The sequence below is a fragment of the Enhygromyxa salina genome, from assembly GCF_002994635.1.
GTDB lineage: Bacteria > Myxococcota_A > Polyangia > Nannocystales > Nannocystaceae > Plesiocystis > Plesiocystis salina_B.
In genome coordinates, this window is record NZ_PVNL01000102.1 from 1 (window position 1) to 43,922 (window position 43,922).

37 protein-coding genes are annotated in these 43,922 nt (G+C 68.0%); 23 read left to right on the top strand and 14 right to left on the bottom strand.

All coding sequences use genetic code 11. From position 1 onward, the window contains the following. Positions 1 to 1,266 (top strand): hypothetical protein (locus tag ENSA7_RS44155; protein WP_181234097.1); only part of this gene is annotated, 1,266 nt, incomplete at its 5' end. 66 nt (positions 1,267 to 1,332) lie between these two features. On the opposite strand, the gene ENSA7_RS25505 is transcribed toward ENSA7_RS44155, so the two are convergent. Together ENSA7_RS25505 and ENSA7_RS25510 are read right to left on the bottom strand one after the other, a co-directional pair. Beyond that, on the bottom strand, positions 1,333 to 1,512 hold the full coding sequence (locus ENSA7_RS25505; RefSeq protein ID WP_106091957.1) for a DUF1328 domain-containing protein: 180 nt from the start codon (positions 1,510 to 1,512) through the stop codon (positions 1,333 to 1,335). A 93-nt stretch (positions 1,513 to 1,605) separates the two neighbouring features. Continuing rightward, entirely contained in the window at positions 1,606 to 2,046 is a 441-nt protein-coding gene (locus tag ENSA7_RS25510) for a DUF2383 domain-containing protein (protein WP_146158116.1), read from the bottom strand. A gap of 294 nt (positions 2,047 to 2,340) precedes the next feature. Between ENSA7_RS25510 and ENSA7_RS25515 the strand changes: the two genes are divergently transcribed. After that, positions 2,341 to 3,804 carry a sigma-54-dependent transcriptional regulator gene (locus ENSA7_RS25515; protein ID WP_106091959.1) on the top strand — a complete coding sequence of 488 codons (1,464 nt, stop codon included), beginning with the start codon at positions 2,341 to 2,343 and terminating at the stop codon, positions 3,802 to 3,804. Between the two features lie 45 nt (positions 3,805 to 3,849). Here the strand turns inward: ENSA7_RS25515 and ENSA7_RS25520 are convergent, their stop codons facing one another. Continuing rightward, on the bottom strand, positions 3,850 to 4,047 hold the full coding sequence (locus ENSA7_RS25520) for a CsbD family protein (RefSeq protein WP_106091960.1): 198 nt from the start codon (positions 4,045 to 4,047) through the stop codon (positions 3,850 to 3,852). A 35-nt stretch (positions 4,048 to 4,082) separates the two neighbouring features. Then, positions 4,083 to 4,634 (bottom strand): BON domain-containing protein, encoded by a 552-nt coding sequence (locus ENSA7_RS25525; RefSeq protein ID WP_181234098.1) that lies wholly within the window; start codon positions 4,632 to 4,634, stop codon positions 4,083 to 4,085. Between the two features lie 608 nt (positions 4,635 to 5,242). Here ENSA7_RS25525 and ENSA7_RS45860 point away from each other — a divergent pair. After that, the gene (locus tag ENSA7_RS45860; RefSeq protein ID WP_280524037.1) at positions 5,243 to 5,371 is read left to right on the top strand and encodes a hypothetical protein; all 129 of its coding nucleotides are present in this window, start codon (positions 5,243 to 5,245) and stop codon (positions 5,369 to 5,371) included. Between the two features lie 18 nt (positions 5,372 to 5,389). On the opposite strand, the gene ENSA7_RS25535 is transcribed toward ENSA7_RS45860, so the two are convergent. Next, positions 5,390 to 7,006, bottom strand: coding sequence for a phytoene desaturase family protein (locus ENSA7_RS25535; RefSeq protein ID WP_106091963.1), 1,617 nt, complete (start codon positions 7,004 to 7,006; stop codon positions 5,390 to 5,392). A 116-nt stretch (positions 7,007 to 7,122) separates the two neighbouring features. Here ENSA7_RS25535 and ENSA7_RS25540 point away from each other — a divergent pair, with 116 nt between their 5' ends. From ENSA7_RS25540 to ENSA7_RS44160, 5 genes are all read left to right on the top strand, one after another. Further along, positions 7,123 to 7,977 carry a fibro-slime domain-containing protein gene (locus tag ENSA7_RS25540; protein WP_146158117.1) on the top strand — a complete coding sequence of 285 codons (855 nt, stop codon included), beginning with the start codon at positions 7,123 to 7,125 and terminating at the stop codon, positions 7,975 to 7,977. Between the two features lie 52 nt (positions 7,978 to 8,029). Next, positions 8,030 to 9,409, top strand: coding sequence for a glycosyltransferase family protein (locus ENSA7_RS25545; RefSeq protein WP_146158118.1), 1,380 nt, complete (start codon positions 8,030 to 8,032; stop codon positions 9,407 to 9,409). A gap of 70 nt (positions 9,410 to 9,479) precedes the next feature. Then, positions 9,480 to 9,842: a hypothetical protein gene (locus ENSA7_RS25550; RefSeq protein WP_146158119.1), complete on the top strand. Its 363-nt coding sequence runs from the start codon at positions 9,480 to 9,482 to the stop codon at positions 9,840 to 9,842. Between the two features lie 28 nt (positions 9,843 to 9,870). Then, positions 9,871 to 11,898, top strand: a complete 2,028-nt coding sequence (locus ENSA7_RS25555) for an alpha-amylase family glycosyl hydrolase (RefSeq protein ID WP_106091967.1) — start codon at positions 9,871 to 9,873, stop codon at positions 11,896 to 11,898. Between the two features lie 256 nt (positions 11,899 to 12,154). Then, on the top strand, positions 12,155 to 12,832 hold the full coding sequence (locus ENSA7_RS44160) for a hypothetical protein (protein WP_181234099.1): 678 nt from the start codon (positions 12,155 to 12,157) through the stop codon (positions 12,830 to 12,832). 32 nt (positions 12,833 to 12,864) lie between these two features. Here ENSA7_RS44160 and ENSA7_RS25565 read toward each other — a convergent pair whose 3' ends face one another. From ENSA7_RS25565 to ENSA7_RS25590, 3 genes are all read right to left on the bottom strand, one after another. Next, on the bottom strand, positions 12,865 to 13,329 hold the full coding sequence (locus tag ENSA7_RS25565; RefSeq protein WP_146158120.1) for a hypothetical protein: 465 nt from the start codon (positions 13,327 to 13,329) through the stop codon (positions 12,865 to 12,867). Between the two features lie 112 nt (positions 13,330 to 13,441). Continuing rightward, positions 13,442 to 16,000, bottom strand: a complete 2,559-nt coding sequence (locus ENSA7_RS42490; RefSeq protein WP_146158121.1) for a transglutaminase-like domain-containing protein — start codon at positions 15,998 to 16,000, stop codon at positions 13,442 to 13,444. Next, on the bottom strand, positions 16,001 to 17,380 hold the full coding sequence (locus ENSA7_RS25590; protein WP_106091972.1) for a DUF58 domain-containing protein: 1,380 nt from the start codon (positions 17,378 to 17,380) through the stop codon (positions 16,001 to 16,003). A gap of 240 nt (positions 17,381 to 17,620) precedes the next feature. Between ENSA7_RS25590 and ENSA7_RS25595 the strand changes: the two genes are divergently transcribed. Then, on the top strand, positions 17,621 to 19,489 hold the full coding sequence (locus ENSA7_RS25595; protein ID WP_146158122.1) for an MYXO-CTERM sorting domain-containing protein: 1,869 nt from the start codon (positions 17,621 to 17,623) through the stop codon (positions 19,487 to 19,489). A gap of 40 nt (positions 19,490 to 19,529) precedes the next feature. Further along, positions 19,530 to 20,435: an SPM autocatalytic domain-containing protein gene (locus tag ENSA7_RS25600; RefSeq protein WP_146158123.1), complete on the top strand. Its 906-nt coding sequence runs from the start codon at positions 19,530 to 19,532 to the stop codon at positions 20,433 to 20,435. Between the two features lie 70 nt (positions 20,436 to 20,505). On the opposite strand, the gene ENSA7_RS25605 is transcribed toward ENSA7_RS25600, so the two are convergent. Then, entirely contained in the window at positions 20,506 to 21,963 is a 1,458-nt protein-coding gene (locus ENSA7_RS25605) for a PQQ-dependent sugar dehydrogenase (RefSeq protein ID WP_181234100.1), read from the bottom strand. Between the two features lie 192 nt (positions 21,964 to 22,155). Between ENSA7_RS25605 and ENSA7_RS25620 the strand changes: the two genes are divergently transcribed. From ENSA7_RS25620 to ENSA7_RS25635, 4 genes are all read left to right on the top strand, one after another. Continuing rightward, on the top strand, positions 22,156 to 23,742 hold the full coding sequence (locus tag ENSA7_RS25620) for an IgGFc-binding protein (protein ID WP_181234101.1): 1,587 nt from the start codon (positions 22,156 to 22,158) through the stop codon (positions 23,740 to 23,742). Positions 23,743 to 23,846: 104 nt separating this feature from the next. Continuing rightward, positions 23,847 to 24,104, top strand: a complete 258-nt coding sequence (locus tag ENSA7_RS25625; protein WP_106091978.1) for a metallothionein — start codon at positions 23,847 to 23,849, stop codon at positions 24,102 to 24,104. A 32-nt stretch (positions 24,105 to 24,136) separates the two neighbouring features. Continuing rightward, positions 24,137 to 24,421, top strand: coding sequence for a hypothetical protein (locus tag ENSA7_RS25630; RefSeq protein ID WP_106091979.1), 285 nt, complete (start codon positions 24,137 to 24,139; stop codon positions 24,419 to 24,421). Between the two features lie 45 nt (positions 24,422 to 24,466). Beyond that, positions 24,467 to 24,775: a YtxH domain-containing protein gene (locus tag ENSA7_RS25635; RefSeq protein ID WP_106091980.1), complete on the top strand. Its 309-nt coding sequence runs from the start codon at positions 24,467 to 24,469 to the stop codon at positions 24,773 to 24,775. Positions 24,776 to 24,778: 3 nt separating this feature from the next. On the opposite strand, the gene ENSA7_RS25640 is transcribed toward ENSA7_RS25635, so the two are convergent. Then, positions 24,779 to 27,103: an SDR family NAD(P)-dependent oxidoreductase gene (locus ENSA7_RS25640; protein ID WP_106091981.1), complete on the bottom strand. Its 2,325-nt coding sequence runs from the start codon at positions 27,101 to 27,103 to the stop codon at positions 24,779 to 24,781. Further along, positions 27,100 to 28,230 carry a DUF1214 domain-containing protein gene (locus ENSA7_RS25645; protein WP_443655664.1) on the bottom strand — a complete coding sequence of 377 codons (1,131 nt, stop codon included), beginning with the start codon at positions 28,228 to 28,230 and terminating at the stop codon, positions 27,100 to 27,102. Before ENSA7_RS25645 ends, ENSA7_RS25640 begins: the two co-directional genes overlap by 4 nt. Before the next feature lie 121 nt (positions 28,231 to 28,351). Between ENSA7_RS25645 and ENSA7_RS25650 the strand changes: the two genes are divergently transcribed. Together ENSA7_RS25650 and ENSA7_RS25655 are read left to right on the top strand one after the other, a co-directional pair. Further along, positions 28,352 to 29,584 carry a DNA glycosylase AlkZ-like family protein gene (locus ENSA7_RS25650; protein ID WP_181234102.1) on the top strand — a complete coding sequence of 411 codons (1,233 nt, stop codon included), beginning with the start codon at positions 28,352 to 28,354 and terminating at the stop codon, positions 29,582 to 29,584. Between the two features lie 17 nt (positions 29,585 to 29,601). Further along, positions 29,602 to 30,615, top strand: coding sequence for a phosphoinositide-specific phospholipase C-related protein (locus ENSA7_RS25655; protein ID WP_146158125.1), 1,014 nt, complete (start codon positions 29,602 to 29,604; stop codon positions 30,613 to 30,615). Here ENSA7_RS25655 and ENSA7_RS44165 read toward each other — a convergent pair. Then, a complete protein-coding gene (locus ENSA7_RS44165; protein WP_181234103.1) occupies positions 30,612 to 32,618 on the bottom strand; it encodes a hypothetical protein in 2,007 nt (668 codons plus the stop codon). The two genes, ENSA7_RS25655 and ENSA7_RS44165, sit on opposite strands and share 4 nt — an antisense overlap. Before the next feature lie 205 nt (positions 32,619 to 32,823). Between ENSA7_RS44165 and ENSA7_RS25665 the strand changes: the two genes are divergently transcribed. Genes ENSA7_RS25665 through ENSA7_RS25685 form a run of 5 tightly spaced genes read left to right on the top strand, consistent with a single transcriptional unit; the run spans position 32,824 to position 38,161 of the window. Beyond that, positions 32,824 to 34,053, top strand: coding sequence for an ATP-grasp domain-containing protein (locus ENSA7_RS25665; protein ID WP_106091984.1), 1,230 nt, complete (start codon positions 32,824 to 32,826; stop codon positions 34,051 to 34,053). Positions 34,054 to 34,061: 8 nt separating this feature from the next. Continuing rightward, the gene (locus tag ENSA7_RS25670) at positions 34,062 to 35,018 is read left to right on the top strand and encodes a type 1 glutamine amidotransferase family protein (protein ID WP_146158126.1); all 957 of its coding nucleotides are present in this window, start codon (positions 34,062 to 34,064) and stop codon (positions 35,016 to 35,018) included. Next, a complete protein-coding gene (locus ENSA7_RS25675) occupies positions 35,015 to 36,148 on the top strand; it encodes an alpha/beta hydrolase-fold protein (protein ID WP_106091986.1) in 1,134 nt (377 codons plus the stop codon). Before ENSA7_RS25670 ends, ENSA7_RS25675 begins: the two co-directional genes overlap by 4 nt. A gap of 12 nt (positions 36,149 to 36,160) precedes the next feature. Continuing rightward, positions 36,161 to 37,399 carry an ATP-grasp domain-containing protein gene (locus ENSA7_RS25680; RefSeq protein WP_106091987.1) on the top strand — a complete coding sequence of 413 codons (1,239 nt, stop codon included), beginning with the start codon at positions 36,161 to 36,163 and terminating at the stop codon, positions 37,397 to 37,399. Positions 37,400 to 37,402: 3 nt separating this feature from the next. After that, complete coding sequence (locus ENSA7_RS25685; RefSeq protein WP_219908054.1) at positions 37,403 to 38,161, top strand: esterase family protein; 759 nt, start codon at positions 37,403 to 37,405, stop codon at positions 38,159 to 38,161. Positions 38,162 to 38,165: 4 nt separating this feature from the next. Here ENSA7_RS25685 and ENSA7_RS25690 read toward each other — a convergent pair whose 3' ends face one another. Together ENSA7_RS25690 and ENSA7_RS25695 are read right to left on the bottom strand one after the other, a co-directional pair. Next, positions 38,166 to 39,929 (bottom strand): class I SAM-dependent DNA methyltransferase, encoded by a 1,764-nt coding sequence (locus ENSA7_RS25690; protein WP_146158127.1) that lies wholly within the window; start codon positions 39,927 to 39,929, stop codon positions 38,166 to 38,168. A gap of 4 nt (positions 39,930 to 39,933) precedes the next feature. After that, complete coding sequence (locus tag ENSA7_RS25695; protein ID WP_106091989.1) at positions 39,934 to 40,860, bottom strand: hypothetical protein; 927 nt, start codon at positions 40,858 to 40,860, stop codon at positions 39,934 to 39,936. A gap of 73 nt (positions 40,861 to 40,933) precedes the next feature. On the opposite strand from ENSA7_RS25695, the gene glgC reads away from it, so the two are divergent. Together glgC and glgA are read left to right on the top strand one after the other, a co-directional pair. Then, complete coding sequence (gene glgC, locus ENSA7_RS25700; protein WP_106091990.1) at positions 40,934 to 42,316, top strand: glucose-1-phosphate adenylyltransferase; 1,383 nt, start codon at positions 40,934 to 40,936, stop codon at positions 42,314 to 42,316. Positions 42,317 to 42,450: 134 nt separating this feature from the next. Continuing rightward, positions 42,451 to 43,902 carry a glycogen synthase GlgA gene (glgA, locus tag ENSA7_RS25705; RefSeq protein ID WP_106091991.1) on the top strand — a complete coding sequence of 484 codons (1,452 nt, stop codon included), beginning with the start codon at positions 42,451 to 42,453 and terminating at the stop codon, positions 43,900 to 43,902. Positions 43,903 to 43,922 lie beyond the last annotated feature (20 nt).

Below are 43,922 nucleotides of genomic sequence, written 5' to 3' on the forward strand. Positions count from 1 at the left end.
CTGCCAACCTTCGCGTACCTTGGCATCGACGGCGTCGGCATCTACCGCCTCGACGACGGCGGCCTGCATCTACACGTCCCCACGCGCTCGCCGATCATCGACCTGGTCGCGCGCGATCAACAACTCCTCATGCTCTCGGCGTCGGGCGTGCAGCGGGTCACGGGCGCCAACCAGAGCCAGACGGTCGCCGAGATCGATCGCTCGATCGCAACGCAGCTTGGCAGCCTCGTCGCGCTCGACAGCCTCGACGGGCGGGAGCTCTGGGTTGCGGGACACGAGGCGGTCGGGCGCTTCGACGGCACCTGGACGATCACACCCCTGGCCGAGCTCGGTGACGCGTCGCCGGCTGCGTCGATCGACCTGGCGATCGACGCCGCGGGGATCCCTTGGCTGCAGCACGGCCCGGTCCACCGCTACGAGCAGGGCAAATGGCAGCTGCTCGAGCTCCCGACCGCACCGCTCGCCCTGTGGCCTGCCACCAGCAGCGGCGCGATGTTCCTGCACCTTGGCTGCGGCGGCGAGCCGAGCACCTGCACGCTCGCGCGGTACGCCGACGGTGTGGCCAAGCCCGCTGTCGCCCCAGCGGGGGACTGCCGTGAGCTCCCTGCGCTCGCGCTCAGCTCCGACGGCTCGCGGGCGGTGCTCGGTGGTCGCTGCGGTCTGCTCCGCCTGCGCCTCGACACACCCGAGCTCACGACCGAGCTGCTGCCCGCGCGGGCGGGTGGCTGGACCGGGCAGCCGCTGCGCAGCCTCGCCATCGACGACAGCGGCCGGGTCTGGGTTGGCACCAACGACGGCCTGACCCTCGTCGACGCGGGCGCCGAAGCCAGCGTTCAAGAAATAGCGATCGGTGAGCTCGTCGAAATGTCGGGCGCGATCACCAACTTGATCGTCAGCGGCCAGGGTCCGTCGGCGCCGGCTCGCGGTCAGGTCCGGACCGGCGGGCTGCAGGCCACGATCGTGACCGAGGTCGCGGGCGTGAAGCAGCCGCGCGTGGGCGCGACGGTCGAGCTGTGCAGCCGACTTCCGCTTGGCGGTGAGCTGCCACCAGACCCGACCCGCTCGCCCTGCGCCGGAGTGGAGCCCACCCACGTGGCCGTGACCGACACCAACGGCACATTCGTCGTCGAGTCGCTGCCGATCTCCAATTATTACGTTGGCGTGGAGATCGACGGTCGCTGGGCCCGCGGCGTGCCGAAGGCGCTGCACATGCGCGCGGGCATGACCGGCAACGTCGGTAAGATCGTCGTCACCGTGTCCGAGTGAAGGCAGCCAGAAACGAGGGCTCGGTGGGGTCCCGAGCACCTCGCTTGATGAGCTGCGGACCGAGGTCTAGACTGGGGCCCCGCTGCCTCGCCTGAGCAGGTGAATCACTCCCGTGGCAACGGCGAACACCAAGAACACCCAGAACAGAATCTGCGCGATGGAGGCGGCTCCTGCCGCGATCCCGGTGAACCCAAACACCGCGGCGATGATCGCGATGATGAAAAATACGAGTGCGTAGTACAGCATGACTGGTTCTCCTGTTCGTGCGCCGTTGATCGACGCTGTGAGTCGGTCTGGGCAGCGAGGCGACGGCGCCCCGCTGCGTCGAGTGGGATTGAGTCAGACGCGGCGCCGGAGGGCAGCGAGGGTGTCGTGGGTGCGACGCTGCTCCGGCATGATCTGCTCGATCATGAACGCGCGGGTGCCCGCCGTCAGTGAATCCAGCTTGTCGTTGTAGAGGTTCTTGCCGTGGTCCTCGCCCTCCTCGATCACGTTGATCGCGGCTGACTTGCCAAACACCTTCGCCCCGCCCTCGACGAGCTTGGCGAACGACCCCCAGGCACCCGATGAAGCGTCAGGCGTACCGCTGAGCTCCCTGATCCTCGACTCGATCTGGGTCACGCGCTTTTGGTGTGACGTACGCAAGACGCGGAGCTCCTCCTTCATCTGAGGATCGTCGAACTTCTCGATGCATTGGGTATACGTCTCTACGGCGGCTCGCTCGCCGCGCAAAAACTCATTGAGGTGGTCAATATCCTGCTTCGTGGACGTGGCGTTCATGGTGTCCCTAGTGTGCACGACACCGGCCAGTCGTCGCGGCAGTTCGTCAGGTTTGAATCGGAAATTTCGCGCGTCATCGCGAGTCAATCACCGTACAAATTGCTGGCTCTGTCCGCGTGCCGACAGGGAATGCATGACCGCGCACAATTAGCCATCGGTGCTGCAATCATGGCAGCGCATGGCAACAGCCCGTCCGTCGGACGAAAGCGTCAGCGACCGACGACGCGCGGACCCGGGGCACGGGCGAACCGGCGTACTGGATGTGGAGGTCAATGCTTGCTAGGGTCACGCCCCGTGACAAGCCGAATCCTGATCGTCGACGACGACGCTGATCCACGCGAGTTACTCTGCGCCAATCTCAGGGAGCGCGGATACGAGGCGCGATCGGTCCACTCTGGGGAGCAGGCGCTGGCGTTGCTGCAGAGCGAGGCGTTTGATGCGCTCATTACCGACATTCAAATAGGGGAGCTGACGGGGTTCGAGCTGTGCAGGCACGTCCGCGAGGGCTGGCCCGACATTCCTGCGATCGTGCTGACCGGGCGAGCGGACACCCAGACGGTGGTCGCGGCGCTGCGCGCGGGAGCGCATGACTTCGTCGCCAAGTCCGACGACACCGAAGATGTGTCGCGACGGCTCGAGCGCGCGCTGCAACAGGCCCGGCTGGTCCGCGAGGTCAGCCAGATGCGGCGCACGTCGGGGCCATCCGCGCAGCCAACCAACAACGGCACGAACAACGGCACGACCAACGGCACGACCAACGGCACAAACGGTACGAACGGCACCACGATGATCGGCGAGAGCCCCGCGCTGGCGCGCACGCAGAGCCTGATCGCGCGGGTCGCCGACGCCGACGTCCCCGTGCTCGTCACGGGCGAGAGCGGCGTCGGCAAAGAACTGGTCGCTCGCGAGCTGCATCGCCAGAGCCGCCGCGGGCGAGAGCCGTTCGTGGCGATCAACTGCGCGGCGATCCCCCGTGAGCTGCTCGAGAGCGAGCTGTTTGGGCATGTTCGCGGCGCGTTCACGGGGGCCAGCCGCGCGCGCAGCGGGCTGTTCGTGGAGGCGGGCCGTGGCACCTTGTTCCTCGACGAGATCGCCGAGCTGCCGATCGAGATGCAGCCCAAGCTGCTGCGCGCCCTGCAAGAGCGACAGGTTCGCGCGGTCGGCAGCGATCGCATGATGGGCTTCGACGCGCGCGTGGTCACGGCGACAAACGGCGACCTCGAGACGCAGGTCGAGCTGGGTCGGTTTCGAGAAGACCTGTATTACCGGATCAACGTCGTGAACGTGCACATTCCGCCGCTTCGCGCGCGCGGGCGCGACGTGCTGCTGTTGGCCCAGCATTTTCTCGAGCGCGCGGCCACGCGCAGCGGCCGTCCGATCCAGGGGATCAGCGCAGCGGTTGCCGCCAAGCTGCTGGCCTACGAGTGGCCGGGCAACGTGCGCGAGCTCGAGAACTGCATCGAGCGCGCGGTCGCGCTGGCCTGCTACGACGAGCTGACCGTCGCCGACCTCCCCGACAGAATCTGCAACTACGAGCTGGGCGAGCAGGTGCCCGAGACGCCGCTACCCGAAGAATGGCTGACGCTCAGTGAATTGGAGGGTCGGTATATTCGTAAGGTCGTTCACGCGGTCAAGGGCAACAAGAGCCGCGCGGCCGAGATCCTGGGTCTGGCCAGGCGCACCCTCTACCGTCGCCTCGATCGGCTGAGCTGTGACTCGCCTGACGGCTTGCAGCAGGAGCTGCAAGAGGGCGCCTGAGCGAGCGCGTCGGGTGGTTTTCGGCGCGCTCGCTCAGGCGCCTCTCTAGATCTGCGCGAGGAACTCGTCCGCTTGTTTCTCGGCCCACTCCTTGGATTCGCCGTAGCGTTGCTGAAGCTTGGCGACGAGTTGCTGCCGACGACCCTTGGCCTGCTCGAGATCTTGGTCGGTCAGCTTGCCCCACTTGGTGCGAGCCTTGCCAACGAGCTCATCCCACTTTCCCTCGACTTGTGTCCAGTTCATCGTGTGTCTCCTTTCCCCTGAGTCGCTCACCCTGCTCAGGGCTGGTCCTGTTTCGACGCCTTGGTGTGTTCCATCCCTTGACCCTGTTCCTGACCGTGCCCCTGAGCCTGCCCCTGATCCTGAGGCTGACCGCCCTGGACCTGTAGCTCGTTGTCGACGCGAATCACGCCCTTCACGGCCGACGCGATGCGCTCGGCGCTGTCCTTGGCCAGCTGGTCCTCGACGACACCAGACAGGTAGACGACGCCCTCGACGACGTCGACGTCGATGTTGACGCGTCGGACCTCAGGATCGCCCAGCAGCCGCGCGCCGACGGCGGCCGAGATCAATGCGTCACTCCGGGTGCTCTCAGACTCCGATTCGTCGGACTCGATCATCAGCTTGTTGACGACCCTGTTGACGCCTTCGGTCGTCTGGGCCACCTGCTCGGCCCTGTCAGCGATCCTCTGGTTGTCGACCTCGCCGCGCAAGGTCACGACGCCATCGATGACGTCGACGTCAATCTCGTAGCGTCGGATGTCTGGATCTGCGCTGAGTCGGAGGCCAACCCGAGACTCGAGCTGATTGTCGTCGGCTCGAGCGTCCATCGTTCGGGTGGTCGCGCAGCCGGAGATAGCCACTGGTGCGAGGAGAAGCAGCGGTAACAGAGTGACGGAAATGATGCGTTTCATGGTTCTCTCGTTTGTGTCCGGTTCTCGCTGAACCTGGCGACGTGGTGTTGCAAGTTCGGAGCCACACCGAACGCGTGGCTGATCGTCTCATGCGCGCTCGTGCGCCGCGCCCTTCCGTGTCGAATTGGCCGCTGAGCTCGCAACTGTGCCTAAACGTCACATTCGGGGCGGCACCCGGTCGCAGGCTCGGCTGGAGATCAGATCAGTCCGTCAGCTTTGCGCGATGCTGACAACGCGGACGCGTGAAAACGCGCAGGCCAAGCGACAATGTTGTGGGACAATCGGGGAAGGAGAAGCACATGACTGATCCCCACAAACGCCCCCGTATTGTCGTTCCCATGCTGTTTGCTCTGGCAGCCGCTGCCAGCATCACGTTCGGCGCGTGTCGGCAGGACGATGAAGATGAGGATGATTTTGACGTGCCCATGGACGTGAGGAATTCTTGCGAGGATTACTGCGAACAGCGGAAATTGTGCAAAGACGAGACAAACGAAGAGAAGTGTCGCAATAACTGCATTGACGCCATGACCAACTGTCAAGTCGACGAACTCGACGCTGCGCTCGACCAGCTCGACCAGTGCGGGTCCGAGAGCTGCGACGACTTCATCGGGTGCACGATCAACGTCGGCGCGCAGTGCATCTTCGGACTTTAGTCCGAGACGAGCGCGTCGTTACCCGCCCGCGGTCTGGTTGAGCGTCTCCATGACCACGTTGCGCCCGGTGATCGCGGAGACCGTCAAATAACCCGAGAACAGGGCGGCCCCGATCCCGGCCGTCACCACGTCCTGTCCGGTCAAGTACAGGTTCGTGATCGGCGAGCGCGGGCGCAAGAACTTGCCCTCGAAGCGGCCGGGATCGTGGCTGAGCCCGTAGATCTCACCGTGTTGATACGCGGTGAAGTGCTTGGTGCTCAGCGGCGTCGACAGCTCGTGATAGGCGACCGCGTCGCGGGTCTGGGGCTCGACCGCGTACAGCTGCTCGAGCATGCGCTGTGAGAACGCGGCCTTGTAGGCCTCGTACTCGTCACCGCGCTTTTTCCACGGCTTGGCGTCCCACTTGGCGAACCGCTCCCACGGGGCGAAGGTGATGATCTCGATCGTGCTCTTGCCGGGGTAGCGGCGCTCGAAGTCGGGATCTTTGGCGCCGGGGAACGAGATGTAGATGACGGGGAAGGGGGCGTTCTCGTCGTCCGCGAAGCGCTGGATGTTGCGGTCGTGGTCGTACTCGTTGGCCGGGTAGATCCAGTAGTTGGCCTTGGGCAGGTTCAGCGCGGCCGCCGACTTGTCGAGCCCAATATAGAGGCTGAGGTGCGCGGCGGACGGTTCGATGCGCTGCAGCTGCGGGGCAAACCCGACCCGGGCCCGGTCGCTGGCGGGCAGCAGCGCGCCGTAGGTGTTGAGCGCCCCGGCGTTGCTGATGATCATGTCTGCGCGCAGGACCCGGCCGTCCTCGAGCTTGACGCCGACCGCCTTGCCGTCCTCGATCACGATCTCGTCCACGCCCGCGTTGGTCAGCAGCATCCCGCCGCCGGCCTCGATCTTGGGCGCGATGGTCTCGGCGAACCGGGCCGAGCCGCCGATCGGGTAATTGCCGCCAAAGAAGTAGTGCTTGGCGACCGAGGCGTGCATGGCAAACGCGCTCTGCTTGGGGGGCAGGCCGTAGTCGCCGTACTGTCCGGTCAATACGCCGATCAGCTTGGCGTTGTCGGTGATGCCGCGCAGCACCTCGTAGGTGGTCTTGCGGGTGTGGGCCAGGTACGGGCGGCGCATGAACGGCGCGGCCACGAACCCGGCCACGCCCGACAGCGCCTTCTCGGCGTAAAAGCTGCGCGCGGCCTTGGACGCGGCGAACACGGCCGAGACGTACTCGTCGATCGCGGCGCCGTCTTTGGCGTCGGGAAATTGTTCGCGCAGGCCGTCCTTGAAATTTTGCACGCCCGAGCGCAGCGGAAACTCTTCGTCGCCGAACACGATCCGGTCGTAGACCTCGCCCATGCCCTCCCACTTCAGCTCGCCGTCGGTGATGTGGTTGAACAGCTGGCCGAGCACGCTGCGGTCGCGGTGGACCTCGCCGACGTAGTGCACGCCCACGTCCCACTCGTAGCCCTTGCGCTTGAAGGTGTGCGTGAAGCCGCCGATCACGTAGTGGCGCTCGAGCACCAGCACCCGCTTGCCCATGTTCGAGAGCAGCGCGGCGCTGGCCAGGCCGCCGAGCCCCGAGCCGATCACGATCGCGTCCCAGCGCTCGTCGACGTCGCTCTGCTTGTAGGATCGCCCGACCTTGGTCACGGCTGCGCCTATACCGGACCTGGCGCGCTTCGGCCACCCCGGCGCCTGTCTGGGTCCTGGCGCGCGGCCTGCTCGCCGTGCTTGCGCGCTCGCGCGTTGTTGGGCGACGATCGGGTGTGCGTCGCTTGCCTGTTGTTGCCCTGGTCGCCCTCGCGCTGTTGGCCTGTAGGGGCGAGCCCGGGACTGAGACCGGCACGGGCGTGACGCTGGGCGCCACCTCGCTCGGCAGCGGCGACGGAGACGACGCCGACACGGGCGGCACGGACGAGACCACCGGTGGGCCCAAGCTCGACATGTCTGGCGACGAGACCGAGGGCACCTCCGGCGACACCGTCGGCGGAGAATGTGCGGACATTGTCGCGACGATCCGTGACTTTCGGGTGGGTCACCCCGACTTTCAGGCGTTCAGCGGCGACGTGGCCACGCCGGGGCTGGTCGAGCCGATGCTGGGCGCCGATCAAAAGCCGGTGTTCAGCGGTCTGGTCGTGGATCCGCCGCAGATGACCAGCGCCGACAACTTCGCGCAGTGGTACGCGGACGTCGACGGCGTGAATCAGTCGTTCTCGATCTCGCTGCCGCTGATGCCCGAGGGCGAGGACCTGCAGGTGTTCGACGATCAGACCTTCTTCCCGATCGACGCGATGGGCTGGGGCGACGAGGGCCTGACCGACGGCATGGGCGTCGCCCACAATTTCTTGTTCACCACCGAGATCCACACCACCTTCATCTACGAGGCTGGGCAGACCTTCACCTTCATTGGCGACGATGATCTGTGGCTGTTCATCGATGGTGAGCTGGTCATCGATCTTGGCGGCCTGCACCCGGCGCAGTCGGGCACCGCGACGCTCGACCAGCTCGGGCTGACGCCGGGCAAGAGCTACCCGATGGACATCTTCCACGCGGAGCGCCGCTCGACCGACTCCACGTTTCGAATCGAGACCACGATCGCCTGCTTCACGCCTGTCGAGTGACACCCCTGGTTGGCGGTTGTGGTGACGGCCTGAGCGCGGGATGCTGGGCGACGTGACAACGTCGAGCGATCTCCCTGCACAGCCTGACCCGACCATGCTCGCGTATGTCTGTGCCGAGTTTGCGATCGAACCCCCGCTCGGCGGATTCGTGGGCGAGCCGGGGCTGCAGGCCGGCGACGCGCTCCGGTCCGCGAGCGATCAGGGCCGGGCGATGGTCGCGATCGGGCTGCTGTATCGCCGCGTGTTCGTGACCCACGAGGTCGAGGAAGACGGGCAGTTTCGGGTGGTCGAGGCCGACGTCGACCTCGAGAAGCTGTCGCTCGAGCGGGTGAACGGAGCCGACGGCGCGCCGCTGTGCGTGATGGTCACCCACCTGGATCAGCAGATTGACCTGGGCGTGTGGGCGCAGGTGATCGGCGGGGTTCGGCTGCTGCTGCTCGACACCCACGTGGCGGACAACGGCCCCGACGCGCGCGAGCTGTGCCTGCGCCCGAGCTCGCCTGGTTCGACCATGCGGTCCCGCCAGGACGCCCTGCTGGGGAGCGCCAGTGAGCCGGTGCTCGCCGCGATCGGGGTGCACGCGCGGGTCCAGCACCACGCGGGCGGGCAGGTTGTCCAGGCGCGGGTGCACCTGCCCAGCTGGACGGCCGCGGACGTGGTCGAGACCCTCGCGCTCGGCGGCGCCCCGATCCGCGGGGCCAACCTCGCCGCGAGCGTGGCCAAGCTCAAGCCCCGGGCGCTGTGGAACCTGCGTGCGCGGGCGCGTGAGCACATGATCGAGCGGCTGTACGCGCGCGGGTTGCCGGCCGGGGACTCGGACGCGCTGTGGATCGGCTGCGCCGGGCGGCTCGGGGCCGGGCTGCGCACGGATCTGTTGTTCCACGATCTCGCGCGCCTCGGTCGGTTGCTCGATGATCCCCTCCACGCCGTGCGCATGGTCTGCTCTGGCGCCGCCGATCCTGACGACGAACATGGTCAGGCGCAGCTGGCCAAGCTCATCGAGCTCTCGTGTGACCCTCGCTTCGAGGGGCGGATCGTGTTCGTGCCCGACTGGAACCTGGAGGTCGCGCGGATCCTGACCGAGGGTGTCGATCTATGGTTGGGGACCGCCACGCGAGGTCGGCCGGGCGAGAGCTGGGGGATCCGGGCGGCAGCCAACGGCGGCTTGAACCTCTCGATCGCCGAGGGCTGGTGGCCGGAGGTCGCCAGCGAGGACGACCATCAGCTCGGCTGGACCCTGGGTGGCGAGCGGATGTTCGACGAGCAGGCCGCCCAGGACGCCGTCGACTCGCGGATGCTGTTCGCGCTGCTGGAGACCGAGGTCGTGCCGAGCTTCTACGACTGGGACGGCGAAGCGATCCCCCAGCGCTGGGTCGAGCGTGTTCGTGCCTCGATGCGGACGATCCCCGCGGCCTTCGACGGGCAGCGGTAGGCGCCGAGTGACGCCTGAAATTGGCTTTGAGCGCTCGGAAATCGCGGACGGACCTGGTGTCTACTCGGCGGTGACCAAACGACTGTTCGAATTGGTGTTGCTGCTGGCTGTGGCTGGCTGCGCGGATCGAGGCATCGTCGACAACGAGGAGGGCGAGACCGGCGGCCCGGAGCCCGGCGAGCTCTACGGCGAGTGCATGGACGCGAGCGATTGCTTCGACGAGTGGTGTGTACATCCCGCCAACGAACCGGGCTTTTGCACCTACCCATGCGAGCAGGGCTGCGCGACCGAGCTCGGCGAGCCCACGACCTGTCTGACCGTCGAGGGGGAGGGGGTCTGCGCGCTCGAGTGCAGCGCCAGCGGGACATGTCCAACCGGGATGCGCTGTGAACAGATCGAGTCTGCCGGGCAAGCGCGGTCGATCTGTTTTTGAGCGCCGCGCGCCGGCGTATCATCCGGTGATGTCCCGCTCGTTGCTCACCTGTGTGTCTGTGGTGCTGCTCTCGACCGCCTGTCGGGGCGACGACTCGGTCGACGAGAGCCTTGGGTTCGGGACCGGGACCGAAGAGATCGCGACGACGACCTTCACGGGCGACGGCGACGGGGATCCTGGTGACGGCGACGGCGACGGCGATGGCGACGGCGATGGCGATGGTGATGGCGACGGGGATCCCGGCGACGGCGACGGTGACGGTGACGGTGACGGCGACGGTGACGGTGACGGCGACCCAGTCGGCGAGCGATCCGTCATCTACCAGCTGGTCGTGCGGCACTTCGGAAACACCAACCAAACCCGGGCCGTCGACGGCTCCCTGGCGCAGAACGGCGTCGGCAAGTTCAGCGACATCGACGAGGTCGCGCTCGACGAGCTGGTCGGCCTCGGGGTCACCCACGTGTGGCTGACGGGGGTGCTGCGCCAGGCGACCCTGACCAACTACCAGGGCTACGGCATGCCCGCCGATGACCCTGACATCGTCAAGGGCCGCGCCGGTTCGTTCTACGCGGTCCGCGATTACTACGATGTCAGCCCAGACTACGCGATGGACCCGACCATGCGCATGCAGGAGTTCGATCAGCTGGTCGCGCGGGTTCACGCTGCGCAGCTGCGGGTGTTGATCGACTTCGTGCCCAACCACGTCGCGCGCAGCTACGCCTCGGTCGTGGAGCCGGACACCGACTTTGGGGCCGATGACAATCAGGGCGTGTTCTTTGCGCCCAGCAACAATTTTTTCTACCTGCCAGGGCAGAGCCTGAGCCTGACCAAGCCGCCGGGGTGGAACCCGCCGGGGTTCAGCTTTGACGGCGCGTTTCCGCCTGAGGACGGCAGCCCCGGGAACACGCCCAAGGTCACCGGGAACAACCAGAGCTCACCGTCGCCCGCGGACACCGACTGGTACGAGACCATCAAGCTCAATTGGGGGTTTGACTTTGCCAACCAGGTCGAGGCGTTTGATCCGATGCCTGACACCTGGGTGAAGATGGACGCGATCATTGCGTACTGGCAGGATCACGGCGTAGACGGGTTCCGCTGCGACTTTGCCCACTTTGTCCCGGCCCCGGCGTGGGAATGGTTGATCGATCAGGCCCGCGGGCGGGATCCAGACGTGTACTTCATCGCCGAGGCCTACGCCGATCTGGACGGGCTGCTGGCTGCGGGGTTTGACGCCGTGTACCACGACGCGTCGTACGACGAGCTCAAGCGGCTGTATCAGGGCAACGCGTCGCAGAGCTCGTACGCGAACGTCATGTTGGCGCTCGACGACGACGCGCGGCCTCGCTATGCCCAGTATCTGGAGAACCACGACGAGCGGCGGATCGCCTCGCCGATCGTGCAGGGGCCGAACCCCGACGACTCTGGGTTTGGCTCGGCGGCCGCGGGCTACCAGCTGGCGCCGCTGGCGTTCCTGTACAGCAACGGCCCCGTGCTGGTCTACAACGGCCAGGAGGTCGGCGAGGTCGGCGGCGGCGAAGAGGGGTTTGGCAAGGACGACGGGCGGACGTCGATCTTCGACTATTGGTCGCTCGAGCAGCTGTCCAAGTGGGTCAACGATGGCGCGTTCGATGGTGGTGGCCTGGCGGCCGAGCAGGTCGCGCTGCGGAGCTTTTACGCGGACTTGCTGGCGCTCGCGCAGGATCCGGCGGCGCTGGGGTCTAGCTACTGGGGTCTCGAGTACTTCAATAACCCGGGCATGTTCGTGGACTGCCCGGACGGGTTTTATACGTTCGCTCGGTTCCAGCCAGGCGCGGGGCGGTTGCTGGTGGTGGTGGCCAACTTCACGCCGGGCCAGAGCGCCGCAGGGCCGGTGCGGCTGCCACAGGATCTGCTGGACGCGGCTGGGTTGGCGGCGGAGGTCGAGGTGAGGAAGGTGCTCGATCGCAGCGGTGGGGTCGACGTGATGGTGGCTGGCGTGACGCTGGCCCAGCTGGCGAGCGACGGGTTTGTGGCGGACGTCGAGGATCAGAGCGCGTACGTGTTCGTGATCGAGTGAACACTCGGGCTAGGGCGGCGATCCGCCTGAGCGAAAAGTTTGCGGCATGTCTGGCGCGAACGCAGCTGGGCAATGACGCTGTGGCCGCGCGAGTCGGGTAAGCGCGATTTGTCTTGGCGCTGCGAACGCGCGATCAAGCTCGGGTGCGCACGGTCTATACTGTTGGCACGGAGTGGCTGACATGGCTGTCACGGGCGCGTCTGAAAGTTGTGGTGCGGCGGCGGCAATGCTCGTCTCGTTAAATTTGTGCGGGTGTTTGATCGACATCAACCCGCTGTTCGTGGGTGATGGCACCGACACTCGGAACAGCGCCGCGACCAGCGTGGCTCTGGATGAGAGCAGCGGCGTTGAGAACGGCGACGGCGACGGAGACGGAGACGGCGACGGCGATGGCGACGGTGACGGCGATGGCGACGGTGACGGCGACGGCGACGGCGACGGGGACGGCGACGGCGACGGCGACGGCGATGGTGACGGTGACCCCACGACGGGCGATGGCGACTGCACCGACCCCGTTGCTCCGGGCAGCGATCAGTGCCCGGCCATCTGCACCAGCTGCAGCGGCAACGTGTGCACGATCGAGTGCACGGGAAGCAGCGTGTGCGAGGGGCTCGATATCGTATGCCCCCAGGACTACGAATGTGCAGTGATCTGCCAAGGTAGCGACGCCTGCGACACAGGCAGCGTGACCTGTCCGGAGCTCTACGCTTGCTCGCTGAGCTGCGAAGGCGGCAACGATGCGTGCGGGGACCTCCCGTTGAGGTGTGGTCAGGGCTCGTGCTCGATCACCTGCGGGGCCTCGACCAACGCGTGCAAGGGCACTTCGGTCGAGTGCGGCGCCGGAGCGTGCAGTGCGACGTGCATCGACAAGGAGAAGTCGCAGCCCGCGAGCATGCCGGGCTGCGATGCGTCGTGTTCGTGCACGCAGTGTTGACCAGCCGCGACGGGCCTCCAAGGCGGCAGCGGTCACCGAACGCCGGCGGGCGCGATGCGCCTCGACGGTGCGAGCTCACGAATCCGGCTCTCGTTGCGAGCCTGACTCATCACGACGAGCGCGAGCGTGGTGATGACGAACGCGATCGCTCCAAAGATCGGCTGGAGCAGCGAGATATATCCGATCATCATGATCAGTCCGCCGATCCAGGCGACCGACAATCCGCCCATGACCAGGTGCCCCCACAATGACCACGGCCGACGCTGCAGCGTGGCGATAGCGACCACCAGCGGAAAGATCCCGTTGAGCAGCAGAAACATCAGGGCAGGGACCGTGTAGTCGCTAAAGGCCGTGCCAACCAGCGAGTCGGTGCTCCACCCCAGATTGGTGCCGTCGGTTGCCGACAGCAACGCGACGCCGCTCAGGACGCCCCCAATCGCCAGGGCGAAGTCCAGCAAGACGATCATACCTTCGGTGATCGATATCCGGGCGTCCATTGTTGGAGCCTAGCTCTTCATGCCTATTGGCCAGCCGCAACATCTACACGTTCATGCGCGCTGGCGCGCAGGCACTGCACGGCCGATGCGACCTGGACCCGAAGTGCCAGGATTAGCGAGCGCGCAGCACCGTCGTCGGGTCAATGACACCGAGCGCCCGTCGCCACAAAGGCGCCGAGAGGGGCAGCTCGCCGCGGATGCCCGCGAGGCCCTCGTGCCAGACGTTGGTGTTGAACTCGGGCCGCTCGGGCATCGGCACGCTGGGATCACCGAGCGCGGCGGCGACGTGCATCGACGTGAGACCGGCGAGGCTGGGCGCGCGCTTGTCGAGCCGGCGGGCGAACGCCTCGCGGGTCTCGCCGTAGCGGCGCGTGAGCCCGGCGTCGCTGAGCATGTCGATCGCGGCGCGGTAGCCGACCCGGGGCAGGTGCTTCTGCGCGGCGTACCGGGGGATCACGCGGCGCCAGACCTTGGCGGCGTAGAGGACCAGCACGGCGATGAGCAGGAAGAACAGGAACCCGAACGCGATGTCGCGCCCAAAATTGCGGCGCTCGGCCGGCTCTTCGCCGTCCTCGCCGGCTTCGTCGGTCTCGTTGCGGGCCATGTCGCCCAACAGGTCGGCGAGATCGTCGTCCATCGGAGTGCCCGGCGGATCCAGGTTTTGCTGGGCGGCGATGTCGAGGATCACCCAGCCGACGCCCTCGAGGTACAGCTCGGGCCAGGCGTGGGCGTCGCTGCCTCGGATCACGATCGTGGAGCCGCGGCGCTCGTCCTCCGTGATGTGATACCCGGTGCCGACCCGGGCGGGGATCCCCAGGCTGCGCCACATGTACACGGCGGCGTGGGCAAAGTGCACGCAATATCCGATGCGATTGCCAAACAGGAAGTCACCAGTCGGCTCGGCCACGCCAGCGTGGCGCTCGGCGGTCGAGTAGGTCAGCTCGCGGTCCATCCACAGCTTGATCGCCAGCGCGCGCATGAATGGGTCTTGGCCGTACTGGGCGGGGAGCTCCTGGATCAGCTCATTGGCGAGATCCCGATAGCGCGGGTCGTCGGGCAGCGCCGTGTAAAATTGCCATTGCGCGTCGGTCCAGGTCGAGTCCCCGGGCGCGTGACCAATGAGCTGCTCGAACTCGTAGTCGGGCGCGAGCGAGACGAAGCTGTAGGCTCGCAGGAACCGCGCGGGGTTGGGGTTGAGCTCGGGCTTCATGGAGATCGCCGACTCGAGCGCGAACGGCTGGGCGTGCTTGGCCAGCAGCACCACGTCGGCGTGGACGGTGGTGTGCAGCGCCTCGGGCGGGATCTCGGGGACGTTGGTGGGGCGGGCTGGAAATCGCCGCAGGATGTCCTTGTCGACGTCGGGACGGACCGGGGCGACCAGCCGCGAGCCGTTGAAGTGTGACCACGCGTCCTGGCGAAAGTAGAACGCCTGCGTGGGCGGGCTGTAGTCGTCGCCGAGCAGGACCACGGCCATGGGCGCGGGCTTGGTGCCCTCGGACGGTTGTTGATCGAGGTTGGGCTGCTGCTGCTGCTGGCCCTGGCCGCCCTGCTGGTCTTGCTGCTGCTGACCTTGGCCCTGGCCCTGTTGGTCTTGCTGTTGCTGGCCCTGGCCCTGGCCCTGCTGGTCTTGCTGTTGCTGCTGACCGCCGCCTTGGCCCTGTTGGTCTTGCTGCTGGCCCTGGCCGCCGCCCTGGCCCTGTTGGTCTTGCTGCTGCTGGCCCTGACCGCCGCCTTGGCCCTGCTGGTCCTGCTGCTGCTGGCCACCACCGCCTTGGCCCTGCTTGTCCTGGGTTTTTTCTTGGCCCTCGCCGTCACCCTCGTCTGGCTTCTTGTCGCCGCCGGGGCCGTAGCCGCCGCTCTCCGTGGGCTTGGGTGGATCGCCGATCTGTGACTCGGTCAGGCCCAGATCACTGTTGGCCTGCGGCTGTGGCAGGCCTTCGACCTGCAACAACAGCAGCGCGAGCATCACGATGACCAAGAGCCCGCCGATCGAGGCCAGCGAGACCCGACGCTCGGACTCGGCCACCAGCAAGCTCGCGAGCACGACGACCGAGATCGCGCCGATCGTGAGCAGCACGTCGGCCGGATCATAGCCGTGCTGCCAGGCCCAGTCGGACAGCCACAGCGGCCGGGCGATCACGCCCTCGCGGTGGCTGGCGAACATCGAGGCCACGCTGGCGCCAACCACCGCGAGCTCGAGGCCGATCAGGGCCTTGTGGCGGGCGGCCATGACCCGCAGCGCGCCCGTGACCCCGAGCGCGAGCACGAAGAAGCGCAGCACCGAGCTCAGCCCCAGCGTGGCGCCGGGGCCGATCGCGGCGGGGATCACCCGGACCTCGGTCACGAGATCCGCGACCCACCAGCCGAGCCCTGCCGCAGCGACGATCGCGACGACCAGCGCGATCAGCCGGGTCTTGGTCCGCGCGAGCAGCTCACCGCTGGCGACCCCCGCGACCGCGCCGAGCATGGCCGCGACCAGCCCGGCCGAGGTCGCGATGCCCCACGCGAGCGCGAGCGCGGCCATGGCCATGGCCCCCGCGCGGATCAGGTGACGGCTGGCCCGCAGCCAGGCGAGCAAGCGCTCACCCATGGTCGTGGGCGGCTTGACCGGGCGGCCGGTGTGCTCGGCCTCGAGCCGCTCGAGCTCTTGTTGTAGTTCGCGTCGACCCATCTAGCTCGCCTGTCGTGTTCCGCGTGCGCCGGGGGTTCCGAGCGCGCTCAGGTGGCCGCCCGCGAACACCCGACCGGCGGCGCGGTCGACGACGATCACGTTGCCGATGCTGGACAGCCTGCGCACGACCTCGCCGACCTGCTCGGTGGTGACCGGGGCGGTCGCGCCGGGCGGGATCTCTGGCGCGGCCTCGCGGACGGCGAGGCGCGCCAGCCACTTGCGCTTGGGCGGTGGCGTGATCCCGTCGGTGCCGACCACGAAGTCGATCCGCCCGCCGCGGCCGCCGACGTGCTTGCACTGCTCGGTCACGCTGGCGAGCCACGGACCCGGGCGCCCGGGCACGAACACGACGGCGCGGCCGATGCTGGCTTGCTGGCCGCGCCGCTGCAAGAACGCGCCCAAGCCCTTGCCGCCGACCGGCTCTTGCACGTCGGCCGAGCGGGCGAGCACGTCGACGGCCTGATCTTTGCGGGTCGCGTCGTCGGTGCTGCCGTCGGCGCCCAGGACCCAGTCGGTCCCCAGCGCGCCGAGCTCGACGGCCAGCCGCGCCGCGCCAGCCGCTGGCTCGTCGCTGCCGCCCGCGACCAGGTACGCGCAGGTCTGACGGATCGGGCTGAGCGCGCGCTCGGGCGCCCGCACGACCAGCTGCCGGGTGCGCGCGAACACCTTCCACAGCACGAACCGGATCGGATCGCCGGGGGTGTAGGCGCGCAGATCGTAGAGTTCGCCCTCCTGTGGACCCTCGGGGTGCGAGATGTCGTCGCCGCCCGCCATGCCGCGGATCACATCCACGCGTTTGAGCTGGCCGACCGAGGGCACGAACCGGACCTTGCGCTGCTCGGCCACCCGCAGGCGGATCTGCGAGAGCCCAAAGATGTCGCCGATCTCGAGCTCGCGGATCACCGCGCCGACCCGGCCGCGCCGCGAGGCGATGACCTCTTCGCGCAGGCGGCCGCGCCGGGGCACGATGCGGACCTGGGCCTCGGGCTCGAGCCAGCGCCAGCTGATCGCCACGAACGGCAGCCAGCGCAGCCGCGGCAGCCAAAACCCGGTGGGCACCGGATACCCGCACTCGACGTCGAGCGAGCTCTCGGCCGGGCGCTTGCGCTGGCGCAGCCACAACACCAGCGCGCCAGTCAGGGTTGCGAGCAGGCCGACCGCGGCGAGCCCCACCCCGACCGCGCCGATGACCAGGAGCACCAGATCGATCCGGCCAAACCCGTAGTTGATCAGCGCGTGGCCGCAGCCCAGCGTGACCAGCAGCCCCAGCGGCGTGATCGGGAACGGGCCCATCGCGCGGGTCATGAAGTGCTTCGTCGCGCCCCAAGCCCGGCTGAGCTTGGTGTTGCGGCGCGGGGGGGCTGTCGCGGAGCGGGGCACGGGGGGCGGCGAGCGGTCGATGCTAGCAGCTATGACCCCCACGCGGCATCCGATCGGGTCACGATCCCTGCCAGAGGGGTCATCCCGGCTCCGCGGACCGACGCTGCCAGGGAGCGCAGCGACCGGACACGCGCCGCCTGCCGCCAGCGACGTGCCGAGGTTCAGCGGGGGCCAGACATGCGCCCGCGAACCAGCGGCTCCCAGGTCTGCGTGGGGTCATAGCCTGGTACGCTCGCGCGGGTGACCGCTGCGCCTCGGGCCTGGACCGTGACTTCATTCCTGTCTGTCGTGGGCATCACTGGGCTGTGTGTGACGGCCGGACCCGCGACGCCGGCCCACGCGTCGCCGACCGAGTTGCTCCAAAATCCGCTGACCTTGGACTTTCAGTGCTCGGGCTGCCACCAGTTCGAGAACAACCCGCTCGCGGAGGATCTCCCGCCCCACGCTCCGGCCGCGTACTTTGGCACCTTGATGGCCAACGCCGCCCGCGATCCGGTGTTCTGGGCCGGGGTCGCGCTGGCCTCCGACGACTACCCCGGCGAGACCGAGGACTGCATTCGCTGTCACGCGCCGCGGGCGTTCCTCGAGGGCCGCGGCGACGCGATCGCGATCGACGAGCTGATCCCCCCCGACTTCGACAGCGTCAGCTGCGAGGTCTGCCACCGGGCGATCGACGATGGCGTCACGCCGCCGGGCAACGCCCGGTTCGTGCTCGACGACACGCTCGTCGATGGCGAGCCACCGCGGCGCGGCCCGTGGGGGTACGCCGAGCCGAACGGCCCCCCGCTGCCGCCGCATCCGATCATTCAGGATCTCGAGTTTCTGCCCAGCTCGCGCGCGTGCGGGACCTGCCACGACGTCACCACCGCCCGCCCGCGCGTGGACGATCAGGGCGCGCCGATCGGCGTGAACTTCAACGAGCAGCGGACCTACAGCGAGTGGCTGGGCAGCGCCTACGCCCAGCCCGGCGACGACGCCAAGACCTGCCAGGACTGCCACATGGCGCTCGTCGAGGTCCCGGCCGCGGGCTGCATGGAGTACGAGAACGTCGGCGAGTTCGCCGAGTCCGGGGCGCGGCGACACCTGATGCTGGGCGCCAACGCCCAGGCGCTGCGGGTCATCGCGGACAATTCCCCAGGCGCCAACGGCAACGCGATCGACGTCGCGCTGGGGCTGTTCGATGAGTTCCTCGCGACCGCGGCCACGCTCGACGTGGAGTTTCCAGCCGCGGTGGATCTCTCGGTCGGGCTCGACGCGCTGGGCGTGCGCGTGACCAACCACACCGGGCACAAGCTGCCGACCGGCTACAGCGAAGGGCGGGTGATGTGGCTCGAGGTCACCGCTCGCTACGCGGGCGAGATCGTGTGGTCGTCGGGGCTGTGGGACGGCGCCGAGATCCAGGCTGACCCGCAGCTGCGCAGCTACGAAGGCGAGGCCCAGCGCTGGGCCGACGGGACGCACAATCACTTGCTGCTCAATGACCACTGGGTGCTCGACACTCGGATCCCGCCCAAGGGGTTGGTGCCGGGTATCGAGACGGATCCCGTTGGCGATCGCTACGCGCTGCTGCCCGACGACACCTGGCCGAACTACGACGATCACAGCTACGCGTTTGGGCCGGCTTCGGTCGTGGACGTGACGCCCGAGGACGCGACCGACGACGAGCTCGAGCTCGAGCTGCGGCTGTTGTATGTGATCAACACGCAGAGCTATCTGGACCAGCTGCGCGACGACAACGACGTCAATGATGCCGGGCAGGCGGTCCACGACATGTACATGGATGACGGCGGGCCCACGCCGATGGTGCTGAGCTCGGCGGCGGTCACGGTCCCGCTCACAGGGCTCGAGCAGCCGGATCCAGGCGACGGCGACGGCGACCCAGGGGACGGTGACGGTGACGGGGACGGTGATGGCGACCCCGGCGATGGCGACGGCGATCCTCCAGGCATGACCAGCGAGTCCAGCGAGTCCAGCGGGGACGGCCTCGGCGGCAACGAGGACGCCGGTGGGTGCAGCTGCGCCACCGACGGCGAGGGCGGTCCGCTGGCGCTGGGCGGGTTCTCGCTGCTCCTGCTCGGGATTCGGCGCCGCCGCTTGGCCCGGACGTGATCGATCCGCCCCCGGCTCGGCACAACCGTACCGAGCCGCCATGAAGACCTCTCGCCTACTCCTCAGCCTGTCCTTGTCGCTCTTGACCGGTCTGACCGTCGCCGCGTGCGATGCAGGCGATGCAAGCGACAGCAGCGTTGACAATCCCGAGGGGCGCGCGTGCGAGCTCGCTGGCGAGGCCGTCACCTGCGACGCCGAGGGCACGGCGTCGTACTGCGGCTTCATGGAGGTCTACGAGGCCCAGGACAACTTCGGCGATCTCTCGCAGGGGCCGTGCATCGCGGTCGACGAGGTCGAGTGTGAGCCCGGCGACTACAAGCACGAGGGGCCGACCAGCGACCCCACGGGTGACGACCTGTGCCCGGGTGTCAACTACGCGTGCCAGGTCGTCGGCGGCGAGCCCATGTGGGTCGAGCAGCTGTGCAACACCCCGCTGGTGCTGCGCTTCGACCAACGACCGGTCGAGATGATCGCCCACGAGTCCACGCCCGCGGCCACCTTCGACATCAACATGCGGGCTGACTCCTGCATCACGACGGACTGGCCGACGGCGGCGACCCCATGGCTGGTCGTCGACCTCGACGGCAACGGGAGCATCGACGGTGGCCACGAGCTGTTCGGCTCGGGCTCGCGGCTGACCAACGGTCGCCACGCCGAGCACGGCTTCGCGGCCCTCGCCGAGTTCGACAGCAACGCCGACGGCAGCGTCGACGCAAGCGACGCCCGGTTCGGCGAGCTGATGTTGTGGCGCGACTGGGACGCGGATCGCCTGTCGACCCCCGACGAGCTCGAGCCGCTCGCCAGCGCCGGGGTCTCGCGCCTCGCGGTCGACTACTGGGTCGAGACCGACTGCGACGAGCGGGGCAACTGTGGGGTCCAGCGCTCGGCCTTCGAGTTCGCTGGTGGCGTCGGCGAGGTCGTCGACATCTACCTCAGCTGTCAGTGAGCGACGTGGGTGGTGGGGCGCCGCCGCCCCACCACGCGCCATCCCGCCCGATCACGGGCGGTCGAGACCCTCAGTTCGAGGGCACGATTCGGTAGATGCTCCCGTTGGTGGCCGCGATGAACACGTCGCCCCACGCGTTGCCGCCGAACCCGGGCACGTTGCTGAACACGGGCGTGTCGAGCACCTCGCCATCGGGGTCGAGCAGGGTTGTCGCGTTGCCGTCCCAGGTCAGGGCGTCGACGCGGCCGTTGCAGTAGTCGGCAAAGAAGTAGGTGCCGCTCCACGAGGGGACCTCGCAGCTGCGGTACACGTTGCCGCCCGTGACCGAGCAGTTGTTCTGACCGTGGCCGTAGTCGTGGATCGGGTAGGTCAGGCCGTCGCCGTTGACCTGGCCCGCGGTCATCGGGCTGCCGGCCATGCACGGCGCGCCCTGGAAGCACGAGAACCCCTCCATGTCGCTCCAGCCGTGATCCGAGCCAGCTTCGACCACCGCGATCTCTTCGCGGGCGTTCTGGCCGACGTCGCCCACGTAGAGCTCACCGGTCTCGCTGTCGAACGCGAACCGCCAGGGGTTGCGGAACCCGAGCGCGTAGATCTCGGGGGCGATGTTGGGGTCGTTCACGAACGGGTTGTCGGCCGGGATCCCGTAGTCGAACGGACCGTACTGGGCGCAGCCCTCACACGAGACTGGATCCTTGTCGGCGACGCCGGTCGGCTCGACGTCGATGCGCAGCATCTTGGCGAGCAGCACATTGAAGTTGCGGCCGGTGTTGAACGCGTCGTCGGCGGCCCCGCCATCGCCCATGCCGATGTACAGGTAGTCGTCGGGACCGAACGCGATCATGCCGCCGTCATGGTTGGGGGCGGGCTGGTGCAGCTCGAGGACCACGCGCTCGCTGCCGTCGATCGCCGTGTTGCTGTTGGGGTCGATCGTGAACTCGGAGATCCGCGTCATGCTCTCACCCTGCGGCGAGTAGTTGATGTAGACCCGCGGATCGGTCGGGTAGTAGGGATGGAACGCGAACCCGAGCAGGCCAAACTCGCTCTGGGTCGTGACGTCGACGCTCAGCAGCGGATTGGGCGCGACGTCCCCGGTGTTCATGTCGACGATCAAGATCTCGCCGTTGCGCTCGACGACGTAGAGCTCGTCGGGCTTGGTCGGGTGCCCGGTCACGAGCAGCGGGTCACCGAGGCCGCTGGCGATCAGCTGGGTCGAGAACCCGGTCGGGTTGTCCACCGGGGTGTGGGGGCAGGGCGGTGCCATCGGCTTGGGGTCGCCGTCGCCATCGCCGTCGCCATCGCCATCGCCATCGCCATCGCCGGGATCACCGTCACCGTCACCGGGATCACCGTCGCCGTCGCCGTCGCCAGGATCACCGTCGCCGTCGCCGTCACCAGGATCGCCATCGCCGTCGCCGGTCGTGTCGGTGCTGCTGGTGTCAGCGGGCGTGGTGTTGTTGCAAGCGAGCGCGCCAGCGAGGGTCAGGCTCGCGAGCACGCAGGAGATGCGAAGGGCATGTCGGGTCATGGCGCAGATGGTCGCTCGCGAGCGCGCGATCGCCAATGCAGATACTCCGGGGATCACGCACAATCCATCCGCTGGGCGTACGCGGGCGTTTTGCGCCGTTTGACCGACTGGCTGCAATTCTCACGATCCGCGAGCTCGCGGCCGCCCCACACAGGTCGATTGGTGTTCGCGAGCCTTGCTATGCTGCCCCGGATGGCGCGACAAATGGTTCGGCTTGGCTTGTGGTTGGGTCCCGTGGCGAGCGTGCTCGCGCTGGCGTGCAGCGGCGGCTCGAGTGAGGGCACCAGCGACGGCGTGGGCGTGAGCCTGAGCTTGACGGGGATCCCCGGCGACGGCGACGGCGATGCCGACGGTCCCACGAGCGACGGCAACCCCGGTGACGGCGACGGTGACGGCGACCCGGGTGACGGCGACGGCGACGGCGATGGTGACGGCGCCAAGTTCGATCTCGCGACCTTGCCCGACGCAGGCGGCGACCCGGTGCTGCCGACGATCCCTGAGACCTGCGACCAGGCGCTGATGCTCGAGAGCACGGTCGGCTGTGCGTTCCACGCCAACAAGATGCAGAACTTCGAGGAAGAGCCCAGCTCGCTCGTGCTCGGCAACGTGTCGGACGTGAACATCGCGAGCATCAACGTCTACTACGGCGCGAACGGGGGCGAGCAGCTGGTCGCCGGCCCGGTCGACATCCAGCCGGGCGGCACCTACGAGTACGTCATGAACATGCCTGGCCAGCCGGGCTCGGGCTCGGTGCTGCGGACCGGCGGCGCGTTCAAGGTGGTCAGTGATCGCCCGGTCGTGGCCTATCAGCACTCGCCGATCACGGCCGAGGCCCACAACGACTCGTCCATGCTGATCCCCGATCACGCCCAGGGCAAAAATTATATCGCGGCGACCTATACCCACAATGTGTCGGGTCCGCCGTACTTCAACGTTGTCGGGATCCACGACAACACCACGGTGACCTGGGAGCCGCCGCAGGCGACCTCGGCGGGTCCGGGGGTGCCTGCGGTCCCCGCGTTTGGCATGGGCCAGGTCGTGATCAACGCCTACGATATGTTGCAGGTGGTCACGCCCAATGACATGTCGGGCACGATCATCACGACCAGCGAGCCAGCCTGGGTGGTCGCGGCGATGCCCTGCGTCAACGTGCCCAGCAACGTGACATTCTGCGATCACATCGAAGAGCAGCTGCTGCCGCTCGAGTACTGGGGCATGGAGTACGTCGCCGCTCACGCCCCGCAGCGCGGCAACGAGGACTACTACTGGCGAGTGTTCTCGGGCGCCGACGCGGTCACGATCGTCACCGATCCTCCCCAGCCCCAGACCCCGCTGGTGCTCGACCGCGGCGAGTACATCGAGTTCTTCACGAAAGACAGCTTCATCATCGAGGCCGACGGGCCGTTCATGCCCGTGCAGTATCTCGAGGGCCAAAACGGCGGCGCGGGGACCGGGGATCCGGCCTCGTACCAGATGGTCCCGACCGAGCAATACCTGTCGCGCTACGTGTTCGTGACCGGCTCGGGCTACAATCTCAACTATGTTCAGGTCACGCGGCCGCTCGGCGGCGCCGACGTGTTCGTGGATGACGTGCTCGTGGATGGCTACTACACGGTCGGTGGATTCGAGGTCGCCGACTGGGCGATCGGATCGGGCGCCCACGTGGCTGACAGCGCGGCGCCGTTCGGCGTCACGCAGGTTGGCTATACCAACGTGACCTCGTACGCGTACCCGGGCGGGCTGCGGCTGGCGAAGATCAACCCGAACCCGCAAGGGTGAGCCGGGCTCGCGTCGCAGGGTGCCGCGACGCGTAACGCTTGCGCGGACCCACGAGCGGCGCGCGACCCAAAACCCGCCCAAACTAGAGGCCAAGGAGGAGCTCCATGGCCCGATGTACGACCTGCGGAAATGACTACGAGCGCAGCTTCGAGGTGACGCTCGACAGCAAGACCTACCCATTTGATTGCTTCGAGTGTGCAATTCACATGCTCGCGCCGACTTGCGCGACCTGTGGTTGCCGGGTCATTGGGCACGGGGTGCAGCTGGGCGACCAGGTGTTTTGTTGCGACCACTGTGCGCGAGCCGAACAACGCGTGGAACGAGACGCCGGGACGACGACCCAGCGCGCGGGGGCGAGGTGAGCGGCATGGAGGCGACAAGTCGACACTCGGAGATGGACCCCGAGCCCCAATTCACCGTCAACCCCGAGCGAATGACCACCTCCGAGGCAGAGGAGGCGGCGCAGACGTTGATTCGAGACTCCTTTGATCGCTTGCGCAAGGCCATTCGCCGACGACCGCTCGCGGCGGTGAGCGGGGCGTTCGTGGCTGGCTTCGTGCTCGGCAACGGCATCCCCCGGTTCATCGCGCAGACGGCCGTGAGCATGGGCCTGCGCGCGCTGATCGAGCGCACGCTCGCGGGCGGCAGCTCGAGCGACGCCGCTGCGTTCAGCAAGTAGCTTGACCACCCCGACAACCCACAGATCGAAAGCAAGGAACTCTACATGAACCTCGACAACTTCACCGATATCTCGCGCTCGGACGTGCTTCGTGCGCTCGGCCTGGGCCCACGCGTGCGTGACTATATCTGGCCTGCGATCGGCGTGTTCGCGACCGGAGCCTTGGTGGGCGCGGGTGCAGCGTTACTGTTTGCGCCCAAGTCCGGGGCCAAGCTGCGGGCCGAGATCCGCGACGAATTTCGCTCGCAGCTCGAGGACATCGAGCGCAAGCTCGGCATGCACAAGCATCCGATCGAAGCCGACGCGGAAGAGCTCGACAAGGACGAACAGGACGATCAACACGAAGCGGCTTGATGGTCAAGTTTGCGCGTGCTCGGTCGAGATGCGCGCGCATGTGTTCCACACGGCGGCCGCAAACTCGGGATCCGAGGCCGCGGCGGCGACGGGCCGCGGCCGCAGCATGTGCAGGTATTCGCCAGCGTGGCCCTCGAGCGCGGGGGCACAGGCCAGATAGTCGACGGCCAGGCAGGCCTGCTCGGGCGACTTGAACGACAGACGCATCAGCGGGTCTAGCCACGGCCGCATCCAGCTTGGGGCCTCGCGCGCGAGGCTGCTGGCGACGGGGCCGGGACACAGCATGTGGACGGCCAGCCAGGGGATTGGTGTGGGCTGAGCTGGGAGGAGCTCGCCTGTGGCGATCAGTCGTCGCAGGTGGATCCCGAGCGCGCACAGCTCGAGCTTCGAGCGGCCATACTCGCGCATGCCGTCGCGTGCGCCGTAGTTGAAGTAGGCCCCGATCTCGTCGATCGTGGTCGGTGGGGCTGAGCGGTGGGCCTCGGAGCTGACGATCACGACGCGGGGTCGATCGGCGCTGCCGCTGGCCGGCCGCAGCACGCCGTCTTCGATGAAGCGGCGGAGCAAGGTCGCGTTGGCGAGCACGTGGACCCCAAACATGACCTCGTAGCCCTGCGCAGACGGGCGATCGCTGAGCGGCATCAACCCCGCGTTGAGCACGACGACGTCCACAGCTGTGCCGCGATCCCGCAGCGTGTCACACAGGCGATCGACGCTGTCGAGATCCGCGAGATCGACCCCGAGCATCGAGATGTTGGGGTTGCCGGTCTCGGCGATCAGCGTGTCGGCGGTCTCGGGGATCCCGCTGCGGCAGGCCAGGATCAGCGTGGCGCCGCGGCGCGCCAGCGACCTCGCCGTGGCCAGACCCAGCCCCGTGTTGGCGCCCGTCACCAGACACACGCGACCGTCCATGCGGACCGAGTCGTCGAGCGGTGAGCGGTCGGTTACGTGGGTGCGCTGGCTGAGCAGGTCGAGCACGCCGGTCAGCGTGGCCGTGATCGGGCTTTGGTGACCCACGCCGGTCGCCTGGACGTCTTCGGCGGCTGGCCTGGACCCGGTGGCGCCGCTCGACCCGGTGACTGGCGTGGCGGGCATGTCACGCAAGAACCCGAGCGCATCATTGACGGCGGCTGGCGAGAGTCCAAAGTCGATCAGCTCGTAGCGATGCACGCCGTGACGGTTGGCCTGGTTGGCGCCGTCGTGGTCGCGCATGCTGGCGACGACCGGGGCCGTGAGCTCGAGACCGGCGGCGGCGTAGATCCGTCCGACCTCGCGGATCGGATCCTCGAGCAGGTCGGCGTAGCGGACGTCACACACGCGCAGCTGCCCGCGCTCGCGGACCGAGCTGGCGCGTTGGCCGACGTGGCGGAGCTTGGCGAGCCAGTGGCGCCCGACCTCGGCGGGGTCGACCTCGTCGCTAAAAATGCCGCGGGCGTGGGCCACCATGCTGCAGAACGAGGCGGTGGTCGCGAGGGGATCACGGTGGGTCTGGACGACCGTGAGATCCGAGAACACGGCCGCGAGGGTGTCGAGGTGCTCGAGGTGGTGCGGCGTCTTGAGCACCCACCGCCTGGCCGGCCGCTGCCACATGAGCAGCTTCATGCAGCGCGCCAGGTACTCGTACGCAAACCTGGGATCCTGCGCCTGGGCCCACGCCGCGTAGGTGGGCACGTGCATGATCGACTCGGGGGTCTGGCTGAGAAAGCACAGATCCAGCAGCAGGATGTCCTCTTCGGGGGCTTGGTGCTCGATCGGATGAACCGCGAAGAAGTCGGGGGCCATGTAGCTCGCGGCGCCCTGCGCGAACCGGGCCCGACGGATCCGCGTGGCGGTGCCCGTGCGACCCTCAGCGGGGGTTGGCGCCGGACACAGGGCCTCCCACGAGCGCAGCGATCGGGTGTCGGGATCGGCGGCGAGCAGCCGGTGCAGCTTGGTCGTGCCGGTTCGTTGAAAGCCCGCAATTGCGATCACGGGCCCCAACTCGATGTCGTTGATCTCGGGGTGCGCCGTGAACAGCTGCTCGATCCGCAGGCGGGTCACCAGCGCCTCGACGACCCGGGTCCGCTGGACCAGCCCGCCGAGGGTGTTGAGCTGGGCCTCGTGGGTCATCGACCACAGCAGCTGGCGCAGCGGCTCGCGGTAGCGGGGGTCGCCAAAGTTCGCCAGCCCGGTGTTGTCGCGTGCGGTCTGCTCGAGCTCGTCGATGTCGAACCCACGGCTGCCGACCGCTCCCAAGCTCGCGGCCAGCTGCCCCGCGCGGTTGAGCCAGCGCAGCGGCGCGGGTCGGTGCGGGTTCTTGTAGTCGCGCGAGGTCTCTCGCATGGTCATGACAGCACCTCGCGCTTCAGCTGATCCAGCGTGACCACGCGGGTGTTCGGTTGCGGGTGTCGCTCGGCGCGGACCCAGCGAAAGCACATCGTGCCCGACTCGTGGTTGAGCGTGCGGATCCAGTTGGGCAGGCCTGGATCGGCGTGAGCGACCACGATCCGGACCGAGCCGTCGCTGGCGTAGTGGGCGCTGTGCTTGTTCACGTGGACTTGAAAGTTGCGGTAATCGAGCGACTCCATCCAGTAATTGTTGAGCTGGAAGTTCCAGTGCTCACACGGGGGCGGCGTGACCTCGATGACCAGGGCCTGGTCGGGCGCGAGCGCCCAGTGCGAGTGATAATAGACAATGTTGGGATCGCCGCCCGCCGCGGTCGAGCGCTCGGGGTCGAACAACGGCAATGTGTTGCTGTGCGACTTGAAGTCCCGGGCCCACTTGGCGAACAGCAGCGAGGCCCCCGCGACCAGCGTGCTGGTCGCGCGCAGGCCCTCTTCGAGCATGGCTGGGGTCAGCGGCTGGGGTGTCGCGTCCATGTCGATACACTCGATCGTCAGCTCCGCGGGCTGCTCGTTGGCGCGATCCAAGAAGGTCTGGCGGACCACCAAGGTCCCGCTCTCGGGCGTCATCGGCAGCCAATTGCCCGGGTGCGGCGTCGCGCTAATGATGATCTCGAAGCTGCCGTCGTCCTCGACGTGCAGCTGCGATCCCTCGATGTAGCCGGTCGGTGGCATGCCGCCGCCCTGGCCGTAGTGGCCGATCATGCTGCCGAAGCTCAGGTACGCGATGGTGTTGCGCTGGCCGCGAATCCGGTACTCGAGCGCGCCGCTGATCCGGGCCGTCTGATAATAGTTGTCCGGGTTGTCGCTGCCCATCTTCACGGTCTCGTGGACCACGCGGTGCAGCACCGGGCGCGCAGGGTCGGCGTATTCGACGAACGCCTCCAGCCCTGCGCGGGTCAGCCGGGTCAGGTAGCGGTAGCCCTCGGCCTGATCGAAGGGGGTCTGCGGTGTGCCCGGAAAGCTCAGCGACGCGCCGGCTGCCTTGAGCGTGTCGCAGAACTCTGCCCAGGCCTGGCCGCTCACGATCCGCGCGGCGGCCTGGTCTTCGGGGGTCTGGCCGCGCAGGTTCATCCACCAACGCGACGCCCGGCGGTATTGATCCAAGGCGGAGATGAGTGTTCGCCTCATTGGCGCTGTGTACCACGAGCGTGGCTCGGTTGATCTCGGTGACCCGATTTTGGATGATCGCGCGATGAGCAGCGAGATCCTCAGTCGCGCCGCCGCCCTGCGAGCCTGGGCATGCCATCAGGGCTTTGGCTCGAGCGCGACTCACAGCCCGCAGACGATCGTGGCCACGCGCGGCTGGGTGCGGACCCTGGGCGGGGCCGATCCCTACTTCGGGTTGTTCGCTCGCGGGGCGCAGCTCGAGCTCGCGCCGATCTCCGCGGCCGTGCAGGCGGGCGAGCTGCGCGTGACGCCTGCGGTCCGCGGGTGCATGTATCTGGTCGCGGCCGCGCACGCGGACCTGGCCCTCAGCGTGGCCCACCACGGCAGCCAGGTCCGGAGCCAGCGGGACATCGAGAAGGCTGGCGGCACCGCCAAGCAGATCGACAAGACCGCGAAGGCGATCGTGCGCGCGCTCGAGGCTGGCCCGCAGACCACCGCCGAGCTGCGCAAGGGGCCCGCCGCCAAGGCGATCGTCAGCTTTGGTGACAAGGGCAAGAAGGTGGGCTCGACCTCGTCGCTGCCGGTCGCGCTGCGCCAGCTCGAGTTCGACGGCGCGATCGAGCGGACCCCGATCGACGGCCGCCTGGACACCGAGACCTACCAGTGGTCCGTTCGCCAGACCAAGCTCACCAAGCACGCGCCCGCGGACGCCGAGCGGGCGATCGCCGCGATGTTCTTCGAGCATCACAGCCCCGCGAGCTTCGAGCACTTCGTCGCCTGGTCCGGGCTGGGCAAGAAGGTCGCGAAGGCGGCCATGGCCGAGCTCGATCTGGTCGAGGTCGAGGTCGAGACCCACGCCGACGAGCCCGAGAAGATGTGGGCGACCGTGGCCGCCATGAAGCTGGCGTACAGCAAGGCCAAGCCCAAGGGGGTCGCGCTGCTGGGGCTACAGGATCTGTACCTGGTCGTGCGCGGCGGGCCATCGAGTGTGTGCCCGGCCGCCCACCTGGATGTCGAGATCCCGCGCTGGGGTCCGATCGGGGGCGGCTCGATCCGCGCGACCAAGCACCCGCACCTGCGCGCGCTGCTCGTCGACGGGATGCTCGCGGGGTTTTGGGACGTGAACGCGCGCATGGACGAGCAGGTGCTCGCGTGGCTCGACACCCCAAGCAAGACGGTCGCGCGCGCGGCCGAGCGGCAAGTCGCGGGGTTGCGGAGCTTCATGGCCGCGGAGCTGGGCCACTCGAAGATCTACTCGATCGACAGCGACGCGAAGATCGACGCGCGCTTCGAGCTGGTCCGCGGGCTGGGCAGCTGAGCTTGTACACTGCTGGGATGAACTGTCGCTGGAGTTCTCGCTGGTGTGTCTCGGTGCTGGGTCTGGCGCTCGCGGTCGCGTGCGCGGACGAGCCTGCTGGGGAAGGTGAGGCTTCGACGGAGACCGAGACCGGTGGTGATGGCGACGGTGATGGCGACGGCGATGGCGATGGCGATGGCGATGGCGATGGCGATGGTGATCCGGGCGACGGCGACGGCGACGGCGACGGAGATGGCGGCGTCGCCTGCAGCGGTCACGTCGAGCTGTGCGATCGCCCCTACGACGAGGTCGTGTTCGCCGGCACCCACAACGCCCACGCCGCGACCGACGAGGGCTTCTCGCAGTTCAACGCCAACCACAAGCAGGGCATCCCCGCGCAGCTGCAAGACGGCGTGCGGGTGATGCTGCTCGACACCTATTACGACGCCGACGATCCCAGCGAGATCGTGCTGTGCCACGGCCCCTGCAACCTGGGCTCGACGCCGCACCTGGAGGTGCTGACGAGCATGGTCGACTTCCTGCACGACAACCCCGGCGAGCTGCTCACGCTGATCTACGAGGACCACGTCGACGCCGCGGACCTGGCCCTGGACTACGAGGCGACCGGCGCGATCGACCTGGTCTATGCCCACGAGGTTGGTCAGCCGTGGCCGACGCTCGGCGAGCTGGTCGACGCCGACACCCGCTTGATCGTCACCGCCGAGCAGGGCTCACCGCCGCCCGCGTGGCACCACAACGTCTGGGAGGTCGGCTGGGACACCCCGTATGGACCGATGGATCCCGCTGAGCTGTCGTGCGAGCTCAACCGCGGGTCGAGCGACAACGACCTGTTTCTGGTCAATCATTGGGTCAACAACGACATCGGCCTGCCCTCGGCGGCCGACGCCGAGGTCGTCAACGAGTATGAGTTCTTGCTGGCGCGGGCCCAGGAGTGCCAGGCGCTGTGGGACCACGCGCCAAACTTCTTGGCGGTGGACTTCTACGAGCGCGGCGATCTGTTCGCGGTGGTCGAGACGCTCAACGGGTTTTAAGACGGGTCGCAGACGCCGTTGCAGAAGCTCTCGACCACGCCCGTACGCAGGAATTGCTCGACCGTCAGGATCGCGTTGGGCACGTTGGCGAGGGCCCCGTGCGGGTCGCTCCCCTCGGTCATGGGCACGTTGGCGAGGGGGATCGGCGGCAGGCCAAAGTCGTACTCGATGAACGCCGACCCCGAGTACGGCTGCTCGACCTGGTCGATCCCAAACAGCGGACGATTGGCCGGGTTCACCTGGGGGATCCCCAGCTCGCGGGCCATCAGGTGGGTGCCGAAGTTCGTGACCAGGTGATCGCCGATCGCACCCAACATCAGGACCTCGTGCGGTCCGGTGCCCGGGAGTGGATCGCTGATCACGTGGCGCGAGAACCCGGTTGGCTCGGACCGATCCCACAGGATCTGGATCAGCTCGAACGCGATGCGCATGTCCAGCTTGTCGCCGTAGGCACCGTTGGTCAGGGTCGCGAGCGGCGTGAACGCCTCGCTGCGGTCGAGCAGCAGGCCGTAGGGCTGACCGGGGACCGCGAGCACGCCGCGCTCGACGTCGGTCGTCAGGGCCATGTAGGTCGAGCCCATGATCCCGCCCAGGCTGGCCCCAAAGAAATAGCTGCGATCCGTGTCGATCAGCAGCGGCTCCATGCCGGGGCCGACGAGCTCGGGCGCGTCGGCGAACGACTCTCGCATCATTCGCATGGCCGCGAGTCCGTTGAACGCGCCTTGCCCGAGACGATCGACGATCGTGACAAAGTCGTCGACCCGCCCGGTCTGTAGCACACTGGCGATCTGGCCGAGATCCTCGTTGGAGAGGCCCAGCCATGTGGTCGCAAACACCACGAAGTTATAGTCCGTCGCCAGGTCGCGCAGCAGCGAGTCGTCGACGTCCTCGTACGAGCCAAACAGCCCGTGACCAAACTGCACCAGCCCGGCCGGCTCGCTGAACGCCGAGGTCGGGATCAGGACCATGAACGGGTACTCGGTGGTCGTGTTCGGCTCGGGCAGGCCGTCGGCGCCGAACGTGAACCGCCCCGCGGGGCCGGGCTCGTCGAGATACAGCGGCACCAGCAGATCGCCCGTCACCCGCATCGCGATGCCCGGCGACGGATCGACGTCGATCTTCACGATGTTGAACTGTGGCCCGGCGTCGAACATCGCCAGGCCCTCATCGCGGACGTGGACCATGCGATCGGTGATGTTGGCGTCGCTGGCGGTCGTGAAGTCCCACGCGAGCTGCAGGTCGGCGCGTCCGATCCCCGCGTCGCCCAGGCGCAGGAAGATGTCGGCGTACAGACCCCGGCGCGCCTCGATTGTCTCGTCGTCGCTGGGGCTGATGTCACGCAGGGCGGCGAACCCTGGGCTGGCTTGGATCGGCGTGCCGCCTTGATCGACGAGACCGCGAATCGCGACAATGTAGCGGGAGTTCGGATCGAGCCGCACCGCCGGGCGGATCATGAACGCCCGGCGCCCGTCGTCGCCGTGCGACATGTCGAGCTCGGCCCAGTGGGGCACGCGCGCGCCCGTGTCTGCGTTGAGCACGATCGTCGGCGAGTCGTCGGCGAGCGAGGCTTCGATCGTGATCGGCGTGGGCAGGCCCTGGAGCGAGACGCCCGGGAAGTAGGCCAGCAGCGTGCTCGCAGGGGAGAACCCGTCGCTGTCCACCCACGCGTCGGGATCGGGCTGATAGCCGTTGCTCTCGGGCACGAGCGCCCCGCTGAACGCCAGCCGCCGACCGGTCGGCGAGTCGGGGTCGTCGATCGAGAACACATTGTTCGGATAGGGGAATCCACAATAGTCGGGGAGCAGGGGATCGCAGTCGAGGGTCGGCCACGCGACGTCGGGATCGACCTCGGTGCTGTCGCCGTCGCCGTCGCCGTCGCCCGTGGTGCCGCCCGTCTCGGTCCCGGTGTCGCTGGTGTCTGCGATCTCGTCGTCGGTGCAGGCGAGCAGTAAGGTCAGCGAGCTGGCGAGGAGCAGGGTTCGAGGCAAGACAGGCGAGGTCATCGGCGCAGCATCGCACTAGCGCGGGCGGCGGGAAACCCCGGAGGAATCCTGGATTCACATCCACTCCTCAGCTGATCCCCGGCCAGCCGCCGCAGCCTCGACACGCCGCGCGCCAGCAGTTGCCCAACCGCGCCCACCCAGCACGTAGCGCTTGGCGGCCGCCGCCGCTCTGATAGGTTCGGGCCCCCGGTGCCGGAGCACACCCATGCCCGTCGACGTCATCTTCCTCGAACCCAACTTCCCCCGAAACCAGCGGGAGTTTGCCCGCGCGCTGCATGCCGTGGGCGCGCGCGTCACCGGGATCGGTGAGCGGCCCAAGGAGTATCTCGACGACGAGATGCGCCACTGGCTGAGCCACTACGAGCAGGTCAGCAACGTCACGGATCCGACCCAGGTCGAGCGGGCGGTTCGCTTCATGCAGTCCAAGATCCGCGTGGACCGGCTCGAGGCCGCCGTAGAGGCCCACGTGATGTGTGCGGCCAAGGTCCGCGAAGCCTGCGGGATCCCGGGGACGTCGGTCGAGACCACGTTCTTGTGCCGCGACAAGCCGGCCATGAAAGAGGCGCTGCGCAAGGCCGGGGTGGCGTGCGCCCAGTCGATCGGCTCGGACGACGCGCGGGAGATCCAGCAGTTCGTCCAGCAGATCGGCTACCCGGTGATCGTCAAGCCGCGCGACGCCGCGGGGGCGGCCGCGACCTACCGGTGTGACGACGACGCGTCGCTGGCCCAGGCGCTGCACGAGAGCGGCGTGGGTCAGGGCCACAGCGTGGCGGTCGAAGAGTTCATCGAGGGCCACGAAGGGTTCTGGGACACGATCACCGTCGGCGGCACGGTCGTGCACGAGTTCGTGTGCCACTACTATCCAAGCGTGCTCGAGGCGATGCGCTCGCGCTCGGTCAACCCGCAGTTCATCTGCACCAATCGGGTCGACGCGGCCGGCAGCTACGACCAGGTCAAGGAGATGGGCCGCAAGGTCATCTCCGCGCTCGGGATCAAGACCAGCGCCACCCACATGGAGTGGTTCTTCGGTCCGAAGGGGCTCAAGTTCAGCGAGATCGGCTGCCGCCCGCCGGGCGTCGGCGCGTGGGATCTGTACTGCGCGGCCAACGACGTCGACATCTATCGGGAGTGGGCCGAGGCGGTGGTGTGGCGGACCCAAAAGCAGACTCTGTCGCGTCGGTTCTCGGCGGGGATCGTCGCGCTGCGCCCCGATCGCGACGGTCGGATCGTCGGCTACGAGGGCGTGGACGCGGTCGAGCGCGCGTTCGGGCAGTGGATCATCGACTCGCACTTTCCGGCCGCGGGCACGCCCACGGGGCCGGTCGGCGCGGGGTTCATGGCCAACGCGTGGATCCGCATGAAGCACCCCGACTACGACGAGCTGCGACGCATGCTCGACCTCGTGGGCCAGACGGTGAAGGTTCGGGCAGCTTGAGCGTGGCGATGGCGACCCCCGCACCCCGTCCCCGCGACGTTGTCCTGCTCGGCGCCCAGCGGTTTGACTCCACGCTCGGCTCGGTCGTGCGTGGGCTCGAGTGCGACGGCCCGATCGCGCTGATCACCGCCGGCTGGCGCGACCGCGAGGACGAAGACGAGGAGCTGCGCAACCACCTGGCCTGCAAGACCGTGAACCTGCGCCTGTATCACCGCAGCGACGAGGTCAACGCCCGCGACGGCGATCTGGCCAAGGCCCACCGGGCCAAGCAGACCACGCTGCGCCACAAGCAGGACTTCTACCGGATCCGGCTCGAGCACGAGCTGGCGGCGAACCACGTGATCCGCCAGCGCCGCGCGCCCGCCGAGGTCCTCATGGAAGAAGAGGGCGCGTCGGTGGCCGCGATCCGGGCGCTCGACGCCTACCACCTGACCCAGTGCGAGCGCGTGCACCAAGAGTTCGAGCAGGCCGAGGGCCTGTACGAGCGGCCCGTGATCAAGGAGCACCGCGAGCAGATCGCCGAGGCGCTCGCGGGCTGCAACGCGGTGGCGATCGCCGGGGGCCACGTCGCGGCGCTGCTCAACCGCATGCGCCTGTTTGGGATCCGCGAGCTGTTGACGGATCAGCGGGTGTTCGCGTGGTCGGGCGGCGGCATGGTGGTCAGCGAGCGGATCGTGCTGTTTCACGACTCGCCGCCGCAGGGGCCGGGCGCGTCGGAGGTCCTGGGCTCGGGGCTGGGCCTGGTGCCCGGCGTGGTCGTGCTGCCGCACCCGCGCACGCGCCTGCGGCTGGACGACCCCGGGCGCGTCGGTCTGCTCGCGCGCCGGTTTGATCCGGCCCAGTGCCTGGCGTTCCCCGAGGGCGCGCACGTGACCTTTCATGAGGGCGCGCTGGTGCGGCCGTCAGCGATCACGCGCCTGTGCCCCGACGGCTCGTGCACCCTGCTCGAGGAGCAACCGTCATGACCAGCGCGATCCGAGAGCTGCTCGCGGCCGGGCCCGAGGCCAACATCGACGAGTGGATGAAGGGCCGGAGCTTCCCGCTGGTCGAGGGCAAGAACGCGACGCTGGTGTGGCGCGGCGACGCCGACGAGGTCCGCCTGCGCCACTTCATCTTTGGGCTCGAGACCTCGCAGCCGCTCGCGCGGATCGAGGGCACCAACCTGTGGTACCTGGAGGTCGAGATCCCGCCGCGCTCGCGCGTCGAGTACAAGCTCGAGGTTCGCCGCGGCGACAAGAACGAGTGGATCCGCGACCCGCTCAACCCTCACCGCGCGCATGATCCGTTCGGCGCGAACTCGGTGCTGCAGGGCGCAGGCTACGAGATCCCGGTGTGGACCCGGCCCGACCCCAAGGCCCGCGCGGGGCTGCTCGAGCCGTTCTCGATCCACAGCGAGGCGTTTGGCGAGGCCCGCACCGGGCACCTGTATCTGCCGCCGCGGTTTCGCAAGACCCGGCAGTACCCGCTGTTGGTGATCCACGACGGCTCCGACTACATGCGCTTCGCGGGCATGAAGACGGTGCTCGACAACCTGATCGAGCGGCTGGAGATCCCCGCGTTGGTCGCGGTGTTCATCGACTCGCCCGATCGCCTGCGCGAGTACGCCGACGACGAACGCCACGCCCGGTTCGTGACCGAGGAGCTGTCGCCGCGGCTCGCCAAGCGGCTGCCGCTGCTCGACACGCCCAAGGGTCGGTGCCTGATGGGCGCGAGCTTTGGCGGGGTCGCGGCGCTGTCGACCGCGGTCCGCTACCCGAACTACTGGGGTCGGCTGCTGCTGCAGTCGGGCTCGTTCGCGTTCACGGACATCGGCCACCAAAACCACCGCGGGCCGCTGTTCAACCCGGTCGTGCGGTTCATGAACGCGTTTCGCGAGGACCCCAAGGCGATCAGCGAGCGGGTGTTCGTGAGCTGCGGCGTGTACGAGTCCTTGATCTACGAGAACCGATCTCTGGTACCGTTGCTCGACGAGACCGGCATGCAAGTGCGCTTTGTCGAGGCCCGCGACGGACACAACTGGGAGAACTGGCGCGACCGCTCGCGCGAGGGGCTCTCGTGGCTGTTTCCCGGCCCCCTGCTGATGATCTACGAGTGAAAGAAGGACACCGTGGCTGATATCGTTCGCAACATTGGGCTCTCTCTTGGCGCTGACCTGTGCTGGCCGATCTGCTACGAGCAGATCATGCGGGGGCTGGATCTGAACATCCCCAGCGGCGCTGACACCCTGCGCTTCGATGTCGAGCGGGTGACCATTGAGCCGTTCGATCTGACCCAGGGGTGCAAGTACGACGTGGTCATTGACCGGCTCACGCACTGGTTTCACATGTCGCGCGAGTGGATCAAGAAAGCCGTGCTCATGGACGGCCTGTACGTGCTCAACAACCCGTGGTCGGTGCAGTCGATGGAGAAGCACACGGCCTACTGCGCGATGATGCACCTGGGCATGCCGGTCCCCACCACCTGGCTGATCCCGCCCAAGGACTACGTCACTCAAAACCCGGACCTCGAGCCCACCCTGACCCGCTACGCCAAGCTGTTCGACATTGGCCGACTCGGGCAAAGGATGGACTTTCCGATGTTCGTCAAGCCCTACGACGGCGGCGGCTGGAGGTCGGTGCGCAAGACCGACAACGAGGGCGACCTGCGCGACGCGTACGAGAACAGCGGCGCCGACGTCATGCACGTGCAGGCGGGTGTGTACCCGTACGACGCGTTCGTGCGCAGCATCGGGTTTGGGCCGCAGGTCCGCCACGTCAGCTACGACCCCGACAAGCCGCTTCACGATCGCTATCGCGAGCAGCACTACGACACGATCGGCGCCGCGGATCTCGAGACCCTTCGCAAGATCACGCTGACGATCAACACCTTCTTTGGCTGGGAGTTCAACAGCTGCGAGTCGCTGCGCAAGGACGGTGTCTGGCACCCCATGGACTTCGCCAACGCCTGCCCGGACTCGCAGGTGACCAGCTTGCATCGCCACTTTCCGTGGCTGATCAAGGCGTACATTCGGTGGAGCGTGTTTTGTGCGGCGACCAAGCGGCCGATGCGAATGACCCTGGACTGGGCGCCGTATTATGCGATCGCCGCGAGCGAGCGCAGCTACACCGAGAAGCTGGACGCGTACGCGAAGATCGCCGACGAGCGGCTCGAGACCGCGCGGTTCGAGGAATTCTGCGCGACGCACCTCTCGCACCTCGACGAGGTCGCCCACGAATTCTTTGGTGGGCCGGTCGCCCGCGACGCGGTCCACCAGAAGGTCGCGTCGCTGTTCCCTGCCCACGAGATCGAGCCGTTCACCGAGCTGTTCTGGCAGCGAATTCAAGACTGGCGTCAGGAGACGGAGTAGCCCATGTACGAGACCATCGTCCAAACCATGTTCAAGAAGGCGCAGTGGCATTCAGAGCGGATGCAGACCGAGGCCACGCTGGTGCGGTGGGGCCACATGGGCCAGCCCGTGCTGATCTTCCCGACCGCGGGCGGCGACGCCGAAGAGATCGAGCGCTTTCACCTGGTCCGGGTGTTGGAGCCGCTGATCAGCGCGGGCCGCATCAAGGTGTACTCGTGCGACAGCGTGGCCGGCCGGGCGATGGTCCACCAAGAGGGAAGCCCGCAGCATCGCATGTGGCTGCTCAATCAATTTCATCAGCACGTGCGCCACGAGGTGGTCCCGGCGATCCGCAAGGACTGCAACAGCGACGACATCGGGATCTGGACGACCGGGGCGTCGATCGGGGCGTTCCACGCGGTCGCGGTCACCTGTCGGTGGCCGAACGTGTTTCATCGCGCGCTGGGCATGAGCGGGACCTGGAACATCCTTCGCTTCTTCAAGAGCGAAGATAAGTACACAGAAGACTACTTTGTGTCGTCGCCGCTGCAGTTCGTGCCCACCCTGGGCGGCGTGCACCTCGACGAGCTGCGCAAGCGCTTCATCCTGATGGCCTCGGGGTCCGGGCGGGCCGAAGACATGAGCGAGAGCTGGGGCTTGGCCAACTTGCTGGGGAGCAGGGGCGTGCCGAACCGGGTCGATCCGTGGGGCGACGAGTGGCACCACGACTGGCCGACCTGGCGGAACATGCTGCCGAAGTACCTGGGCGAGTGGACCGCGTAGCCGGTCAGCGTCGCAGCGCGAACAGCAGGGCGACTCGCTCGCTGGAGCTCATTGACGTGTCGACGCCGTACGCCTGGTCGACGGCGGCGTCGAGTTCGCGATGGGCGTGGGCGAGGGCGGCGGGCATCGTAGCTGGGGTGTAGAGCGCCGCGAGGCTCATGAGTTGGTGGGCCTGGCGGAGCTCGAGCAGGTCTGCGGCGCGGCGCTCGATCGCGGCGCGGTGATCGGGCGACGGCGCTGGGGGCCACGGGAAATTGTTGTAGACGAGCTCGATCGAGTAGCGAAGATCCGACTTGATGCGGCCGCCGATCTGCCGCAGCCAGGCGTCGTGCATGGTCGAGCTGAGCACGCCAAAGTGGTACTTGCTGGCGCCCGCGATTGCGATGCAGCTGTCGGCGATGATGTGATCCGGTGAAAAGTAGCCAAGCGGGACCCGCGGGCGGCGGGCCGAGGGGTGGCGGGGGATCAGCACATAGTCGCTGGTCGGCTGCCTGATCTCGCCAAAGTTACTCGGGGTGGCGGCGAGCTTGCGGGTCGCGGGGCGGGTGCTGGCGCGGCGGTGGGCGTGAACCTGGGCGACCCGCCGCATGATCGCGGGGCAGGACTGAAGTTGGGCCTGGCTCGCGTCGATCAGCCACAGGCACCAGCGGGGCTGTCCGGCCAGGTACTGGCGGGCGCTGATGAAGGGACGGATGAACGCGGCGGCGCGGGGATCGGCGTGGATGAGCTCGAGCCGCTCGGCCTCGCTCAACAACAGGTGGCCGCCGTCGTTGGGCATGTTGCCAAAGCTGGCCCGCGGCGTGTGTGGGTCGAGCGGGTCACGGCGCTTGGCGAGGGTCTCGTGGGGACCGGCGACCAGGTAGGGGTTGATCGACTCGACCACGCGGACGTCGCCGACCTCGTAGATCCGCCGCGGTCGCCGAGCTCGGGCCGCGAAGCCGATGATCACCACATGCACATTCGCCTGGCCGCGCCACGCGAAGCTGCGGTGCGCAAAGGTGATCGTGGTCGCCCCGTCGCGGTCCAGCAGCGGCCACAGCAAGCCGGGCTGCTCGCCCTGGGTGATCGAATTGGTCGAGACGAACGCGACCTCGACCTCGGTGCCCGCGACGTAGTCCGCGGCCTTCTTGAACCACGCGCAGGCGTAGTCGAGGGCGCTGGTGCCCCTCGCGGCGGCGAACACGATCTGCATGTCGTCGACCTGCGCGCCGGTTCGGGCTTGCTTGCCGATGAAGGGCGGGTTGCCGATCACGTGGGAGCACGCTGCGGCGGGTAGCAGGTCAGCCCAGTCGAGGCGCAGGGCGTTGGCGCAGCGGATGGTTGGGGTCGTGGGTGTCGCGCGAGCGGGCAGGGGAGACCCGAGCAGCTCGGCGTGCTCGCGGTCGAGCTGCTGCTCGAGCGCGGCCAGGCTCGCGCGGGTGGCCTCGGCGGGGGCGGCCTGGATCTCGATCCCGTAGCACTGCTCGATCGAGACCGCGTATGGATGCGGGTCGGCGAGGCTGCGGATGATCTCGAGCTCGAGCCTGCGAAGCTCGCGATAGGCCACGAGCAGGAAGTCGCCGCAGCCGCACGCGGGGTCGAGCAGGCGCAGCGCCGCGAGCCGGGCGTGGAGCTCGGCGAGGCCCTGACGTCGCGCGGGTTCGTGCAGTTGCGCGAGCCGACCCAGCTCCGCCTCGAGCTCGTCGAGGACCAGCGCGCGCAGCAGGTTGAGGACGTCGGCCTCCCCGGTGTAGTGGGCGCCGAGCTGGCGTCGCTGCGCGGGGTCCATGGCCTCAGCGACGCGCGAGCGCGCGCTCGAGCGCTGGCGCGAGCACACCGGCCACGCGCTCACAGGCGGCGGGCACCGGGCGCATCGGCTCGAGCGGTCGCCACGCCTCGACCAGCAGATCCCGGCGCAGCTCCAGCGACAGCACCTGCCCCGGGTAGGCCACCGACCACGCGTGGCCGAGCGTGCTGGGGTGGAGAAAGTAGGTGTCGTTGGCCGTGGGCGTGAACCCGGCCTGGGCGAACCCGGCGAGCAGCTGTTCCTCGATCCCGACGGGCGCGAACAGCTGGCCGTCGCCGTCGCGGGTCAGCAGGTCGACCTCGGCGCGCAGCGGCCAGGTGTCGTGGCGCTCGGGCGCGCAGGCCCAGCGCAGGTTGGTGACGATCTCGTCGTCGACCGCGTCGATGCCGAGCGAGCGCGGCCCGTAGGTGTGGGGCAGCAGCGCGAGGCCGCCGGCCCCACACACGGCCGCGAACGCCTGGCGGGCCAGCTCGACGTAGGCGGTGTGGAGCTCGAGCAGCAGCGCGCGATCGCTGGGGTCGCGCACGTAGCTGGGGATCCCGGGTGTCAGCGCGCCCGCGTCGAGCGAGCCCCCGCGATAGTCGGCCACCCGGTTGCAGTCGACGAAGGTCCGCGGGATCAGGCAGCGCAGCAGCAAGACCGAGCGCTGCGGGGCGGCTTCGATCAGCGCGAGCGCGGTCGCCCGGCCCAGCGCCCACGCGGCGACGTCGGTGTTCACGTGGAAGAACTCGTGCAGATCCGCCGGCAGGTCGCCGCCCAAGCGCGCGCGCAGCCGATCGTAGTGGCCGCGCTCATCGGCGCCATGCGGAACCTCGACGAGCAGGTCGGGCGGTGCGTCTGGATCGGTGCGGGGACCGCGGAGCAGCTCGACGTCGACGACGTCCGCGACGGAGCCGGGCAGGGCGACGCTCATGACTCGGTTCTACCCGACAAACTCGACAACGACACAACTCCGGGTCTGGTAAGCTCGGCCTCGAGCTAGCCGCATGAACCGTACACCGATGCTCGTTCTCGCTGGCGGCAAGGGCTCGCGCCTGGCACCGCTGACTTGCCACCGCGCCAAGCCTGGGGTGCCGTTCGCCGGCCGCTACCGGATCATCGACTTCGTGCTCTCGAACGTCGTGAACTCGGGCTACAGCCGGGTGTTCGTGCTGACCCAGTTCATGGCCTCGAGCCTGATCCGGCACATCAGCAGGAACTGGCACCTCAGCGGCATCCAGGAGTTCATCGAGATCGTGCCCGCCCAGATGCGGATGGGGCCGTCTTGGTATAAAGGCACCGCCGACGCGGTCTGGCAGAACGCGAACCTGCTCCACGAGTCGCGCTCGGCCCACGTGGGGATCTTCAGCGGCGACCACATCTACAAGTTTGCGATCGACCAGATGCAGGAGCTGCACGAGCAGGTCGGGGCGGATCTCACGATCGCCGGCTGGCCGGTGCCGATCGCCGAGGCCCACCAGTTCGGCGTGATGGAGGTCGACGCGAGCGGCCGGCTGGTGGGGTTTCAGGAGAAGCCCAAGGAGCCCAAGCCGATGCCCGGCGATCCCACGCGGGCGCTGGTCAGCATGGGCAACTACTTCTTTCGGCGCGACGTGCTGATCGACGTGCTCGGCGTGGACGCGGAGGTCCAGGAGTCGTCGCATGACTTTGGCAAGGACGTGATCCCGCGCTTGCTTCGCGGGGGCGCGCACATTCATGTCTACGACTTCGGCACCAACAAGGTCCCGGGCGAGCGCGACGGCACGATCCCTTACTGGCGCGACGTCGGCACCCTCGAGGCCTACTTTACCGCCAACATGGAGGTCCGCAGCTCGCTGCCAGCGGTCAACCTCTACAACCGGCAGTGGCGGATCCGCACCGCGCAGCGCGACTACCCGCCGGCCCGCCTGGTCCAGCACTCGGGCGCGCACGCGATGACGTCGGCCAGTGACTCGCTGGTGTGCGAGGGCTCGATCGTGTCGAGCACCACGCTGCAGCGGGTGATGCTCGGCTACGACACCTTCATTCGGCCGGAGTGCCACCTCGAGGACAGTTTGATCATGTCGGGGTGTGACATCGGCGAGGGCTCGCGGCTCAAGCGGGTGCTGCTCGACAAGAACTGCACGATCGAGCCTGGGACCGAGATCGGGTTTGACACCGAGGCCGACCGGGTCCGGTTCCCGTTCGTCAGCGAGACCGGGATCGTGGTGCTGCCCAAGGGCACCGTGGTGCCCCGGTCCGGGCCGATCAAGCTGGCGTTCGACATGGCCGAGCTGATGCGTCGGGACCCGGACACCAAGCAGACCATGGCCGAGTACGAGGGCCGCTACGAGCTCACGGATCGGTCCCGGCACAGCCATCAGTCTTCGGGGCCCCGCTACAAGCGGTGAGCGGGCCCTGGCGCGGCCGACGAGGTGTTCAGTACCTCCCTGCCAGGGGTAGTTTTGTCGACGCGTGTAGCGGGCCCGAGCGGTGGTGTGCGGGATGTGTATGGGGCTGACTTTAGTTGGTAAGACTGGGGCCAATGCGGATCCTGCATGTCTCGAGTGAGTGCGCTCCATGGGCGAAGACTGGCGGCCTGGGCGACGTGGTCGGAGCGCTGCCCGACGCGCTGTGTCGCGCCGAGCCGGGGGTCGAGGCCGCGACGGTGCTGCCGTATTACCGCGCCGCCAAGACGGCGCTGGCCAAGCAGGGGCTCGCACCGCAGGACACGGGGATCGTGGCGGATGTCAGCCTGGGCGCCGCGACGGCGCGGGTTCGGTTTCTTCGCCTGGATCGGCCCGATCGCGCGCCGCTGATTTTTGCGGCCAACGACGCGGCGTTTGATCGTGAGGGCCTGTACGGGCACGAGGACGACGCGCTGCGCTTCATGTTGTTGTGCAAGTCCGTGGTCGGGGTCGCCAAGGCGCTGATGGGCGGGGCGCCGGACGTGCTGCACGCTCATGACTGGCACGCGGCGTTGATCCCGGGGCTGGTCGCGACCAACGCCCGCGCCCTGCTGCCGCGCACGCGCACGGTCCTGACGCTGCACAACCTGGCGTATCAGGGCGTGTGCTCCAACGAACTGTTTCCGATCAGCGGGCTGCCGTGGGACGTGTTCCACCTCGACGCGTTCGAGTGGTACGACCAGATCAACCTGCTCAAGGGTGGCATCGCGCTGGCCGACGCGGTCACGACCGTGAGCCCGACCTACGCGCGCGAGATCAAGACCGCGGAGTTTGGCAGCAACCTAGACGGGGTGCTGCGGCGGCACGAGGTGTATGGGCTGCTCAACGGGATCGACACCGAGGAGTGGGACCCGGCTACGGATCCGCATCTCGCGTCGCACTATGACGTGGACAGCCTCGACGCCAAGCGAGCGGTGCGGGCCGAGCTGCTGCGGATCTGCGAGTGGCCCGAGCTGCCCGACGTGCCGCTGTTTGGGATCGTCAGTCGCATGACCGCGCAAAAGGGGCTCGACCTGGTGGCTGGGCTGGTGTCGGAGCTGCATGGGTTGCCCGCGCGGCTGGTGGTGCTGGGTACCGGGTCGCCGAAGCTCGAAGAGGCGTTTCAGATGGCGGCCCGCCACTACACCTGGAACGTGCGCACGGACATCGCCTTTGATGGGCCGCTGTCGCACAAGATCATCGCGGGGTGTGATGCTTTGCTGGTGCCGAGCCGGTTCGAGCCGTGCGGGCTCACGCAGATGTACGCGATGCGCTGCGGGACCGTGCCGATCGTGCACGCGACTGGGGGGTTGGCGGATACTGTCCATGATCCCGGGGATGCGGCGCTGGCCCGTGGGGAGGGGACCGGGTTCGCGTTCAAGCATCCGACTTTGGTTGGGCTGCGCTGGGCGATGGGGCGGGCGGCGAAGATGTATCGGAAGCATCCGGCGGGGTGGCGGGCGATCCAGCAGGCGGGGATGCGGCGGGACTGGAGCTGGCGGAGGTCGGCTGGGGACTACTTGAAGCTGTACCGCGCGCTCTGCCGCTAAACGAAAGCCGTGCCCTGCCC

Excerpts from the sequence above, each read along its gene's own strand:
- ENSA7_RS25505 (WP_106091957.1), bottom strand. The coding sequence starts at position 1,512 with ATGCTGTACTACGCACTCGTATTTTTCATCATCGCGATCATCGCCGCG.
- ENSA7_RS42490 (WP_146158121.1), bottom strand. The coding sequence starts at position 16,000 with ATGGGTCGACGCGAACTACAACAAGAGCTCGAGCGGCTCGAGGCCGAG.
- glgC (WP_106091990.1), top strand. The coding sequence starts at position 40,934 with ATGAACCGTACACCGATGCTCGTTCTCGCTGGCGGCAAGGGCTCGCGC.
- ENSA7_RS25525 (WP_181234098.1), bottom strand. The coding sequence starts at position 4,634 with ATGGACGCTCGAGCCGACGACAATCAGCTCGAGTCTCGGGTTGGCCTC.
- ENSA7_RS44165 (WP_181234103.1), bottom strand. The coding sequence starts at position 32,618 with ATGACCTCGCCTGTCTTGCCTCGAACCCTGCTCCTCGCCAGCTCGCTG.
- ENSA7_RS25650 (WP_181234102.1), top strand. The coding sequence starts at position 28,352 with ATGAGCAGCGAGATCCTCAGTCGCGCCGCCGCCCTGCGAGCCTGGGCA.
- ENSA7_RS25510 (WP_146158116.1), bottom strand. The coding sequence starts at position 2,046 with ATGAACGCCACGTCCACGAAGCAGGATATTGACCACCTCAATGAGTTT.
- ENSA7_RS25685 (WP_219908054.1), top strand. The coding sequence starts at position 37,403 with ATGTACGAGACCATCGTCCAAACCATGTTCAAGAAGGCGCAGTGGCAT.
- ENSA7_RS25625 (WP_106091978.1), top strand. The coding sequence starts at position 23,847 with ATGGCCCGATGTACGACCTGCGGAAATGACTACGAGCGCAGCTTCGAG.
- ENSA7_RS25520 (WP_106091960.1), bottom strand. The coding sequence starts at position 4,047 with ATGAACTGGACACAAGTCGAGGGAAAGTGGGATGAGCTCGTTGGCAAG.
- ENSA7_RS25555 (WP_106091967.1), top strand. The coding sequence starts at position 9,871 with ATGTCCCGCTCGTTGCTCACCTGTGTGTCTGTGGTGCTGCTCTCGACC.
- ENSA7_RS25635 (WP_106091980.1), top strand. The coding sequence starts at position 24,467 with ATGAACCTCGACAACTTCACCGATATCTCGCGCTCGGACGTGCTTCGT.
- ENSA7_RS25620 (WP_181234101.1), top strand. The coding sequence starts at position 22,156 with ATGGCGCGACAAATGGTTCGGCTTGGCTTGTGGTTGGGTCCCGTGGCG.
- ENSA7_RS25630 (WP_106091979.1), top strand. The coding sequence starts at position 24,137 with ATGGACCCCGAGCCCCAATTCACCGTCAACCCCGAGCGAATGACCACC.
- ENSA7_RS25670 (WP_146158126.1), top strand. The coding sequence starts at position 34,062 with ATGGCGACCCCCGCACCCCGTCCCCGCGACGTTGTCCTGCTCGGCGCC.
- ENSA7_RS25605 (WP_181234100.1), bottom strand. The coding sequence starts at position 21,963 with ATGACCCGACATGCCCTTCGCATCTCCTGCGTGCTCGCGAGCCTGACC.
- ENSA7_RS25665 (WP_106091984.1), top strand. The coding sequence starts at position 32,824 with ATGCCCGTCGACGTCATCTTCCTCGAACCCAACTTCCCCCGAAACCAG.
- ENSA7_RS25565 (WP_146158120.1), bottom strand. The coding sequence starts at position 13,329 with ATGGACGCCCGGATATCGATCACCGAAGGTATGATCGTCTTGCTGGAC.
- ENSA7_RS45860 (WP_280524037.1), top strand. The coding sequence starts at position 5,243 with ATGACCAACTGTCAAGTCGACGAACTCGACGCTGCGCTCGACCAGCTC.
- ENSA7_RS25695 (WP_106091989.1), bottom strand. The coding sequence starts at position 40,860 with ATGAGCGTCGCCCTGCCCGGCTCCGTCGCGGACGTCGTCGACGTCGAG.
- ENSA7_RS25690 (WP_146158127.1), bottom strand. The coding sequence starts at position 39,929 with ATGGACCCCGCGCAGCGACGCCAGCTCGGCGCCCACTACACCGGGGAG.
- ENSA7_RS25600 (WP_146158123.1), top strand. The coding sequence starts at position 19,530 with ATGAAGACCTCTCGCCTACTCCTCAGCCTGTCCTTGTCGCTCTTGACC.
- ENSA7_RS25645 (WP_443655664.1), bottom strand. The coding sequence starts at position 28,230 with ATGAACCTGCGCGGCCAGACCCCCGAAGACCAGGCCGCCGCGCGGATC.
- ENSA7_RS25675 (WP_106091986.1), top strand. The coding sequence starts at position 35,015 with ATGACCAGCGCGATCCGAGAGCTGCTCGCGGCCGGGCCCGAGGCCAAC.
- ENSA7_RS25655 (WP_146158125.1), top strand. The coding sequence starts at position 29,602 with ATGAACTGTCGCTGGAGTTCTCGCTGGTGTGTCTCGGTGCTGGGTCTG.
- glgA (WP_106091991.1), top strand. The coding sequence starts at position 42,451 with ATGCGGATCCTGCATGTCTCGAGTGAGTGCGCTCCATGGGCGAAGACT.
- ENSA7_RS25640 (WP_106091981.1), bottom strand. The coding sequence starts at position 27,103 with ATGACCATGCGAGAGACCTCGCGCGACTACAAGAACCCGCACCGACCC.